The sequence below is a fragment of the Nostoc sp. genome, assembly GCF_036917655.1.
In the GTDB taxonomy this organism is placed as follows: domain Bacteria; phylum Cyanobacteriota; class Cyanobacteriia; order Cyanobacteriales; family Nostocaceae; genus Nostoc.
The window spans coordinates 1-57,671 of record NZ_JBALCY010000055.1 but is presented as its reverse complement, the minus strand read 5'-3'; the positions used below and the strand labels follow the sequence as shown (position 1 = coordinate 57,671).

The 57,671-nt window shown below is 41.2% G+C and carries 47 protein-coding genes and 1 pseudogene (1 of these 48 running past the window's edge); 25 read left to right on the top strand and 23 right to left on the bottom strand.

Going from position 1 to position 57,671, the window contains the following annotated elements:
• Window positions 1–263, bottom strand: partial view of a hypothetical protein gene (locus V7K30_RS18680; protein WP_335001734.1) — the 5' end (the start) only. Its footprint begins 475 nt before the window's first position; 263 of the gene's 738 nt are visible here — the first part of the coding sequence; its start codon is at window positions 261–263; the stop codon falls past the left edge of the window.
• A gap of 729 nt (window positions 264–992) precedes the next feature.
• Between V7K30_RS18680 and V7K30_RS18675 the strand changes: the two genes are divergently transcribed.
• From V7K30_RS18675 to V7K30_RS18655, 5 genes are all read left to right on the top strand, one after another.
• Window positions 993–1,676 (top strand): Npun_F0296 family exosortase-dependent surface protein, encoded by a 684-nt coding sequence (locus V7K30_RS18675; RefSeq protein WP_335001732.1) that lies wholly within the window; start codon window positions 993–995, stop codon window positions 1,674–1,676.
• Between the two features lie 660 nt (window positions 1,677–2,336).
• Entirely contained in the window at window positions 2,337–3,398 is a 1,062-nt protein-coding gene (gene hemE / locus V7K30_RS18670; protein ID WP_335001731.1) for a uroporphyrinogen decarboxylase, read from the top strand.
• A 222-nt stretch (window positions 3,399–3,620) separates the two neighbouring features.
• On the top strand, window positions 3,621–4,580 hold the full coding sequence (locus V7K30_RS18665) for an NAD-dependent epimerase/dehydratase family protein (protein WP_335001729.1): 960 nt from the start codon (window positions 3,621–3,623) through the stop codon (window positions 4,578–4,580).
• 175 nt (window positions 4,581–4,755) lie between these two features.
• On the top strand, window positions 4,756–6,354 hold the full coding sequence (locus tag V7K30_RS18660) for a B12-binding domain-containing radical SAM protein (protein ID WP_335001727.1): 1,599 nt from the start codon (window positions 4,756–4,758) through the stop codon (window positions 6,352–6,354).
• A 312-nt stretch (window positions 6,355–6,666) separates the two neighbouring features.
• Entirely contained in the window at window positions 6,667–7,353 is a 687-nt protein-coding gene (locus tag V7K30_RS18655; RefSeq protein ID WP_335001725.1) for a Uma2 family endonuclease, read from the top strand.
• Between the two features lie 104 nt (window positions 7,354–7,457).
• On the opposite strand, the gene V7K30_RS18650 is transcribed toward V7K30_RS18655, so the two are convergent.
• Window positions 7,458–8,726: a tetratricopeptide repeat protein gene (locus V7K30_RS18650; RefSeq protein WP_335001723.1), complete on the bottom strand. Its 1,269-nt coding sequence runs from the start codon at window positions 8,724–8,726 to the stop codon at window positions 7,458–7,460.
• 265 nt (window positions 8,727–8,991) lie between these two features.
• Here V7K30_RS18650 and V7K30_RS18645 point away from each other — a divergent pair, with 265 nt between their 5' ends.
• Window positions 8,992–10,140, top strand: coding sequence for a DUF711 family protein (locus V7K30_RS18645; RefSeq protein WP_335001721.1), 1,149 nt, complete (start codon window positions 8,992–8,994; stop codon window positions 10,138–10,140).
• A 2-nt stretch (window positions 10,141–10,142) separates the two neighbouring features.
• Here the strand turns inward: V7K30_RS18645 and V7K30_RS18640 are convergent, their stop codons facing one another.
• Window positions 10,143–10,811: a 2OG-Fe dioxygenase family protein gene (locus V7K30_RS18640; protein WP_335001719.1), complete on the bottom strand. Its 669-nt coding sequence runs from the start codon at window positions 10,809–10,811 to the stop codon at window positions 10,143–10,145.
• 241 nt (window positions 10,812–11,052) lie between these two features.
• Here V7K30_RS18640 and sfsA point away from each other — a divergent pair, with 241 nt between their 5' ends.
• Entirely contained in the window at window positions 11,053–11,778 is a 726-nt protein-coding gene (gene sfsA, locus V7K30_RS18635) for a DNA/RNA nuclease SfsA (protein WP_335001717.1), read from the top strand.
• 196 nt (window positions 11,779–11,974) lie between these two features.
• Here sfsA and V7K30_RS18630 read toward each other — a convergent pair whose 3' ends face one another.
• Window positions 11,975–12,376 carry a fasciclin domain-containing protein gene (locus tag V7K30_RS18630; RefSeq protein ID WP_335001715.1) on the bottom strand — a complete coding sequence of 134 codons (402 nt, stop codon included), beginning with the start codon at window positions 12,374–12,376 and terminating at the stop codon, window positions 11,975–11,977.
• A 769-nt stretch (window positions 12,377–13,145) separates the two neighbouring features.
• On the opposite strand from V7K30_RS18630, the gene modA reads away from it, so the two are divergent.
• The 3 genes from modA (at window position 13,146) to V7K30_RS18615 (ending at window position 15,593) form a co-directional block, all read left to right on the top strand.
• Window positions 13,146–14,000, top strand: a complete 855-nt coding sequence (gene modA / locus V7K30_RS18625) for a molybdate ABC transporter substrate-binding protein (RefSeq protein WP_335001713.1) — start codon at window positions 13,146–13,148, stop codon at window positions 13,998–14,000.
• Window positions 14,001–14,066: 66 nt separating this feature from the next.
• A complete protein-coding gene (locus V7K30_RS18620; RefSeq protein WP_335001711.1) occupies window positions 14,067–14,684 on the top strand; it encodes a hypothetical protein in 618 nt (205 codons plus the stop codon).
• A 258-nt stretch (window positions 14,685–14,942) separates the two neighbouring features.
• A complete protein-coding gene (locus V7K30_RS18615; RefSeq protein WP_335001709.1) occupies window positions 14,943–15,593 on the top strand; it encodes a PEP-CTERM sorting domain-containing protein in 651 nt (216 codons plus the stop codon).
• A gap of 122 nt (window positions 15,594–15,715) precedes the next feature.
• On the opposite strand, the gene V7K30_RS18610 is transcribed toward V7K30_RS18615, so the two are convergent.
• Entirely contained in the window at window positions 15,716–17,887 is a 2,172-nt protein-coding gene (locus V7K30_RS18610) for an FAD/NAD(P)-binding protein (protein ID WP_335001708.1), read from the bottom strand.
• A gap of 582 nt (window positions 17,888–18,469) precedes the next feature.
• On the opposite strand from V7K30_RS18610, the gene V7K30_RS18605 reads away from it, so the two are divergent.
• A complete protein-coding gene (locus V7K30_RS18605) occupies window positions 18,470–18,880 on the top strand; it encodes a 2TM domain-containing protein (protein WP_335001707.1) in 411 nt (136 codons plus the stop codon).
• Between the two features lie 74 nt (window positions 18,881–18,954).
• Here V7K30_RS18605 and V7K30_RS18600 read toward each other — a convergent pair whose 3' ends face one another.
• Window positions 18,955–19,263 (bottom strand): TIGR03792 family protein, encoded by a 309-nt coding sequence (locus tag V7K30_RS18600; RefSeq protein ID WP_335001706.1) that lies wholly within the window; start codon window positions 19,261–19,263, stop codon window positions 18,955–18,957.
• A gap of 136 nt (window positions 19,264–19,399) precedes the next feature.
• On the opposite strand from V7K30_RS18600, the gene V7K30_RS18595 reads away from it, so the two are divergent.
• Window positions 19,400–19,723, top strand: a complete 324-nt coding sequence (locus V7K30_RS18595; protein WP_334944437.1) for a phasin family protein — start codon at window positions 19,400–19,402, stop codon at window positions 19,721–19,723.
• Window positions 19,724–19,801: 78 nt separating this feature from the next.
• Entirely contained in the window at window positions 19,802–20,323 is a 522-nt protein-coding gene (locus tag V7K30_RS18590; protein WP_335001704.1) for an FKBP-type peptidyl-prolyl cis-trans isomerase, read from the top strand.
• 178 nt (window positions 20,324–20,501) lie between these two features.
• Here V7K30_RS18590 and V7K30_RS18585 read toward each other — a convergent pair whose 3' ends face one another.
• From V7K30_RS18585 to gloB, 4 genes are all read right to left on the bottom strand, one after another.
• Entirely contained in the window at window positions 20,502–21,020 is a 519-nt protein-coding gene (locus V7K30_RS18585) for an alpha-ketoglutarate-dependent dioxygenase AlkB (RefSeq protein WP_335001702.1), read from the bottom strand.
• A gap of 247 nt (window positions 21,021–21,267) precedes the next feature.
• A complete protein-coding gene (gene dnaB, locus V7K30_RS18580) occupies window positions 21,268–24,099 on the bottom strand; it encodes a replicative DNA helicase (RefSeq protein WP_335001700.1) in 2,832 nt (943 codons plus the stop codon).
• Window positions 24,100–24,272: 173 nt separating this feature from the next.
• Window positions 24,273–24,731: a 50S ribosomal protein L9 gene (gene rplI / locus V7K30_RS18575; RefSeq protein WP_335001698.1), complete on the bottom strand. Its 459-nt coding sequence runs from the start codon at window positions 24,729–24,731 to the stop codon at window positions 24,273–24,275.
• Between the two features lie 242 nt (window positions 24,732–24,973).
• Window positions 24,974–25,747, bottom strand: a complete 774-nt coding sequence (gene gloB, locus V7K30_RS18570; RefSeq protein ID WP_335001696.1) for a hydroxyacylglutathione hydrolase — start codon at window positions 25,745–25,747, stop codon at window positions 24,974–24,976.
• A gap of 407 nt (window positions 25,748–26,154) precedes the next feature.
• Between gloB and V7K30_RS18565 the strand changes: the two genes are divergently transcribed.
• From V7K30_RS18565 to V7K30_RS18530, 8 genes are all read left to right on the top strand, one after another.
• The gene (locus V7K30_RS18565; RefSeq protein WP_335001694.1) at window positions 26,155–26,997 is read left to right on the top strand and encodes a hypothetical protein; all 843 of its coding nucleotides are present in this window, start codon (window positions 26,155–26,157) and stop codon (window positions 26,995–26,997) included.
• Window positions 26,998–27,018: 21 nt separating this feature from the next.
• Window positions 27,019–28,182, top strand: coding sequence for a glycosyltransferase family 4 protein (locus V7K30_RS18560; protein WP_335001693.1), 1,164 nt, complete (start codon window positions 27,019–27,021; stop codon window positions 28,180–28,182).
• A gap of 293 nt (window positions 28,183–28,475) precedes the next feature.
• Entirely contained in the window at window positions 28,476–30,740 is a 2,265-nt protein-coding gene (locus tag V7K30_RS18555) for an ABC transporter ATP-binding protein (protein ID WP_335001692.1), read from the top strand.
• Window positions 30,730–31,941, top strand: coding sequence for a glycosyltransferase family 4 protein (locus tag V7K30_RS18550; RefSeq protein ID WP_335001818.1), 1,212 nt, complete (start codon window positions 30,730–30,732; stop codon window positions 31,939–31,941). Before V7K30_RS18555 ends, V7K30_RS18550 begins: the two co-directional genes overlap by 11 nt.
• 62 nt (window positions 31,942–32,003) lie before the next feature.
• Entirely contained in the window at window positions 32,004–32,963 is a 960-nt protein-coding gene (locus V7K30_RS18545; protein ID WP_335001690.1) for a glycosyltransferase family 10 domain-containing protein, read from the top strand.
• Window positions 32,964–32,966: 3 nt separating this feature from the next.
• Entirely contained in the window at window positions 32,967–33,947 is a 981-nt protein-coding gene (locus V7K30_RS18540) for an Npun_R2821/Npun_R2822 family protein (protein WP_335001688.1), read from the top strand.
• A 3-nt stretch (window positions 33,948–33,950) separates the two neighbouring features.
• On the top strand, window positions 33,951–34,841 hold the full coding sequence (locus V7K30_RS18535) for an Npun_R2821/Npun_R2822 family protein (RefSeq protein WP_335001686.1): 891 nt from the start codon (window positions 33,951–33,953) through the stop codon (window positions 34,839–34,841).
• Window positions 34,842–34,857: 16 nt separating this feature from the next.
• Window positions 34,858–35,892 carry an Npun_R2821/Npun_R2822 family protein gene (locus tag V7K30_RS18530; protein ID WP_335001684.1) on the top strand — a complete coding sequence of 345 codons (1,035 nt, stop codon included), beginning with the start codon at window positions 34,858–34,860 and terminating at the stop codon, window positions 35,890–35,892.
• Window positions 35,893–35,923: 31 nt separating this feature from the next.
• Here the strand turns inward: V7K30_RS18530 and V7K30_RS18525 are convergent, their stop codons facing one another.
• From V7K30_RS18525 to V7K30_RS18505, 5 genes are all read right to left on the bottom strand, one after another.
• Entirely contained in the window at window positions 35,924–37,042 is a 1,119-nt protein-coding gene (locus V7K30_RS18525) for a glycosyltransferase family 4 protein (RefSeq protein WP_335001682.1), read from the bottom strand.
• Window positions 37,043–37,393: 351 nt separating this feature from the next.
• Window positions 37,394–38,278, bottom strand: coding sequence for a hypothetical protein (locus V7K30_RS18520; protein WP_335001680.1), 885 nt, complete (start codon window positions 38,276–38,278; stop codon window positions 37,394–37,396).
• 239 nt (window positions 38,279–38,517) lie between these two features.
• Complete coding sequence (locus V7K30_RS18515; RefSeq protein ID WP_335001678.1) at window positions 38,518–38,892, bottom strand: hypothetical protein; 375 nt, start codon at window positions 38,890–38,892, stop codon at window positions 38,518–38,520.
• A gap of 29 nt (window positions 38,893–38,921) precedes the next feature.
• A complete protein-coding gene (locus V7K30_RS18510; RefSeq protein WP_335001676.1) occupies window positions 38,922–40,646 on the bottom strand; it encodes an ABC1 kinase family protein in 1,725 nt (574 codons plus the stop codon).
• Between the two features lie 850 nt (window positions 40,647–41,496).
• Entirely contained in the window at window positions 41,497–44,160 is a 2,664-nt protein-coding gene (locus V7K30_RS18505) for a M1 family metallopeptidase (RefSeq protein WP_335001674.1), read from the bottom strand.
• Between the two features lie 558 nt (window positions 44,161–44,718).
• Between V7K30_RS18505 and V7K30_RS18500 the strand changes: the two genes are divergently transcribed.
• Window positions 44,719–46,401, top strand: a complete 1,683-nt coding sequence (locus V7K30_RS18500; RefSeq protein ID WP_335001672.1) for a DUF3352 domain-containing protein — start codon at window positions 44,719–44,721, stop codon at window positions 46,399–46,401.
• A gap of 157 nt (window positions 46,402–46,558) precedes the next feature.
• On the opposite strand, the gene V7K30_RS18495 is transcribed toward V7K30_RS18500, so the two are convergent.
• Complete coding sequence (locus tag V7K30_RS18495) at window positions 46,559–46,921, bottom strand: large conductance mechanosensitive channel protein MscL (RefSeq protein WP_335001670.1); 363 nt, start codon at window positions 46,919–46,921, stop codon at window positions 46,559–46,561.
• Between the two features lie 369 nt (window positions 46,922–47,290).
• Between V7K30_RS18495 and V7K30_RS18490 the strand changes: the two genes are divergently transcribed.
• From V7K30_RS18490 to V7K30_RS18480, 3 genes are read left to right on the top strand one after another with little or no spacing between them, the layout of a single operon-like run.
• Window positions 47,291–48,214: a class I SAM-dependent methyltransferase gene (locus tag V7K30_RS18490; RefSeq protein WP_335001668.1), complete on the top strand. Its 924-nt coding sequence runs from the start codon at window positions 47,291–47,293 to the stop codon at window positions 48,212–48,214.
• Complete coding sequence (locus V7K30_RS18485; protein ID WP_335001666.1) at window positions 48,207–49,175, top strand: PrsW family intramembrane metalloprotease; 969 nt, start codon at window positions 48,207–48,209, stop codon at window positions 49,173–49,175. The genes V7K30_RS18490 and V7K30_RS18485 overlap by 8 nt, the downstream gene beginning before the upstream one ends.
• A 32-nt stretch (window positions 49,176–49,207) precedes the next feature.
• Window positions 49,208–49,348 carry a hypothetical protein gene (locus tag V7K30_RS18480; RefSeq protein WP_335001824.1) on the top strand — a complete coding sequence of 47 codons (141 nt, stop codon included), beginning with the start codon at window positions 49,208–49,210 and terminating at the stop codon, window positions 49,346–49,348.
• Window positions 49,349–49,535: 187 nt separating this feature from the next.
• Here V7K30_RS18480 and V7K30_RS18475 read toward each other — a convergent pair whose 3' ends face one another.
• From V7K30_RS18475 to V7K30_RS18445, 7 genes and pseudogenes are all read right to left on the bottom strand, one after another.
• Window positions 49,536–50,408: a 6-carboxytetrahydropterin synthase gene (locus V7K30_RS18475; RefSeq protein ID WP_335001664.1), complete on the bottom strand. Its 873-nt coding sequence runs from the start codon at window positions 50,406–50,408 to the stop codon at window positions 49,536–49,538.
• A gap of 128 nt (window positions 50,409–50,536) precedes the next feature.
• Window positions 50,537–51,238, bottom strand: coding sequence for a J domain-containing protein (locus tag V7K30_RS18470; RefSeq protein ID WP_335001662.1), 702 nt, complete (start codon window positions 51,236–51,238; stop codon window positions 50,537–50,539).
• 15 nt (window positions 51,239–51,253) lie between these two features.
• Complete coding sequence (cysK, locus tag V7K30_RS18465; protein WP_335001660.1) at window positions 51,254–52,216, bottom strand: cysteine synthase A; 963 nt, start codon at window positions 52,214–52,216, stop codon at window positions 51,254–51,256.
• A gap of 346 nt (window positions 52,217–52,562) precedes the next feature.
• Window positions 52,563–53,000, bottom strand: a complete 438-nt coding sequence (locus tag V7K30_RS18460) for an RrF2 family transcriptional regulator (protein ID WP_334969173.1) — start codon at window positions 52,998–53,000, stop codon at window positions 52,563–52,565.
• A 1,015-nt stretch (window positions 53,001–54,015) separates the two neighbouring features.
• Window positions 54,016–55,734, bottom strand: coding sequence for an iron uptake porin (locus V7K30_RS18455; protein WP_335001658.1), 1,719 nt, complete (start codon window positions 55,732–55,734; stop codon window positions 54,016–54,018).
• A gap of 749 nt (window positions 55,735–56,483) precedes the next feature.
• Window positions 56,484–56,765, bottom strand: a complete 282-nt coding sequence (locus V7K30_RS18450) for a 4a-hydroxytetrahydrobiopterin dehydratase (protein ID WP_335001656.1) — start codon at window positions 56,763–56,765, stop codon at window positions 56,484–56,486.
• Window positions 56,766–57,548: 783 nt separating this feature from the next.
• A pseudogene (locus V7K30_RS18445) lies at window positions 57,549–57,671 on the bottom strand (photosystem II D2 protein (photosystem q(a) protein)); the annotation flags it as partial.

The window sequence follows — 57,671 nt, the reverse complement described above, 5'->3', positions numbered from 1 at the left end:
ACGGCAAATACAACGTTACTGAGACTTCTGACCAAAATGCTCCATGTTTGTGGTTGGATAACAACGCTAGGTGAGAGACTTTGGAGAATAATTTTCTCTAAGGCTATACTGACAACGCCACCCACAACCCATCCGATCAGGGTCATCAAGGTAAACCGAATAAAGAACCTCTGTCGCTGCGATCGCGGAATCAAATACTTTTCTGGGTTAGGCTGGTTATTAGCAGATGCAACACGATCGGGACTGTTAGAGTCAGTTTGCATATTAAAGTTAGGGGAGTGGAGAGTAGGGAGATTAGGGAGATAGGAGAGCAGGGGGAGAATAACTAATACTTCTCTACGAGAGGCTGCACCAACGGCTTCTCTACGAGACGCACTCGCGTTCGCTCAGTACAAGTGCCCAATGCCCAATCCTCAATTAAATATTGATTCTTGTTTTACCCTATTTCTCACTCGCCAGTCCCTATTTTCCATTCGCCACTCGCCACTCGCCACTCCCCAAGGCGGGCATACTATGTCAATAGTAGTAGTATATTCTCAATAGAGTTATAACTAGTCTCATTAACCTATGCTTATTGCTAAAAGTTTAGGGGTAGGCTGTCGTAGACATCGCTTTGAGTCTTGGAAACTAAACCAAACGAGAAATAGTGATTTTTTTGTTGGTTCTTAACCTTGGTTGTGCTCAAGAGTAATTTAGATGCGTTTGTCCTGCCCACTAAAATTGCACAAGAACCTTCACTTAATCTTTAAAGATATTTTAGTATATATACCGTATCTTTTGCGAGTTATAAAAATCAAAATAGTATTACAAAGCATCAAGATAAACTTATATCTTCGAGCTTGTTATACCCAACAACAATCATATAGAAATAAATAATAATCTTTGTGATTTTCTTTTAGGTTGTTGGAGTAACGAAACCAGTTTTTCATAGCTAGGTTTCAAGAATAGTTCAGTCTTAATTCTCTTTGTGTTCTTCAAGGTTTATTACTAGAATGCTCCAAAAATTATCCTTGGCTTTAGTGGCAACAACTGTTGTGGTCATAAATGCAAATCCAGCTAGTGCTGTGACTCTGCAAGTCAACAGTGGTCCGTTTTCTAGCTACTCTGATGCCAAAACTGTCACCTTTGACGATGGCACAGCAAATGATCCCAATGGATTTGTTACTTACTCTAATATTACTAGTAACATTGTTCAAGGTAGTGTATCTGGTCAATACGCCTCACCTTATGGGGATAATACCAAATTTCTCACAATTGCCCCATCAGGTAGTAATGTTGCAGGCGACAGTGGTTTTGTCAATATTAACTTCAAAGAAGCTGTTAATTACTTCGGTTTTTATGCAGGCTCATTGGATAGTTACAACTATATTGACATTTACAAAGGTAATCAGTTGTTAAAGACTTTTAGTGGTGCAGATGTGCCAACTGCTATAGCTGATGGTAGTTGGACTAGTACTCAAGCTAATTTGTTTGTCAATCTTGTAGGTGAAACAGGAGAAACATTTGACCGAGTTGTGATGCGCTCAGATGGTATTGCCTTTGAGACAGATAACCACGCCTATAGACTAGCCAGCCAGAGCGTTCCCGAACCTAGTGCGATGTTAGGTGTATTAGCAATAGGTGCTTGTGGTATGACTTCACTCTTCAAACGCTCACAACGGAAAGTGGCAGTATAAGGATAAATTATATCCTTATACCCGTTGAAAACCCTTGAGGATGTGTCTCGAAGCGTAGCTTCGAGACACATCTTTTACTTGTCACTGCCTAGCGATATCACGGCATTTTTCATGCAGTGCGAATCATTTCTAGAGTATCAAAAGAGAAGATACTAGTATAGCAATCCTAAATCATTCGTGAGAGAGAAAATCGCTGAAAGGCTTTAAAAACACGTACTTTTCATCTCAGTATTTTTTCACGTTTCAATTCGTCTTGCTATAGAAAGTTTTGAAAATATTTTTGATTCTTAGTTAGGTAACTGCAATACATTAGTAATAGAAACTCTATCAACGAGTTTTCAATGGTTTGGGTAGGGCAGCCGCGTTATGTCAATAAAAGCAGTATATTGTGAATAGAATCTAAATCAATCTCATTAACCTACGCTTATTGCTAAAGGTTTAAGCGTAGCCCATCGTAGATATCGCTTTGAGACTTGGAAACTAAACCAAACGAGAAATGCTGATTTTTTCGTTGGTTATTAACCTTGGTTGCGATCAAGAGCAATTTAGATGCGTTTGCCCTACCACTCCCCTTTTCCTGCCAACCTGCTGAAAAAGCGTAATCCTAGAATGATAAGCTAAACAGTGGCATAAAAATTGTGACTTAGGATGAAGTGATAAATGGGTGTTCCTTCAACGACTCCTCATCTCTTACGGGCTGCTCGTGGTGAAGTAGTAGATCGTCCCCCTGTCTGGATGATGCGACAAGCCGGACGATATATGAAAGCATATCGAGACTTAAGAGAGAAGTATCCTTCGTTTCGCGATCGCTCGGAAATTCCAGATGTAGCAATTGAAGTTTCCTTGCAACCGTGGAAAGCCTTCCAACCAGATGGAGTAATTTTATTTTCTGATATTGTCACCCCATTACCTGGTTTGGGCATTGACATGGACATCGCCGAAGGTAAAGGGCCAATCATTCACTCGCCCCTCCGCACTCAAGAACAAATTGATCGTCTGCATCCTTTAGAACCAGAAGCAGCTCTACCATTTATCAAAACCATTTTGCAAGCGCTGCGCTCTGAAGTAGGCGATAAATCAACGGTGTTGGGCTTTGTGGGTGCGCCGTGGACGTTAGCAGCTTATGCAGTAGAGGGAAAAGGTTCTAAAACCTACTCCATCATCAAAAACATGGCATTTTCAGACCCGGCGATATTGCATCAACTGTTAGCTAAATTAGCAGATGCGATCGCCATCTATGCCCGCTACCAAATTGACTCTGGTGCCCAAGTTGTGCAAATGTTCGATTCTTGGGCGGGTCAGTTGAGTCCTCAAGATTATGACACCTTTGCCCTCCCCTATCAGCAGAGAGTTTTCCAGCAAGTCAAGCAAACCCACCCCGATACACCTTTGATTCTGCTAGTTAGTGGTAGTGCGGGTGTGTTGGAAAGAATGGCACAATCTGGCGCGGATATTGTCAGTGTAGACTGGGCGGTGGATATGGCAGATGCACGAGCCAGATTGGGCAAGCAAGTCAAAGTTCAAGGGAATCTTGACCCAGGCGTGCTATTTGGCTCTAAACAGTTTATCCGCGATCGCATTCTCGATACCGTTCGCAAAGCTGGCAATTGGGGTCACATTCTCAATCTCGGTCATGGTGTCTTACCAGAAACTCCCGAAGAAAATGTCGCTTTCTTCTTTGAAACCGCAAAGGAACTGAATCTTGCAGGAGTTAAGGCTTGAGAGTGAGGAGTTATGAGTTATGAGTTAGGAGTTATAAACTATAAAGTTATCAGTTGCGAGGCGCAAAGTGATTTTTTTATTCTTAACTCCTCACGTACAGACGCGATTAATCGCGTCTCTCCAAACTCTTAACTCCTAACTTGATTAATAACTCCTGATTGGGAACTTTTAACTTAATTCTTAACTCCTAACTCCTAACTCCTAACTTATTAAAATCTTAGTATGAGCCAGAAACGGATTTTAGTGACTGGTGCAAGTGGTTGTATAGGTCATTATTTAACAGAAGCCTTAATTAAGGAAACAGATCACGAACTGTTTCTGCTAGTTAGGAACCCAAGTAAACTGCAAGTTAATACTAACGCCCGTTCAGGTATCAACGTTTTGCAAGGTGATATGCAAAATATTCGCCAGTTTGCTGATTTGCTATCAACAATTGATACGGCGGTACTCACAGCCACAGCTTGGGGTGGTGATGAGACATTTGATATTAATGTCGTCAAGACTATAGAGTTGCTCGAACTGCTAGATCCAGAACGTTGCCAGCAGGTGATTTATTTTTCGACAGCTAGCGTTTTGGATCGCTACAATCAACCATTAAAAGAAGCAGGGGAAATTGGGACAGATTACATCCGTTCTAAATATGACTGCTTACATAAGATATCGAAATTAGCGATCGCACCCAAAATTACCACACTATTTCCGACTTTAGTAGTGGGCGGTGATGCCAATAAACCCTATTCTCACCTCACATCTGGCATTCCCGAAGTTACGAAATATATTAATTTGATTCGCTTTTTGGAAGCAGATGGCAGTTTTCACTTTATCCACGGACGAGACATTGCCACTGTCGTGCGATATTTAATTGATCATCCTGGCGAAAATGATCAACCACGTCGGTTGGTTTTAGGTCAGGCACAGTTAACTGCTACTCAAGCAGTGGAAGAAGTTTGTGCTTATCTGGGCAAAAAGATTTACTTTCGCATTCCCGTATCTTTAGCATTGGCTAATTTGATTATTGTTCTGTTCCACATTCAGATGGCCGCTTGGGATAGATTTTGTATGAACTATCGGCATTTCACCTATGAAAATTTTATCAATCCTGATAGTTTCGGCTTACCAAATTATTGTGCAACCATGAGTGATGTTTTAAAAATTAGTGGCGTTGAACGTGCTGATAAATAGTCAATAACTCTTTGTCTCGTTCCCAGTATGGGAGGCTCCGCCTTTTGACTTGTGGCTCTGGTGCAATGAGGTGCATTTCCAGGTATAACCTAGAAACGAGGCTTTAATAAAAAGTCAATAACTCTTTATTTTCGTTAGAGTGGGATAACAATCAAAGTGTGAGGATTGATACTACATGCGAATCTTGTTAGTGTATCCGATATTTCCCAAAACCTTTTGGTCTTATGAAAAAATCTTGGAGTTAGTCGATCGCAAGGTTTTATTACCACCTCTGGGTTTAGTAACAGTAGCCGCGATTCTCCCCCAAGAATGGGAATTCAAGCTAGTCGATCGCAACATTCGTGCAGCAACAGAAGCAGAATGGGCATGGGCAGATGTAGTAATTCTCTCCGCGATGATTGTCCAGAAACAAGATTTACTCGACCAAATCCAGGAAGCAAAAAAACGTGGCAAGCTAGTCGCAGTCGGCGGCCCCTACCCCACCTCTGTACCTCACGAAGTTGAAAATGTTGGTGCAGATTTTCTAATTCTGGATGAAGGAGAAATCACTCTCCCCATGTTTATTGAAGCAATTCAAAGGGGAGACACATCTGGCACTTTCCGCGCCACAGAAAAACCTGATGTGACAAGCACACCAATACCCCGCTTTGATTTATTAGAATTGAATGCCTATGACATGATGTCGGTGCAGTTTTCGCGCGGGTGTCCCTTCCAGTGCGAATTTTGTGACATTATTGTTCTCTACGGGCGCAAACCACGCACCAAAGCCCCAGCACAACTGTTAGCAGAGTTAGATTACCTCTACGAATTGGGTTGGCGGCGGGGTGTGTTCATGGTGGATGATAACTTTATTGGCAACAAGCGAAATGTGAAATTGTTGCTGAAAGAGTTAAAAGTCTGGATGGCAGAACACAAGTATCCCTTCCGATTTGACACTGAAGCTTCAATTGACTTAGCAGAAGACTCAGAAATGTTGGAGTTGATGGTTGAGTGTGGATTCTCGGCGGTGTTTTTGGGAATCGAAACGCCGGATGAGGATAGTTTGCAAATGACCAAAAAGTTTCAAAATACTCGCAGTTCCCTAACTGATGCAGTGGAAACGATCACCAAAGCGGGATTGCGCCCAATGGCTGGGTTTATTATTGGGTTTGATGGCGAAAAAGCAGGCGCAGGCGATCGCATTGTCCGCTTTGCAGAACAAGCAGCTATTCCTTCTACAACCTTTGCCATGTTGCAAGCATTACCTAACACCGCGCTTTGGCATCGCCTGAAAAAGGAAGGACGACTGCGGGAAAACCAAGATGGGAACATCAACCAGACAACATTGATGAACTTCCTCCCCACCCGTCCCCTGGAAGAACTTGCACGAGAATATATTGAGGCATTTTGTACTTTATACGACCCAGTGCAGTACTTGGATCGCACCTACCGCTGTTTCTTGATGATGGGTTTACCGAGTTGGAAAGCCCCAGCCAAAATGCCTGAGTGGGTAGTTATTAGAGCGCTGCTGACTGTAATTTGGCGACAAGGAATCAAACGAGAAACTCGCTGGAAGTTCTGGCATCATTTGTTCAGCATCATCAAGCGTAACCCAGGAGTTGTTGAACATTATATTGCTGCTTGTGCCCACAACGAGCATTTTCTAGAATATCGCCAAATAGTGCGCGATCAAATTGAAAGTCAGCTAGCTGAATATTTGGCCCAAGGTGCAGAAAAGCCATATGTGCTAGTTAAGAAAAAAGTAGAGGAAAAAACTGAAGCAGTAGTCAGTTAAGGGTGGTAATGGGTAATAGGTAATAGTAAATAAATTACTTATTGCCCTCGCATATTTTTTCTAATTATTCTTATGTTTATTTATGTCTACTTGGATTAGCTATTTTGCTTTTCCAATCCCAGTTATTTGAAAAATTAACTCCGCTGCTTTACTCATTAACGAAGTCTTAATCTCAAGTTGATAATTCCCCTGTTTTAAAACCTCCGTCACAACTTTTCTGAAAATTGGTACAGAAGCTCAGACTTTAGCATAACTGCAAGTCTGAGTAGTTCACCATTAAAATATATTCATCAAGTCCAAACGAGGACTCTCATGCTAAAGTACAACCCCCTAGATTGTCTGCCATCCTCAGCAGAACTTCCAGATTCTGACGATACCCCAGTGGATAACGAACTGCAAAATCTCATTCCCAATTTGCTGGAAGCAATTTTAGCTTTAGCATGGAGCAATCGCACTGATTGGTTTTTTGGTGTGGATATGGGCATTTATTACGCTCCTAGTAAACCACCGCTAGTACCAGATGGATTTCTCAGCTTAGGGGTAGAACGCTTTATTGGTGAAGAGGGACGTTTAAGCTATGTTTTGTGGGAAGAAGATGGTACTGTTCCCATTTTCGCTCTAGAAGTTGTTTCTAAAACCTACGGTGGCGAATACGAACAGAAAAAAATCGACTATGCCCAATTGGGAATTTTATATTATGCAATTTATGTACCCAGTCGTAGGTATCGGCGCAAGCGAGATCCCCTGGAAGTCTATCGCTTGGTTGAGGGAGACTATATTTTGCAACCAAACTCGCACGTATGGATACCAGAAATTGGTTTAGCAATTGGGCGAGAACGCGGTACTTATCTTGGGCGGACGCGTGAATGGTTGTACTGGTATGATCAAGAAGGACGAAGATTACCTACACCAGAAGAATTAGTCCAACAGGAAAGACAACGCGCCCAACGACTAGCGCAAAGGTTACGGGATTTGGGCATTAACCCAGAGGATATTTAGAAAATTGGGTCATGCGTAGATAAGGCAATGCTATGCTTTGGTTCCCAAAGTTGTAGCAGATGCAAGTGTACGGGTGAATTTACGTGTGTAGTGCCATCTATATTTTATCTCCCGCGATCGCGCTCTAAATCATCAATTACTTTTTGCAAATACCACTCGTCTGCCATCCCTGGATAATAATCTTGCTTCTGCTGAATTAATCGTTCGGCAATTTCCCAATATCCCCCAACCATTCGCAAAAGTCGCTGACGTAGCAGGTTATATTTTTGCTTTTTTGACTCAGGACTAAATTTTTGGATTTTTTCTAGGCTACTTAAGACTTGTTGATAATTTACCCAGTCTTCTTGTTCACAAAAGATACTCGCCGCCCGTTGATAATCTTCCAGAGCATTTTGCATTTCTTCTAAACAAGTATAGGCAATGCCGCGATTGTAGTAAGCTTGAGCATCATCGGGATTGATTTGCAGCGCTTGGGTGTAATCTTGAATTGCACCGAGATAATTGCCCGTTGTGCGATAGGCATTACCTCTGGCAATATAGACTAAGGCATCTTTGGGTTGCATCTGAAGTGCTTGGTTAAGATCCGCGATCGCACCTTGATGATCTCCCAATACAGAACGGGCTTTACCTCGGTTGCGATAGACAATGGCATCTTGAAAATTTAATCGCAATGCTTGATTAAAATCTGCGATCGCTTCTCGATAATTCCCCATTTTACAACGCACAACCCCACGACAGCAGTAAGCTTGGGCATCTTGCGGATCGGCTTTTAATACCCAATTTAAATCGGCAAGTGCCTCTTGTGTATCTCCCTTTTCCGCCTTTTCTAATAATTGCGTGAAATAATCATTGGTGGATAAAATTGGCGCATTGGTAGAACGCGATTGCTCAACGGCAGGTTTTTCGGGGGATTGTAGCTGTTTAATTCGTTCCAGACAAAGGCGACAATTCTCTTTATCCTGTTGCTCAAGATATAATTGTGCAGCCTTTTTAAAGTTAGCGATCGCATCTTGAATAGAACCCTGTTTGCGCCGCACCATCCCCCGCAGATTATAAGCAGCAGCATAATTGAGATTGAGACGAATAGCGCGTTCAACATCCTCCAGCGCCCCCGGCAGATTTTTCAGCGCCACCCTAGCCAATCCCCGACAATAATATGCCTCTACACTCTCAGGATTAAGCTTCAGGGCTTCGGTATAATCTGAAACAGCCTTCAGAATTGCTCCTGAGTCATAATGTGCCAAACCCCGTTGCAAGTAAGCTTCAGTAAAGTAAGGTGTCAGTTTTAAAGCATGGTTAAATTCCTCAATTGCTCCAGCGTAGTCTTTTCGCCTAGCCTTTTCCAATCCTCTATTGTAGAATTCGTCATTCATGGCATTTGTTTGGTTAATTCAGTTAGTAGAATTCCAGCAAGCTTGTTTCGTAGCCTAACCTATCCACTCACCCTTAATATTCTAAGTATTCAGCGTGGCTTTGCTTCATTTCGTATTTTCGATGAATTAAAACGAACACACACCGTAAATTGTTATAAATGAGATTTAACCAATGGAATATTGTATATGTCCAAGTTTTAGAGTTAGATTTAGTGCAAATCTCGGCTAAAACTTTGAATCCTCCTATCAATAATAAGTTATAGCAATGAAAATTAGAACTATTACAACAGGTATATCACTTCAATCTCTACAAAATCACGAAAAAATTAAGCAAGCTGCTGACTTTAATCAGCAAGTGCAGATTGTCTTTGAAAAACAAGGATATGAGGTACAAACAACTAGAATAGCCACTAATACCTGGGAAGAATATCTGCAAGGTTTGTCAAAAATCGAAATTATCAATGAAATTAAAATTCTAGAACAACTTTGTAAAAATCTGAATATCAGCTTTTTCAATATTGGTTATGCCAGCAAACCCGAAACCATAGATATAATTCCAGATATCAACAAAAATACATCGATTATTTATTGCTCAAGCAAAATTGGCGACAGGGAAACTGGCATAAACTTTGAGAATGTCCGGGAATCTGCCAAAGCTATTAAACGTATTTCCCAAGACAGTCAAAATGGCTATGGCAATTTTCGTTTTTGTGCATGGGCTAACTGCCAGCCAGGTATCCCCTTTTTCCCTACTGCATACCATACAGGCAATACATCTTTTGCTATAGCTTTAGAGTTAGGCGACTTAGTAATGCAAGCATTCTCACAAGCTAACAATATCCTAACAGCGGAGCAAAACCTGCAATTACTTTTAGAAGTAGAATTAAATAAAATCGCAGTTATAGCTGAAAAAATATCTGATAAATTTGCCGTTTCATATACAGGAATTGATACCTCTCTAGCTCCATCTTTGGATAAGAAAAACAGTATTGCTTTTGCTTATGAAAAATTGATGAGTGGCAAGTTTGGGCATTCAGGAACTCTCGCCATTTCTGGGATGCTGACTCGTGTATTGAAAAATCTAGCAGTAAAAATCTGTGGTTACTCTGGACTGATGCTTCCAGTTTGTGAAGATGTGGGACTAGCTACCAGGGCTAACGAGCAAACCTATGATATTACAAATTTATTATTATATTCAGCAGTTTGTGGCTGTGGACTGGATACAGTTCCGATTCCAGGTGATATAACGGGAGAAAAAATTGCAGATTTATTAATTGATATGGCAACTTTAGCTATCAAGTTAGATAAACCACTCTCAGCCCGATTATTTCCTATTCCAAATAAGAAAGCTGGGGAAATGACTACATTCAATTCCCCATATCTCGTAGATTGTAAAATATTTACAGTTAACTAAAATTATTCTGAAAGCAAGCTAGGAGAAGTCAGTACAAAAACATCCCTACTTCCTTGAGCGTCAATCTGTGGTTTGATGGCAGTGGTGAAGTGGAAAAAATCATGGTCATTGACTAATAAGAGTTCTCCCGGATTTAGAACTTTGCTAAACACAGGCTTTTCTTTTTTGGCAGTATATAGATGTGTTTCTCCACCTTGGATATTATCTCTATCTACTGAGAATATGCCAATAAAATCAGTGCCATCTTGATGGATACCTTCAGGCGCTGGATTACCTAAATTATCTAGTGAACAAATAGTTCTAATTTGATGAACTCCGATTTCAGCTTCAGGGTGAAGTTTACAAGAATCACTAAATGCTAAGACAAGATTTCTAAAAATATCAAGTTCTATGAGTGCATCATCTAATTCTGCAAACTCTCTTTTTATGTCACCCACTAATGGATTATACTCTTTACTTTGAAAGAGGTAGCCATGAGGTAATTTGATTAACTGATTTCCAGAGACTGTGAACCGAGATAATCTTCTCGAACGATAATTGCCTTTGATATAAGGGTCAATAGGCATATTACTAAAAAATGGTTTAAAACCTTCTGGATTGATTGAATTTACTTTTCTTAGAGTAAACAGAAAAGCATATTCTAATTCCGTTGATGTCCACACTTTTTGCATAGGATTTACCTCCTTGCATGTTGAAATTCTCCCGGATTTTTTTATGGGAGACTTATAACACTTAGTATATGCTACTTTTTATTACTATGTTGTCAATTCGACTACAAAAATTGGCAATCCATGATATGTAAAGTTGCTTGATTTCTGTCACAGGGCGGAGTAGCTGCTGAAAAGATTTGCTGATGGGGGTTCGGTGGGTAAGGAATCGACGTATATTTACTAGCAGCAACAAGGTTTTATAATGATTGATTGGCTTTACCGTTACCCACCTTTGTATCCGGGTATTCTGCTAAAACGCTACAAGCGGTTTTTTGCTGACGTTCAACTTACTTCTGGCGAAATAGTGACAGCACATTGTCCCAATACAGGGCCAATGACTGGAGTATCAACTCCCCAAAGTGCAGTACAACTTTCCAAAAGCGATAATCTTAACCGCAAATTGGCTTACACTTTAGAACTAATTCAGGTAGATGACAATGAGCCGACTTGGGTAGGCATAAATACTTTTTTGCCCAATCGGGTGGTAAAGCTAGCTTTGGCGAAACACCTTTTCCCAGAATTGGGCGACTATAGCCAAATTAAGGGCGAAGTGGTTTATGGGCTAGATAAAAAAAGTCGAGTGGATTTTTTCTTGACGGGGAGTGATGAAGAACGCCCGATTTACTTAGAAGTAAAAAATACAACTTTCTCTGAGGGGAGATTAGCCTTATTTCCTGACACGGAGACTACAAGAGGACAAAAGCACTTGCGAGAACTAATGGCGCTACTACCTCTAACTCGTGCGGTGATGCTTTATTTTATCAATCGCGGTGATTGTATCGAGTTCTCTCCTGGCGATCGCACAGATCCTGTATATGGTAAATTATTACGGGATGCGATCGCTCTTGGTTTAGAAGTTTTACCTTGCCGTTTCGACATTTCCCCCGAAGGTATCCGTTATTTGGGTTTGGCAAAACTAAAAATTTGATTACATCTAATTAAACACTAGAGACGTTGCAATGCAACGTCTCTAAACGCATGAAACAATAAATCCATCTAGATGCTGTCTAGATGGATTTGTTGGTAGTTGGTATTTAATAAAAAACATCCAACCAGATTGTAATGAAGAAACGACTATAGATAGTCGCCGCCCCACAAATAGCATTCGCTATTCTGAGGTTTGCTTATGCAGGAATCAAAACTGTGTCAATCACGTGGATGACACCGTTATCAGCAGCAACATCTGCTGTTGCAACTTTTGCATCATTTATCTTGACGCCATTAGAAGCATCAATTTTAACGTCTGAACCTTCAACTGTTTTAGCTGTCTTCAGTTTAGCTACATCAGCAGCCAGTACTTTACCTGAGACAACATGATAGGTCAAGATTTTCTTGAGCTTGGGAATATCTTTCAATAATGCGTCTACTGTACCTGCTGGAAGCTTGTTAAACGCTTCATCAGTAGGTGCAAAAACGGTAAATGGACCAGCGCCTTTCAGTGTATCTACCAGACCAGCTGCTTCGATTGCTGCAACTAGTGTCTTGAAAGAACCATTATTAGTGGCAGTGTCAATTATGTTGGCCATGTGTTTTACCTAGTTCTGTGTAACCTGTTACAAATCTAAACTATTTTTACATAAAAGCTATCTATCGTTAGACGTATGTAAAATAAAAATTTTTATTGATAGTATAAAAGTTTATATATATTTTTATACAAATAAAGAATTATATGTTATTCGGGCGGATGAGTTATAAGCACTCCTGGATGCGTAGTTTACCGCCGCAGGGATCGCTCCTTTCTTCTACCAGTGATAGGTGCGATCGCTGTTCACTAGTACCAACACAGCATTTTTACCAAAAAAGTCAGTTTAAAAGATGGCGAAAGGCATCTAAATTGAAAAAAATTGGTATAAACAAGAGTTTTCGCTATTTAGGAGTTACGTGAAAATTTTTAAGATGACCCTTGCTAAATAGGCAATGTACGGCTTATTAAGTATTTATATTCCTTATTTATATTTTTTTGCCCTAGCCTTTTGTCATGATTTTATAACCAAAAATGTTGGTAAAGCGCGTATTTAACTGATATTATTTCATCACCAGACACATTTCATTCATTGTTTGTGTAATCCTACTTGGAAATAATAAATTCCCATCACACTAATGTTTTTAGCAATTGTGATTGGCTGTTTATTTCCAAAATTGATTATACGTAGGACTTACGCAAAAACCCTATGAAAGTCTCATTTTTCTGTATCCTCTGCCTTTTGTGTAGTTGGTTTTTGTGTTGTCTGTGCGTAAGTCCTGGATGTAAATAATGAGACCTTTAGGTAATATTTTCCCCAAACTATAACTTTTATGAAAAGAAGAAGACTTATTGCTTGGATTGCTACGGCAGTTACCAGCATGATGCTAGTAATAGGCTTGCAGTTTGTCAATTTATCGCCAGCAAGCTCCGTAACCACACTTAACGTGTATGCGGCTGTCAGCTTAACAAACGCCCTAAATGCCATTAAGACTCAGTACCAAAATACTAACCCAGGTGTCAACGTTGTTTATACGTTTGGTGCTTCTGGTACCTTGCTCAAGCAAATACAAGCAGGAGCAACAGCAGATATTTTCATTTCTGCTGCCACCGACCAAATAGATGTCTTGCAGAATTCAACCCCAAGTAAATTGGTTGCAGGTAGCCGTAAAAACGTTGTCAAAAACAGTCTAGTTTTGATTGTTCCGACGACACCTCCTGTTAGTGTTGGTAGTTCTGCTCTCACTAGCTTCAATGGTTTGATTAACGCCAACATTACTGGCATTGCTATAGGTGATTACAGAGGTACTCCCCCAGTTGTCCCAGCAGGAAATTATGCCAAACAAGTTCTTACTAAGCGAGGTATTTTCACTACTATAAGTCCTAAATTATTCCTTGCTAGCAACGTCCGCAACGTCTTAACTGCTGTTGAAAATAAAACTCTTGTAGTTGGAGGTGTAACTAAAACTATTAGCGCAGGTGCGGTTTACAAAACCGATGCTGCCATTTCTAACAAGGTAAGAGTCGTAGACAGTGGCAAAGCAACAGAGAGTGATTCGATTGTCTATCCACTGGGTATACTCACCAGAACTAAAGTTTTATCGACGGCACAGAGTTTTTCTAACTATTTAAGTGGTAGTACTGCCAAGAATATCTTCAAAAATAATTATGGCTTTGTCCTGCCTTAATCACTGCAAAGTAAATCAATTAAGTACTCGTTGTCGTGAATTTTGAACTATTTGGAGTAATGTCTTGTGAAGTTCACTAAAAAACTCTCAATTATTGTTTGTAGTTTGACCACTGCTTTCCTTTATACTGCTGTGATTACCAATACTTATAAGTCAGCAGCACAAGCAGAAGGACAAGAACTGATTTTTAACGGGGGATTTGAAATCGACCCTCTGGCAGATCCTAATAATCCTAACGGTGTAAATCCTAATGTTACTGGATGGCTTAAATCTGGCGATCCAGGTACTACAATTAGCAACTTTCCTCACAGTGGTAACCAAGGTTTATCGCTTGGTGCATTTTCAGGCATTAGCTACATATCACAAACTATCCCTACAGTTGTTGGTCGACATTACCAACTTACTTACTATTTCGCATCCATAGAGGAGGCACCTGACCTTAACAATAAATTTCAGGTTTTTATAGGTGGAAAGAAGGTTTATGTTAAAAACAATACTCCTTTTCAACCTTATACGCAATATACATTAGATTTTAAAGCAAAAGGAAGATCCACAGAGATAAAGTTTGGTTCTCTAGCAAAGTATGCGTTTTTATATTTGGATGATGTGAGTGTCAAAGCTAAACCTGAACATCAAAAGAAAAACTATTGGGATGATCAGGTGATAGATGATGGGGATGAATAAACCACAGGTAGAAGTCTAAGCAATGTCTGGCTCCATAGTGTCAATAATGCCACTAAAATTCATCTGATTTAAAAACTCCATCATGGGTTTATTGAGAAAAATCGCCTTGGGTGTATGAATCATTATGCACATCTATAGCTAACTCTTATAAACCAGAAGAAAGTGTTCATTTTTATTGACACTACTGAAAGCCAGCATGGATGTAACTATCAACTTATTTTAGTTGTCGAAATTTACAATTATTTGGAGTCAAGTTTCATGAATTTAACTAAAAAACTCTCAATTATTGTTTTTAGTTTTACTACTACCTTAATTAGCACTGCTGTGATTACTAATATTTATAATACAGGAGCAGAAGCGGCAGAACTTGTTAAAAACGGAAGCTTTGAACTCGACGAACTCGTAGCTCCTAATGATCCTAACGTTACAAATCCTAATATTATAGGATGGGCTAAGTCTGGTGATCCGATGGATATATCAGGGATAAGAATAAGCAATTTTCCTCAGCATGATAGTGGTAATCAGGGCTTATCACTTAGTGGATTTATAGACCTCAGCTACATATCACAGACGCTTTCTACACAACCTGGTCAGAAATATGAACTTAGTTACTATTTAGCATCTATAGATGAGGCCCCTGACCTTGATAATCAATTTCAGACATTTGTAGGTGGAAATAAGATTTTTGATCAAGAAGACATTTCTTTTCAACCATACACGCAATATAAGTTCAATTTCACGGCAGACGCATCATCCACAGAGTTAAAGTTTGGGAATTGGGATAAATATGGATTCTTATACTTGGATAATGTGAGTGTAAAACCTGTGCCTGAGCCATCAACTATTGGAGGAATAGCAGTTGCTGGTTTATTGGGAATATGGCTGAAGAAAAAGAAGACAATTAGCTAGAAAGAATAGCCCTTTTTTCTCACTATCGCAAAACAACAGACGCCATACAATTTTAATGGGAAAGGTGCCAAAGCGTAGCCCATCGTAGACATCACCTTACCCTTTTAATAGCTAAATAAAGTTCAAATTTGATAATCTAATGCAACTAAAACTCTGCCACAATGCTGATTTGCAGGTACAGCTTCTAGCATCTTTTTCGGTTTGGGTAAGTTGAGGTTCTTCATTAGTTCAATAAACTGGTTGCGGCTGCGTCCAGCAAACCGGGGATTCCAGCGCTTTTCTTCGCTAATGGTGGATACTGTCTGTCCTTGGTAGTCATGACCAGGATATACCAAGGTGTCATCCGGTAATGTGAATAGCTTCTGAGTAACGGCATCATACAGTGATCCAGCGTCGCCGCTTTGGAAGTCGGTACGACCGCAACCCCGGATGAACAGGGCATCTCCAGTTAATAGGTGAGTGTCGTTGACTAAGTATGTTATGTGGCTGTCAGTGTGACCAGGGGTAGCGATCGCCCGAATCTGCACGTTTCCTAATTCCAACATATTTCCATCGGCAATGTAGTGGTCTGCACAGGTAACCGCGGCATTCTCAGGCACAATCCCCAAACAACCCGTCTGTGACCTCAGTCTGTCTGTCCCAGTGATGTGGTCGGCATGGATATGGGTTTCCAGACAGTAGCGTAGGGTCAGCCCCAATTGTCGCAATATCTGAAGATCGCGTTCAACCTGCTCCAACACAGGATCAACTAGGATGGCTGTTTTACTTTCTGGGTCGGCAATTAGGTAAGTATAAGTACAAGATTCTTTATCGAATAGTTGACGAAATAACATAGCAGGTTTCTTTAACACGAAAGTAGTAGCATCAGGTTTTGGATTGAGGGATTTCAGTAACTCCTGTGCCAAACTTGCTGCTTGAACCCGAATTTCGGGAACAGCGGTGGTTTCCCAAAGATTGCCCTTGCGCGGTGTCCCCAAGGTGTACAGCATTTGAGATGCATTTCCATCTGCATCGATCAGCCCCCCATTTCGGGCAGTATCAATTCCCATTGACAATCTGTTGGGACGGATTAATCGTTGTTCTTGGAGGCTAGCGACCAATGGGTGCTGCAATCTGAGGTAATCACAATTTGCACCGGTGCAGTTGACAATCCGCTTAACTTGCAAAACGATATCCTTGTGCGTCCCCCGTTCGCAGATGCTCACATTCACTCCATTTTCTAATTCCTGACAGCTTTGAATCCGACCTGCGTAATGGATAAGTTGACCAGACTCCATTGCAGCATCCAGTACTTCGGCAATTTCTTCAGCAATCCGATGCCGGTGAACTTCCCAGTAAGCTTTGACATGGCGGAGAAATCGCTTCTGTTCCGGCAATGGCATTGCTTGCCAAAGTTGGGGAATAATTGGGCGGATGGCATCGATTACCGCCCGCCAATCTTGAGCCAGTCCGTTGTTGTAGGAACTGGCGTGTCCTTGGGTAAGAGCCTCGCGCAGTTCTTGACGTACCACATGCAGCAGTCCTCGCGCCGTTTTTGGTGCAGTTTCGACATCAATAAATGCTGGATAAGGAGTTGTTGATTTGTGGCTATAGGGCATCAATCCGTGACGCGAGACGGTATGGATTTGTCCCTGGAAGCCTTGGTGGTGCAAGGCAACAACCGCATCTACCATTGTTAACCCAGTACCCACCAGCAGAATATCATCCTCTGGATTTAGGTCAGCGATCGCATCAGCAGACCAAGCATCTTTGACATAGCGGTTGTCTAAAACGGCGAGCGGTGCGGGCAGAATTGCCGGGAAATTGCCCAACGCTAACACCGCCTTTTGCACATGCAAACATTGACCACTGCTCAGGTACACTATTGTGTTGTGAGGTTTAGTTTCGATGGCGATCGCTTCATCCACAATCTTCTCTAGCTGCACATTAGCTGCTGCATTTACCTGTGCTGCTTTTAAAGTCGCCTGCACATAGTCCCCATAAACCCGACGCGAAACGAAGGTAGATGGAGTTACCTGTTCATGCCCATTTTTGTGCAGCCAGTTCAGGAAGTGATTTGGTTGATCACTAAATGCGCTCATCTTACCCGCCGGCACATTCAGCAAGTGACAGTCCACTGGTGTCCCGTAAGCAACTCCTCTACCTATTTCAGAATTACGTTCAATCAACTTGATGGACAGTGGCATGGTTGCGTTGCGTAAAAGATTGGCTGCAACTAGAGAACCGCTAAAGCCACCACCAATAATGGCGATCGCAACTGGAGAGACGGTTAGGTTAAAAATGCTGTTGTTCATAGGACGTGTGAGTTGCACTTGCTGCTTTCTACTGATCAATTTACAGCCGAAAAACTGAAATTTCCGCTTGTCGCAAGCTGTTAGGCGGATGAATTAGCGCAAAAAACCACATTGGCACATGAATTAAGTGGGAATTGCCTTTGAGTGTCCAATTCCCAAAATCGAGAGAGTGGGGATCGTCAGATTACACAAACTAAAATCTAGACGAGGCAAGGTTTTGGAACTATTTATCTAAAATTGATGTGTCTATTACATCCAAATTCGATGCAAATACCGGGGTTTTTAATTAATATCAAAAACGCTTTCAAAAGCGATAACTTTACCTCTACAATTGTCAATATTTTCTGACACTACTAGCATTCAACTTTCAGATAATGTTTGGATTAATGTCCTAACAGCAATATAGAGGTATTGACAAATACAGTAGCCCTAAATCGATTGTGAGAAAATAATAAAGTTGTGAATGTCACTAAGTAGTGGGTGCAAAATGTGGAGGCGTTCGCTAACTGAATTGAACGAAGCCTATCGAAAACTTCGTGAAATTAAAAGCGCATTTACACACAAATTTATAAGGTAATTAAAATGACTTACGATTCCCAAGATGTGGAACAAATCCTTCAAATAGCACTGACTCGAAAACAGGAAGGTGAATTTTCACGAGAACAGCTTCTAGAAATGGCATCTGATTTAGGCATTTCTTCTAATATTTTGGAAACAACTGAACAAAAGTGGTTAGCTCAACAAGAAGAGGAACGTTCGCGACGGACATTTAATACTTTCCGAAGCAGAGCCTTTTGGGGACACTTTGTTTCCTTTATAGCGGTGAATTTATTCCTCATTATATTGAATTTAATAACTAGTCCTAGTTATTTTTGGGCTATCTTCCCAGTATTAGGATGGGGGTTAGGACTATTTTTTCATTGGTGGAGTGTTTATCAGACTAAAACAGAGGATTACGAGATAGCCTTTCAGAAATGGCGCACACAAATTTAACTTCTCCTGACTTTGAAAAATGGAGACACCAACGCACAGCTATGCAGCCCTACGAGTTGGGAGTAATCTTTCACCTACAAATGGGGAAATTTCCGTACTTGATACTCTGCTGACTCCACTATTGAATAGGATTCTCCGAGTGCTGGGATGAATTTGGATTCAATAGTCGGCAAATCTGCTTGGGGTAAGGCTTTCCACTGTTCCCGCGTTGCCCAAAGAATGATCGGGATAACTTCTGTATGGTGATTGGGGCTAATCCAAACCTCTTTACCGAGAAATCCAGGATACTCAGCCGGCGCTGTTGTCCAAATTTGTGCGTCCTTCTGGATAAAATCTTCCCCTAAATCCAGGGCAACCTTAAACTTGAGGAGTTCTATAACCACGCCCTTTGAACCCTGTGTTTGCTAATTTGCCAAAATAGAGCTGTAGGCTAGAATAACTACGCTTTTAGCATAGCTTGATTGCCTACACTCAGGAGCAAGGGTCGGCTGGTTTGAAATAAGTAAGAGGAAGGGGAGTATGGACAGCAACAACTGGTTGCAACAGCTAATGATGGTGGGTCTTGGCACAACATCTTTAGTAGCAGAAAAACTGCGCCAAGTCGGCGATGATTTAGTTAAAGACGGTAAGCTCAATCCTGAGCAAGCCAAGGCGGTAATAGATGATATTGCCCAGCAGTTAAAGTCGGAACAGGGAAATTTCGATGTCCAAATGCAACGGCAAATGCGAAATATGATGCAGGATTTGGGGGTAGCTCGCCAGTCGGAAGTGGACGAACTGCGTGGTAGAATTGACCGTTTAGAGCGTCAACTGCGCGATTTGGAAAATAAGCTTTGGCGTTAGAATGTCCTTTGTGATTTAAACTAATTGTGTCCTGTTGGTAATGTTTTTGCCAGGATACCTAAGTAAGGAGAACTGATTTTGAAACCAATTTTCCTCAGCGTGGCGTTCATGCTGGTGTGTGTTGTGCTGTTGATTGTGGGGCAAGTAGGCAGTAAACAGAATACTGCCATTGCTGCCCAGTTAACCCAAACGCCGGCAGCCCCCACAGCTGTAACTGAAAACAATATCTTAATTGCGAGTAATACTATGTCTGATGCTAATGCCGTAACTACCCCCTCTGGATTAAAGTATGTCGAATTAAAAGAGGGGACTGGGGCGACTCCTCAACCTGGACAAACGGTTGAAGTTCACTATGTCGGCACTCTAGAAAATGGTACTCAGTTTGATAGTTCACGCGATCGCGGTCAACCCTTCAGCTTTAAAATTGGCGTCGGACAAGTAATCAAAGGTTGGGACGAAGGACTTAGCACTATGAAAGTAGGCGGTCGTCGTCAGTTAATCATCCCCCCAGAGTTAGGTTATGGCGCTCGTGGTGCTGGTGGTGTGATTCCACCTAATGCCACCCTGCTGTTTGATGTGGAATTGCTGGGAGTTAAGTAGGGATTGGGGCATGGGGCATGGGGAATGGGGACAAGAGGGAATTATTAAAAGAAGTTTCTATTTTCTCTGTTCTCAATGCCCTATCAAATAAATTAGGTATTTCAGAGTACAGATGGGGCAGAAGTACAGCTAGAAAACATGAGATAAAGGATCTGTAACTTTGATCACACTGCCGCGACTATACCAACAACCTAAACGTCAGACTGATACGCCCGAATGTTTCTGGTTGCTTGAGAATTCCATGCTTCCAGTGTTGCTGCGTCTTCTGAGGCATAAAAAGTAGAGAACCACTTTTGAGTAAGTAACTATGTTCAATGCTTTTGTCTTGTTTATTCTGAAATGTAATTATTCTTTCAGCCCCTAACGAAATAATAGAGATACCAATATTGTCCATGAGTTCATCAATTGAGTCGGAGTGAAATCCCATTGTTGAGTTACCATTTGTGTAATAATTGACTAAACAGTTGTTCGGTCGAAACCCAAAGTGTTTTTCAAGCCTATCAATAATAGGAAGTAACTCATTCAGCATCGGGCATGATTCGTAAGAAATGTTTGAGTAGTTATATGGTGAACCAAAGCTAGCTGTTTTTCGTGCCCGTATACGCTCATCCCAGTTAATTATGGATATAAGACTATCAAATAGAAAATGACTATTCGGCAAAAATACATCATTAATGAGTAAATCAGGCTCGTTCATTGCTCAAATAAAAATCTTGTTACGGTTTAATCTTTTAAATCATCAATGTAAAATTCTGCCGCAGTTATTTCCCATTCTATCCAGCCTAATGGTTTAATCAACAAGCCCTCGATTAAATATTCTGAATAATCTACACTATAATCTTTGTCTAAGAGTATTGCACGCTCTTGTGTTGGGCTATTTCGGCAAAAGCTAGACTACCTCTATTTTTCAGAAAGGTATTGATTTAAATAATTATTTGGTCTGGCTAAATTTTTAAATTTTGAAACTTTGTAAACTGTGGATTGAACAAAAGTTTCGCAGTCCCTGTAGGCCCGTTACGGTGTTTAGCTATAATCACTTCTGCAATCCCGCGATCGGGAGTATCTGGAGAGTAATATTCATCGCGGTACAACATTATTACTAAATCTGCATCTTGTTCAATCGAGCCACTTTCACGCAAATCTGACAACATCGGACGCTTATTAGTGCGTGCTTCTACCCCTCGACTCAACTGAGATAAAGCAATAACTGGTACAGATAATTCACGCGCTAAACCTTTAAGTTGACGCGTAATTTTTGATAATTCTTGAACTCGATTATCACCTGCTCCTTCCATCAATTGCAAGTAATCTATTACAATCAAACCTAGTTCAGTTCCTTGTTCAGCTTGCAGTCTTCTTGCCTGACTACGCATTTGTGTAACTGTAATATTCGGCGTGTCGTCAATATAAATCGGCATCTCAGAAAGGATACCAATAGCACGGCTTAAAGGTTCCCACTGTGTTTGACTGAGGCGTCCAGTCCGCAGATAACTACTTTCAATTTGCGCCTCACTAGCTAATAGCCGTTGCGTCAGTTGCTCTTTTGACATTTCCAAGCTGAAAATAGCAACTGGTAATTTATAAGAAGCGGCGATGTTATGAGCAAGATTCAAGCAAAATGCTGTATTGTGGACACAGATATCATTAGCAACAAAATTGTGTGTTTCTGGAATTGTCAAGTCATAGACTTGCTTATTACCTACGGACTCAATAGAAACAATTTCATCCCAATATACATCGCTGGTTGCTAACTCCTGAAGTGGCAAATTATCTAAAGCTGTGCCTAATATCCAAAGTCTTTCTCGCAGTAGCGCACGTTTACCAACATGCATATTTGTATAGGCTTGAATACCTGCACGTCTAGCTAAACTGCTCCAAGTTTCATTACCTTTTGCTGCTGCTATTTGTTCCCAAATTTCTACAGGTATCAAGTCACGATTAGTTTGATATCGCTTTTGAGATATTGCATCTGCAACTTTTGCTAATGCTTCTTCTTTGCCAAAGATACCTATTTCTGATATAAAAGTTTTGATAGACAAGGCATCAGTAATATCTAATTGCCACGCTGGTCGGCGGGTGTTATTATATTTTACAGAACGCTTTTTAAGAGAGGCAATGATGCCAAATCTTAATAAAAGATGTTGGATTTGTCTTGCTAGTTTCTCACTGACTGTTCCATAGCCTAACTGTGATTGACCGCTAGTAAGTAGGGTAGCCCATCCATCAGTAGCAAAGAGACGGTTAAGGAATAAAGATACTTGCGATCGCTCTAATTTAAAAACGATGTTTGGGATAGTTTTATCATGAGCATTTTTGCCCCACAAACCTAATTCTTGTAACCAAAGTGTCAGCGAATTCTTCCGGGATTTGCTCATGCAGGCAAATCTATGAGATATAAAGTCTTCTGACTCTAATTGTAAAATTTCGGATAATATTTCAAAAGTTTGTGAATTTGGTACACACTCTCCTTGCTTCCAAGCGCAAAGCAAAGTAGGGCTGACTCCAACTAATTGACTTATTTCTTTTCCTGTCAATGACTGCGATTGAATCTTTAGTTTAAAACTTTCAGCAAAAATCTGTCTTTGAATAGCAATAAATTCCAAATCTCCACGTACACAAAGTGATGGTGTGCGTGTACCTTGAGAATTTTCCCACCGAATTTTTAAACCAACAAAATCAGCAGTTGCTTGAGAAAATTCTGCTTGCAATAACGGATTACTATTTGTAAATCGGGGAGTGCTGTTAGTTAAGCCACCATCGCCAATTAAGTATGCTAATAACTTTATTTTGCACTCACGGATGGTTTCTGTGCCAAATACATTTATTTTTCGCGGAACAGCAATCTTATCACCAACTGTCAGATTTTCTAATTTTTGCCAGCCTTTAATAGTCAAATATGGGTGAGTGATTGTAGTTTCAATAGACCTACCTAAGCGAGTTGTTACCCGAAAAACTGGTTTGATACCATCATCTACAAATGCACAGGGTTGAGTAAAGGTAAATTTCCAGTCCTTGTTTAACGTCAATAATGAGCCATGACGTTGATTATATAATTCTTCAATTGTGGTAATTTGTCCATCTGCCAAAACTATTTGTGAATCAAAGCTGAGGCATTTCCCCATTGATGGCCGACCAGCGACAATAATCAAATCAGAACGTTGAAAGCCGCTGGTCATGGCATCTAAATCGTAAAATCCGCAGGGAATCCCAGGTAAGGCGATGCCTTGATTTCGATCCTCAATATCCTGGAAATTATTAATTAGAGTATCAGAAATGTGAACTAAACCCGATTGGGGACGCTCTTGAGTAACGCCGAATACTTTCTGTTCTGCCTGATCTAAAACAGTTGGTAATTCGGTTTCTGTCTCGTAACCAAGATGTACAATTTCATTGCCAGCTTTAATTAAGCGCCGCCGCAGGTATTTGTCCATGACTAACCCTGCTAAGGCATCGATGTTCACGGCTGACACTGTGCGGTCTACCAGAGTTGCTAACTTATTTCTGCCACCAATGCGGGCAAGCATCTCATGGTCAGTCAGCCAACTTGTGACTGAGAGCAAGTCTGTGGCTTTACCTTGGGCGTGGAGCCTCACAGCTGCTTGATAAATATCTTTGTGAGCGCTAATGTAAAAAGCTTCTGGAAGGAGGCGATCGCTAACTCGACTAATCGCTTCTGGATCTAGTAAAATACCACCCAAAATCGCTTCTTCCGCCTCAATATTTTGTGGTGGGAGGCGATCGCTACCATCACCTTGAAAACTCAGTTCTTCAGCCATAAACGATTTTAGTTTTGAGATGAAAGCTAGTCGGGAGTTAGGAGTTAGGAATTAGGAGTTAGGAGTTAGGAGTTAAGAGTTGTTATTCACTTCTGCTTCCCCTGCTTCCCCTGCTTCCCCTGCTCCCTCATTTCCCCTATTTCCCCTCCTGTCTCCTGACTCCTTCTTTGCAGTTAGCTAGCGACGACTTGAATATCGACTTGCGCCGCTACTTCAGAATGCAGCTTGATTTCGGCTTGATAAGTACCAAGGTGGTTAATATCGGGGATGGTGATACCACGCCGATCGACTTCTTGACCGGTGGCTGCCTTAATTGCGTCTGCAACATCTTGGCTGGTGATAGTACCGAAAATTGCTTCGTTTTCACCAACTGGCTTGGCAATTGTCAAGCTGCCAACTTTTTCTAAAGATTCTTTTTGCTCAAGAGCTTGTTGTCTGAGTTCTAATTGCCGTTGACGCTCTTGCTCGCGACGGCGTTCTACTTGCTTAAGAATACCAGGAGTGGCATTGGTTGCCAATTTCTGGGGAATCAGATAATTACGAGCGTAGCCAGGAGCTACTTCCACTAAGTCGCCAGATTTGCCCAGCTTGCTGATATCCTGATTTAAAACTAACTGTATGCGTTTCGCCATCGTTTTTCGTTTTTCCTGTAAAATCTGATTAATTTGGGTTTGGGTAGGATAGCTCACAATGTCAGTGCTGTATTCCAAGCTTCTTTGCCTATACCCTAAAGCTTACAGATCGTAGCGAAAGGAAGGGTGCGATCGCAACTATTAGTGCTAGAAAATTGAAGGAATGCAGGGACTGGGGACTAAAGGAGAACAGTTTTCCCCTCTGCTCCCTGCCCCTCTGCCTCTTTCCCAATGCCCAATGCCTAAAAATTATTTCTCATTTCCCGTATCCGCGCAAAGGTTTGCACTGAATCGCTACTCTTAACGGTTAATTGTAATGATGGCTGATCCCAACGTAAAAAGGGATTGGTTCGCTTCTCCACTCCCAGCAGCGAGGGGATGGTAGCTTCTCCTCGACTACGATAAGCTTTCACTTCATTGAAGCGCCTTTGTAAGTCGGCGTTGTCGCCATCCACAGTTAGAGCAAATTGCAGATTTTTTAAGGTGTATTCATGGGCACACCAGACGCGTGTATCATCGGGTAGAGAGCGCAGCTTGCTTAAAGAGTCCACCATTTGGGTCGGTGTTCCTTCAAACAAGCGACCGCAACCGCCAGAAAATAAAGTATCGCCGCAAAATAAATCGCCTGTCTCACCAGCTTTTTCAGGGGGAAAGTAGTAAACGATGTGAGCGCGGGTATGTCCGGGAACGAAGACAACTTCAGCTATGCGGTTTGCAAACTGGACGCGATCGCCTTGTTGCAAAAACACCTGCTGTCCGGGAATTCTCCCACGATCCTCGGCTCCTCCATAAACTATCAGTTGGGGGAATTGTTCGATTAATTGCTTATTACCACCCACATGATCGTTATGGTGGTGCGTGTTGAAAATTGCTACCAACTCAGCTTTTAATTCTGCCAGTTTCTTTAATACTGGTTGAGACTCTGCTGGATCGACAACAGCGGCGATATTTTGTTTGTAGTCGTGTAACAAGAATATGTAGTTGTCTGAGAGTGCTTCCAGACAGATTACCTGCATTACCTTTGCCTCCCTTACAACATAAATCTTTGGTATTGAGTAGCAATCCTACATTCCAGTGAATAATAGTGCTACCTCCACAAGCTATATCAAGTATTTATACTTTGTTCATTATAGCTATACTGGAATATTAACTATGATATTATACAACCGTGTTTACACGGTAATTATACTTAAGATAAGTCAACTTAAGATGAATTTATCAGTGTAATTTCTCTGGGAATAGCTACAAATACAAAGTTAGATTTATTGTATTATTTTTTTTATTAAAAATAACAAATCGTTAAGTTCATGTTTTGCTTATCTCTACTCTATCAGATTTGACTATAACTAAAACTAGAGTAAGATGTTTTGAGAATAAATACATATCTAATTTTCAAAGTAAACAACAATTGTTAATTTGATTTATGTCAACCGAAACTAGAGGATTTATTACAATTTTAACTGGACTTTACCCTTTTCAAGATTGTATTCATTTTTTGGCGGCAATTAGAAAGTTTCATCAGGAGCCGGTCATTATTTTAATTGACCAAGTTCCAACAGTACTCTATCCCTTGCTAAAGGCGTTCAAAAATGTAATTTTAAAGCCGGTTCCTGCAAATGAAAATACTGTTTTAGCATCACGGCAAGCAAAACTGGCTTTATATGCGACTTCTGAGTTTGATAAAACGATTTACTTAGATTCAGATATTTGTTTACTTTCGGATATCAATGATGTATTTGATTATTTAGATGAATATGAGTTTTTATTAACTGAAGATGTCCAACCTTCTATTGTTAAGGCTACAAATTTATTACGTGGTAAACAAGAAGACCTTTTGCCAAATGTTTTGCAAATTCTGCAATCAGTAGGGTTGCCATTGCAAGCAGATAGTGTGCAGTATAATGGCGGTTTTATGGCTTTTCGGAAAACAGAAGTCACCAAGGTATTTTTTGACGAATTTCAACGTTATTTTGAGATTGTCAAAAACAACCAAGATAAATTACTTTTAAAAGACCAAGGGGCTTTTGCCTCTGCGATCGCATCTGTACGCCCTCACATGAAAATACTGCCACCTACTTATAATTATCTCAGTAAGTGGCAGGATGCTTATAATATTCAGGATCAAATTAAAGTTCTTCACTGTACCTATCCTTATCGACCTCAATACGCTAAAAATGTTAGTCGTTCCTTATATACAAGGGTTTTTGACAGATTCGCTAAAGTATTTTTACCGAATCAAGTTACAAATCCTTGGCGCACTAAATAAAAATAAGTATCAGCAAAAATAGTGAAAAAATTTTCCAAGATATCGCTGTTGGTTTCAGATTTATCAAGCGCAGCTATTTTGCGTGCATACTTGATAGCAACAGCCCTCAGGAATTTAGAATATGAAGTTGAAATTATGGGGTTTTTATTTGGAAATAACTTATATCGAAATTTACCATCAGAATTAAATGTTTATAATTTACCAGGCAAAAATTTTCCGGAGTTTTTTGGAGAAATCAGCAAATTTTTACCAAAAATTAATGGAGATATAATTTATGCTATCAAACCACAAATAGCGAGTTTTGGAGTTGCCCTACTAAATAAAATATTTAGCCGAAAACCGTTAATTTTAGACATAGATGATTGGGAACTAAGTTGGTACGGTGGCGATGACTGGCATTATCGTCCCACACCTAAACAATTAGCTAGGGAATTGTTGAAACCAGACGGCGCACTCAGGAATCCTTATCATCCTTTGTACGTGAAATGGATGGAAGGTTTGGTCAGTAGCGCTGATGCTGTGACGGTGCATACTAAATTTTTGCAGCAGCGTTTTGGCGGTACATTTGTTCCTAATGGTAAGGATACTTCTTTATTTGATCCCGCTCGATATGATGCTGAGTCCAGCAGAAATCGTTATGGTTTATCTGAATATCGTATTTTAATGTTTCCTGGTGCGCCAAGACCGTATAAAGGTCTAGAAGATGTTCTTATAGCGCTAGATAAAATTAATCAGCCAGACTTAAGACTAGTGATTGTAGGTGGCAGTCCTTATGATGATTATGATCAGCAACTTCAACAAAAGTGGGGACGCTGGATTATCAAATTACCAAAGTATCCAGCTGATATTATGCCTGATTTGGTAGCGGCGGCTCACATTGTAGTCGTTCCCCAGCGAGATACCCCAGAAACTCGTGCTCAATTTCCCCTGAAGTTGACAGATGGAATGGCAATGGCTAAACCTGTATTATCAACGCGCGTTGGAGATATTCCCAAAATTTTAGGTGATACTGGTTATTTAGTCGAGCCTGCTTGTCCTGAACAGATTGCTGAACAAATTCAATTGATTTTTCAGAATTTAGAGTCAGCAAACCAGCAAGGTATCAAGGCAAGAAAAAGATGTGTGGAACACTATAGCATAGAGGCGATGGCTTCTGTGCTCAAGTCGGTAATTTCTCGGTTGTAAATCTTGATTGGGCGGTGGGGTATGGGGGAGCCACTGCGTTGGACGGCTTCCCCAGCTTAAAGCAAGTGGCGTTATTGGGCATTGAAAAAGAGATTTTCATTCCCTCATTGTGCCAAATCGGTTCTGGTATTCAATCTGGCAAAATATCTAGAAGCTGGTGTTGTCGGGATGTAACTATATTTTAACGGAGTTGAGACATGAAGATTATTTAGTTTGATTTATTTGATGATTAGCAAAATTGGCAAGTAATTTGTGAATAATATTAATAAGTGAAAGTGGCTTAAAAATACCCAATGTCTACCAGAAAACTACTACTAAGATTTGCTAAACCCTATCCAGGTTTGATTCTGCTGACAATATTGTTAGGATTTTCTGGAGCTTTATTTAATGGGATCAGCACAGCTTTAATTGTGCCAGTTGTTTTAAAAATTGTGGGGCAAGAAGTAGATTTAAGTACTGCCCCTCCTATCCTAAAAAGGTTGATATCTCCCTTTGATAATACTCCAGAAAATTACCGGATAGTAGTAATGGCTGGGGCGATTATATTCACAATTCTTTTAAAGAACTTAGCTACTTATGCTAGCTCCTTAGCATCGAGTTCTTTAACCAGAAAGCTGACATCGGATATGCGCGAAACCGGTTTAAGGCTATTACTAGAAATTGATATAGATTATTATGCAAAGACGAAGGTTGGTGATTTAATCAACCGTCTTGGTGGAGAAATTGGCCGGGCTGCAAGTGCTATAGGTAGTACAGTCAAGATAGCTATCCTAGTAATCACGATTTTAGTTTTTGTCGCTTTATTGCTGTCAATTTCTTGGCAGTTAACAATTGCTGCTACGCTTTTGCTGTCGTTGGTGACGTTAATAAATCAGTATGCCATTTCCCGGTCTAAAAATTTTGGAAAGCAGCTTAGTGAGATGTCTAAAGCATACTCAATCTCTGTGCTGGAAACCCTGAACGGAATTAGATTGGTAAAGGCGACGGGAAATGAAGAAAAAGAATATCAACGGATTAAAAAATTAATTCGCGATCGCGAAACAGCAGATTTTCAATCTCAGGTTAATTCGGAAGTGATTACACCTCTGAGTGAGGTAATGGGTATTACAGCTTTACTGCTGATTGTACTTTTGAGCAAAACCTTCTTTGCTGACCAGGTTTCTTCTCTTTCTACCGTACTCCTGACATATTTATTAGTGCTGCTGCGAGTGCTACCATTGATTTCTCAGCTCAATACTATTCGCAGCAACTTTGCCAGTACCGCCGCCAGTGTGGATGTGACGAATGAGTTTTTAAGCCTGCACGATAAGCCATTCATGGGCAAAGGTAAGCTTCCCTACACAAAATTAGAAGAGGGCGTGTCTTTTAATTCTCTTTGCTTTGCGTACCCTGGTCATGAGAAATTGGTACTCAAAGATGTGAATTTATATTTACCGCGTGGCACCACCTTAGCATTAGTAGGCGGTTCTGGTGCTGGTAAATCCACTTTGGCAGACCTTTTGCCCAGATTCTATGACCCGATCGCTGGCAGTATTACCATTGACAACACCGATTTGCGGGAGTTCGATGTGATATCCCTGCGAAAGCGAATGGGAATTGTCAGTCAAGATACCTTTCTTTTTAATGACTCGGTGCGAAATAACATCGCCTATGGGCGACCAGAAGCTACTGAGGATGAAATTATTACAGCGGCCAAGCGGGCAAATGCCTATGAGTTTATTAGCAAATTGCCTCAGGAATTTGACAGCTTGATTGGCGATCGCGGCGTCATGTTATCTGGTGGACAAAGGCAAAGATTAGCGATCGCCCGCGCCCTCCTCCAAAATCCCGAAATTTTGATTCTAGATGAAGCTACCAGCGCTTTAGATACCGTTTCCGAACGCTTAGTACAATCTGCACTCGATGATTTGAGTCGCGATCGCACCACCCTTGTAATTGCTCACCGCCTTTCCACAGTCCAAAAAGCCAATCAAATAGCCGTGTTAGATCAAGGACAGGTGGTAGAAGTGGGAACCCATGAAGAACTTTTAAAAAAGGGTGGTTACTACTCACGTTTGTACTCAATGCAATTTGCGGAACGTCCTAAAACTCCTACTAAACACAATCAAAGCTTGCTCCGCATCTCTCACGAAATTCGGACACAGTTGAACTCGATGATTGGGTTCCTACATTTATTACTTGATGATTTGGTAGACGATTCCCAAGAACGGCACGAATTAATTGAAGACTCTTACAAATCAGCTTGGAGAATTCTCAACACCATTGATGTTTTTGAAGATGTTATTAACTTACAAATAAAGGGACAGATTCTCTCAATTTCTGACCAAAATCAGAATGTTATCAGTAACCATTATCAAACCTTTAATCATATCGCCGTTGAGTTTCGGACTTCTCTTAACCTCATCCTTAGCTCTCTCCGCTCTCTAGCTGATAATTTGATATCTACCACAGAAGAACAAAATGGATTAATCACTGAAAGTTATGAATCTGCTATATATCTACTCGATAATTTAGAAAAATTTGAGAATAGTATTAATGTCGAAAGTTATGAAAAATAATCCTTTAAAAAAACATTACATTTTTTTTATCAGTGAAGAGTTGCCGCAGCCAGAAGCTCACCTAGTGCAGTCTACAAATGCAGCTAACGCCGCCGCCAACTTGGGATACTCAACAGTTTTGGTATACCCTGACAAAGGAGCAAAAGCGATTAATCTAGCTAATCTAGCTCGTCCTTTTCAACCGAGAAAAACACCAACAGAACTTATTAAATATTACAACCTCCACGACAAGTTAAAAGTTGCTCCCTTACCGATGCCTTGGCCGATTGACCATTTTCGGAGCAAATTTACTGACTCTAACACCATTGCCAGCAAGTATTATTTACCATTTCACATCCTTCCAACTACTAAACTTGTCCACAGTCGTAACTGGAATTTTGTAAAAGCTGCTATCAAAAATGGCATTCCGGCAATTTATGAACACCACCACCACGAAGACAAGCCATTTGAGCCAGAAATTGTTACAAATCCGCTGTTGCAAATTGCTGTCACCGTTGTAGACACCATCCGCGAAAGCATGATTAAAAATGGGATGCCACCAGAAAAAGTGATTAAGCTGCACAACGGTTTTAATCGCTTGTTTATGCAGAGACAACCAGAAAAAGCAGCAGAATGGCGTAAAAAACTATTGCGAGATGAAAGCCAAAAATTGGTAGTTTATGCGGGAGCGTTACAGCAATTTAAAGGTATTGATCTACTAATTGATGTGGCTAAAGAAATGCCTAATGTGCAATTTGTCTGTGCAGGTGGTAAGCCACCAGAAGTCGAATCCTATCAGCAATTGGTAAAAGAAAAACAGGTTCATAATATTAAATTTTTGGGCTATGTCTTGCATAATGAGTTAGCATCTTTGCTACAAGCAGCCGATGTTTTAGCTCACCCTCATTGTTCGGGAAAAGCGGCAACTTTCACATCTCCCTTAAAGCTATTTGACTACTTCGCCTCTGGAACTCCCATCGTCTCGACGGAAATTCCTTCATTAGTTGAGTTTCAAGATACTCAGTCTATTACTGCTTGGTGTGAGCCAGATAACCCCAGCAAATTTGCCGAAAGTCTGAAGCGGGTTTTAGAAACTCATCCTAGAAAGATAGAAGGTTATCCAGATAGTATCGAGTTTGTCAAGCAGTTTTCTTGGGAAAATCGAGCGGCAAAAATCCTTAGTTATGTTGATGAATCTCTGCTACCTCACCTTATTGTGTAAGGCAAAATGGTTGAGATTAGGGAAAATAAATCATGAAAAATAATAACTGATTAATAACTAAAATGACTATCAAAACTGTAGGTATGATTAGCAGCTATCGAGGTTTAGAAACCAGAGCCGATTGGTTATGGCAACAAACCCCAAATCAATTTGGAACTTGGGGCAATATGCAAATGCAGGCACTAGCAGCAAAACCAGATTTTCTGCTGATGTATCAATTTGATTTTCCCCAAGCATCACCACAAAAATCTTGGTTAGATAGTTTTCGCAAACGCCAGCAAAAATCAGTAGTAAATGTTGATTCTCTAATGCGTGGTGTCAACAAAGAGCGGATTATTTATTTACTAAGAGAACCGCCTTTAGATGAAATTGTAGAAATAACTAATCATAATTACCAACAAGCCCAGAAGTATTCTGGCTACGTTTCTGGCCCTGATGATTTTGCTCCCACTCCCGACTATATGCCTGCTATTTGGTATCACTCAAATTCATTTCAAGATTTAAATCAAATGCCACCGCCCCAAAAGGTTGCCCCATGTAGTTGGATTACTTCAGGAATTAGCCGCACAGCCAACCATCGCCAGCGTTTAGACTTTTTGCAGTCACTACAATCTAGTGAGATTAAGTTTGATTTGTATGGGCGTAACTTACCACAATGGGCTAAAAAGTCGGGAGAACTGGGTAATAAGTGGTATGGCATGGCACCATACTATTACAATCTGGCAATTGAAAACTATGCTGACAATAATTGGTATGTGAGTGAAAAACTTTGGGATAGTTTGCTTGCTTGGTGTCTGCCAATTTACTATGGCGGCCCAGCTGCTGATAAATTATTACCACCGGGTAGTTTTTTAAGATTGCCTAGTTTAGATGAAAAAGGCATTGCCTACATCCAAGAAGTGACAGCTACACCTGATGCTTGGTATGCTGCCAAAGATGCGATCGCAGAAGCACGTCAAATCATCTTACACAAATTAAACCTGCTTAACTGGTTGTCAAACTTTGTTGATCAACACTCATAAATTATGAATGGTATTTGTACCCTTGGCAATGATTATGTTTTCGATCAACTGGTGGCTTTGCTCAACAGTATTGATGTTATCTTGGGTTCGGAAACTCCTGTTTGTATCTATCCTTTTGATGATCAGACACAGCGAATTGCTAATGAAATAGCTAAACGGCCTAATGTATTTATTTACGATAATCAAGAATCAATCAACCGCTGGGATCAATTTATGCTGGCAGCAGCACCAGAACGATTGAATCGTAGTAAATCCCGTCTTTATGGCGCTCACCGTCGTTTTTGCGCTTTTGATGGGCCATTCGAGAAGTTTATCTATTTAGATGCAGACACTTTGGTAATGAACTCTCTCGCGACAGTGTTTGAAAAGCTAGATAGTTATGATTTTGTTGTCTACGATTTCCAATTTAAAGACGTTAGTAAAATATACAATGTTAATTCTCCAAAATTATTAGAACTTTTCGAGCAAAAGCGCATTGATTCCGAAATATTTTGCTCAGGCTTCTATGGCGCAAAACGGGGAATATTTAACTCAGAACAAAGAGATTGGCTGATATCCTATTTACAAAATGGTGAGGCAGAAATTTTGTATGGTGGTGCTGGTGAACAACCACTGATTAACTATATGGTAATGAGGTCTAATCTTTCTATTTATAACTTTGCTCGGCAACTGCCAGATAATGAAAAAACAGGATGTTCTGCCACATCGAAGCACTTCGAGGAACGAGAACATCTTCTTTATGACAAAGGCAATCGACTAACTTACCTTCATTACATTGGTATTCCTCCTAATATCAATCAAGCAGTCTGTGCTGGAGAAAATATTGAGTTTCCCTATCGAGATTTGTTTCTCTATTATCGTTACCTACACGAACCAGAGAAGCGTCCAGTTTTTCAAAATCCTCCTAAGAGTTATAATGACGCTCCCACACCAAATTTATTTACAAGAGCTTTGCGAAAACTTAAGTTAATTAACCAAGGATAATTTATGAGTAGGGGCATTTATATAGTTGCCAATGACCGCGTTATCGATAATGCTATTGCTTTACTCAATAGCATTCGTTACTATGACCCAGGAGTAACCATTTATCTCATACCTTTTAATGACAATTATCACAAAGTAGCAGAGCAGCTTGCTAGCTTACACAACGTCCAAATTTTTCCAGATTTAGAACTTATTGATAAATTTACCAAACGCATCGGAGAAATTTTTGATAGAGATTTTCTCGCCTTACCCAACAAAATGCGTAAACTGGTGGCGTGGTTTGGCCCTTTAGATGAGTTTATTTATATTGATACGGATATTGTCGTTTTTGAAAAAATCGCCGACAATTTAGACAAACTTTCAGAAGTTGATTTCTTCTGTTGTGATTACCATCATGCCAATGAGAAGCTGCGAAATATCTTTTCCCCATTTGTGAAAGAGCAGCAAATTTTTTCCGATGCCCAACTTCAAGATGTTTTCAATAGCGGCTTTTGGGCTTCGAGAAAAGGAGTTATTAGCGAACAACAGATGGAGGAAGCTTTGCGCGAGTGTGCAGCCCATCGTGAATATTTCGATTTTTCTGAAGGAGTTACAGACCAACCCATTCTGAATTATCTTGTTCTCAAACTAATTTCCAAGCGTGGAAATCTCGTCAAAATTCCTGGGGGAGGGCCTGGTAGTTGGGCAGGTTCACAAAATTTTCAACAGCAAGACTACGCCCTCTATGACCGAGGACAACGACTAAAATATCTCCACTGGGCTGGTACGCGGATGAAAACTGGTAGTCCCTATTGGCAATTGTGGGAACACTATCGCTATCTTCATGAGGGGAAATTCGCCTTCATCCCCAAACTAACCCGCCGTTTCTTTCCCTTTGTTGCTGCCCGCACTTAATATTAGGAGTATCCCAATGATTGATGGCATTTACATCCTAGCGAATGATGTTGTCTATGACCAATTAGTTGCGTTGCTCAACAGTATAGAAGCTAATGCTGGTAGGAAAATTCCTATTTGTATACTTCCATATAATCAGCGGTTAGATAAGGTAAAAGCAGAGATTGCATCTAGAGATAATGTCACCTTATTTGAAGATTATGATTCCATAGCTTACTGGGATAACTTTGCCACCCAGATATGGAAAAATTACTCTAGAGCACAAAAAACTTGGCGAGAGTGGGGCTTCCCAGAACTCTATGAGCTACCAATGCACCGCAAATTTTGTGCTGTGGATGGCCCTTTTGATAGATTTATTTATTTTGATGCAGATACCTTGTTAATGGGGCCCGTAGATTATGTATATGAAAAATTAGATACCTACGATTGGGTAGTCAATGATTTTCAATATAAGTCTGACTTAAAATTTATTTTTGATGGCTCTCCAGAGCAGATGCAGCAAATTTTTCACTCAGAAAACTTGCAGTCTCAGACATTTTGTGCTGGTTGGTTTGCCACTAAGAAAAATATTTTTTCTCCAACTATAAGAGCCGACTTACTAAACAAATTAACATCTGGTGAAGCAGATGTTATGGCTTTTTTAGCCCCTGACCAATCTTTATTTAACTACATGGTGTTGAGAAGTGGAATTTCGTATTATAACTTTGCCTGCCATGACTGCGAACAGGCAACTGGTAACCACTGGAGTTCTCAATTTGATGTGGTAGATAATATCCTCTACGATCAAGGGCGGAGGTTGACATATTTACACTATATGAGCATAAGTTCATCAAGCTTTACTAAACTTTGTACTGGTGAAGATGTTAGTTTTCCCTACCGAGACTTGTTTTTGCATTATCGATATTTAAAATCGTCAGCAGATAGACCTCAAAACTTTAAGCGTCCCACTCTGCTCAGACGGTTACAAAATACTACTAAAAGTTTCCTGAATCAAAGAGCTAATAATATTAAGCTAAAGTATCGTAATTTTAAGGATAAAACTACTCAATAATTGAGCAAAAATTAACTTAAAAGTTTTTTATTCAATTAGCTACCATGTGAATCATCTCAACATAGCTTGACAGCAATTTATCCCAGCTAAAACGCTCATAAATGAAGTGATGACGCTGATAAAATTTAGATTTATCTTCATTTTTGGATAGTACTTGACTAATTAAATCTGCCAAACTTCCTTTTTGTTTAAAATTGCCAAAATACCCTTCATTATCAAAGATGTAACGGGTAACAGCATAATCATGAACTATACAGGGTAAGCCGTATGACATTGCTTCTAAAAACACCCTTCCTAGTCCTTCGTGGACGGAAGCTAACACGAAAGCATCTGCAATTTTATAGTAGTTTGCAACTTCATGAGAGGCTACGGTTCTGCCTTGAAAATTTTCAGCACCCAATAAGCTGTTACCCAGTTCAATAATTTCGGGTGAACTTCCGTCCTGTTGGCCTAGCAGCAAAAGGTAAGGACGTGGTTCAGGTAAACTAGCAACTTCACTAATTAAATAATCCATGCGCTTATGGTTTTTGCTGATATAACCTACTGAAAGAATTAAAGGTGTTTTCTCAGGTAATCCTAGTTTATTTCTTAAACCCTCTTTTTCATCAGGCAAAAGTATTTGTAAGTCAGCAGGTATTTCCGCCCCCAAAGTAACTAGAGTTTGTTTTTGAGCAGGTATCCCTGCTTTTAAACAATTCTGAAGATGCTGAGGAGCAATTTGTTGTATGAGGTCACAGTTGGCAAAAATGGGAGACTTTAATCCGAGTGGGCCACCATTACAAAAGAGTAATTTATAGCTTTGTTTGGTAAAACGCCGCCAATGCGCGAGGAAATTACCAATATCGTTATCACTAAAATAAATTACATCTGGTTTCTCTGTTTGGATGTGTGGTATGAGACTGAAAAAAAAGGATATTTGCTCTACAAAATAGGAACTAGTTTTAGTGTACTTAGCTATGCTAGTTGTAGTATAACGGGGTAAATTCCACAAAGGAATTTCTTTTGCTTTTGCTTTTCCACCACCTTTAAAAAGGATTATATCTAGAGAAGGTTCTTTTGATAGTGCCTGAAATGCTTGTTCAGCAAAAGACTCATATCCCCGCATAACGTGACCAAGACCTGTGCATATCAAAAAGACTTTAAGTTTCATTATTTTAATCTTTGAGTTCCAAATAATAAGTTTCAAAAAATAGATGTACAACTTCTAGCACTTTTCGATTGTGGTGCAATACACCCTGATAAGGGAAAGGGCTAGATTAGTATATTGCATCCACATGAAAACTGCTGTAATTTTGGCTCTTCATTACTTAAGTATGCCAAATCTGTGTACTAAAAAGCTTAAAAGCCTTGCTAGGCAATAATAGCAGGCGTTATTACTAGCATTTTATACTTGTGCGCGAAATTTAGGCTTCTAACCTGGATTTTAAAGTCAAGTTTTGATGCTTAACTAAAGGTTCAGCATAACAGGTACGGAAGAGCCGAAATAGCTTGCATCTACTGATTAGCGGTAATAAAAATTAAAGTTACTCAAAGTTGCCAGTCTTAAACACAACGAACGATAGTAATAGCCGATAAATTTATCTAGTTTACGTACCAGCTTTTGGAAAATTGAATTTTGGCGGTACTCAATCGCTTCGTGCTGTTGAAAATATATCAGCGTTTCATCTGGATTTGCTTGTCCCTTTTTGATTTTCTGGCGTTCTACCCAATCCTTGAAATAAACAATACCGTCCATAGCATCCCATCGAACTGGTAATCCAGCCTTAGCAGCAGCTAATCCTATTGCATAACCCTCAGCACCATAAAAACCATTTAACTCACAGTAAAGTGCAATGGTTTCCCAGTGCTTGAGAAATTCGATTTCACGCCCATCTTGCCTTGTAACTACAAATAACATTTCCATCACAAACTGGGTATTTTCATCTTCTAAATTCAAATCCAGTTTTTGTGCTAGCTTGTTAACAATTTCCAAGTCTCTAGTTCTCTTGGGTTTGTGCAAGTCTTTTACTGAACTAATGTAAACTTGATTATGTTTGACAATATTGGTACAACTTCTTGCTGTGACTCCAGGAAGAAATTTTAGATTTGGTGCTATTTTATCCAATATTCGGATATCTACATCAACAAAAATGCAGGTATTAAATAGTGATAATGCTTGGGCAATAACAAACCTTTTATCGTGGTAACAACCAATGCTTTGTTGTTGATGCGGAAAGGCTAAAACATGAGAATAATTACTAAATTCTTGTGGCTTATCTGTTAAAATTACAAACTTGGTTCCAGGTGAATGTTTTTCAATATCTTGAGCTAATAGCAAACCATGAGAGCGATATCTTTCACCCAAGGCTAAGGTGCAAAAGCAGAATTCTTTTTCTCCTTGACTCATAGTTTATAAAACTCCTTTGGAAAAGATAAAGATAAAAATTTGCACAAAAAACTCGTATAAAGCTGAGTATTGCTGAGTATACTTTTAGCAGAGATATTACAGTCTATGTACGTAATTATTACGCGATTAGATATTGAAATTTGTGAAATTTCAATAAAAAACAAGTATTAACCGCTAGTAAAAAATTTACTGGTGGTAAAGATTTATATTGATTTGAATGTTCGTGGAGTGTCCTACATCTAAGAAAAAGAATCTAAATCTAGAGATTGCATTCCTTCGCGTTCTATAAAGGTCATCATACTTCCCAGTTGCAACCAAACTAGCAAACAAGTCAGCAGACTAATTGGTAGACCGACTCCTAAAGCTAAAGAGGAGGGAAAGCCAAATATTTCTAAGCCTGAAGACAGAAATAGAGAAGTACCGCCAGTTATGCCGACAAATGGCACAAGTAATTGTTTCAGTGAGGAACGCGGTTTAGTATTTTCTGTGCGTACACTTGGCCATTTCTGCACAATTACTTTCAAAGTGCCAGATAATGCCAAACCAGATGTTAATGCTGTCAGAAAGCCAACAAGTAACAGAAAATAAGGCGGTTGCAGAGGAGAATAGTACATGAAAACTCCTGATTTATATTAAAGATTTTTTACTTTTTGTTTGTTGACTGGTTCTCAGCAAAAGGCGCAAGGAATGTAGCTTTTGGAAGGATAGCAGCTGCGCCTTCCCTGGATAATTCTGTTAAAATGCCGATCGCTACATTTAGTAAACGATCTGGTTTTAAGTCATCTTTAACCAGGTTCCACAGGCGTTGGACATCTTCGGTGTGAAGGCGGTCATCTTCGGTGAGAGCAAGCACCAGCTGTCGCCGCAGAAACTTACCTTCTTCCGACATTAAATATTGGAACCCCATCTGGGCTGTGGGCAATACATCAAAGTTGCTATCAGTACGAGCGATCGCAATCAAATTCTCTAAGCGCTGCCACTGGAATTTACCATCTTTGAATAACACATTCAATAATCGTCGCCGCAATTCGGGCGATTCCCCTGTCAGCAACCGCCGTGCTATATAGGGATAACCCACTTCAACAATTTTGAAATTTGGATTGAGGCTAAGGGCAATACCTTCCTGAGTTATCAGGGAACGAATAATCAAAGCAAACTTCGCCGGGACTCGGAAAGGATATTCGTACATCAGTTCCGAGAATTCATCGGTAATAGTTTTGAAGTTAAAATCCTTGACATTTTTGCCAATGGCGTTTCCCAGCACCGCTTCTAATGCTGGCACAATCGGGCAAATATTCGTGTCTGGAGTCAGAAATCCTAATTTTACAAAATCTTCGGCTAAGTCGGTATAGTCTTTATTCACCAAATGCACTAGCGCATCTACCAGTGCTTGTTTGGTGCTTTCCTCCAACTGATCCATCATGCCGAAGTCAATGTAAGCCATACGACCATCGGGTATCGCAAACAAATTGCCGGGATGAGGGTCAGCATGGAAGAAACCATGTTCTAAAAGCTGTTGCAATCCTGAGGTAACGCCAATTTGGATGATCGCCTCTGGGTCTAAACCTGCTTCGCGGATGCGCTTCGTGTCCGTCAGCTTGAAGCCATTAATCCATTCCAGGGTTAAAACGTGGGTATTGGTATAACGCCAGTAAATACCTGGAACTTTTACTTGCGGGTCGTTGCGGAATTTGCTTGCAAATTGTTCGGCGTTGCGGCCTTCATTAATATAGTCAATTTCCTCAAATAGCTTTGTGCCAAACTCGTCCACAATTAAAGTTAGGTCGTGACCGAGATTTAAAGGCAACCAAGGAGCTAGCCAACCTGCTGCCCAACGCATCAAATATAGGTCGCGTGTGATTACCGGGTGTAAGTTGGGGCGTTGCACTTTCACTGCAACTTCTTCGCCGCTGACCAGACGACCACGGTATACTTGACCTAAGCTAGCTGCTGCGACTGGGTTAGGTGACAGTTCGCTAAAACTTTCATGGATTGGACGGTCTAGTTCAGTTTCGATAATTTGGTAAGCGATCGCATTATCGAAAGGTGGTAACTGGTCTTGTAACTTGATCAGTTCTTCTAAGAAATCTTTGCGTATCAGGTCTGGTCTGGTGGAGAGGGCTTGACCAACTTTAATAAAAGTCGGGCCGAGGCGGGTGAGCAGTTCTCGCAACTGGATAGCTCGTTTACCCTTGTTCTGCTCAATTTTATCTTGCCATTCGTCCCACTTGAGACTGAGTATAAATCCTGCAAAAGACCAGATAATTCTCAGCAGTCGCCCCCAGGCTAGCCAGGGACGGTAACTATAGTAGCGAGCGATCGCATCTGGATTATAGAGTTTTAGCTGAGCAGGTTGATACTGACCCACGCCTTTTTTGCCTCTTCAACTGAAAAATTTACAATGATTGTTTTTCTCCTGACCCACAAGTTAGTTGCAAGTTCAGGATAGCGGTAGTCTTTTACCTAAAACAACTAGAACTTTACCCTTTGGGGATGCTGTTCGAGGCGATTTTAGCCTATGTTACCGCCTAGATTTGTTTATCTTTATTCTTAATTATACTTTATAAAACTACAACTAATTATCCAAGTTTCAGATGGTTTTATCTTTTCTTAACCATTGTTTATAAAAATATAAATATTTACCTATGTATGCAAATTTGAATAAAATGCGATAGTTAAGTAACTTTATTTACTTATAGTTAGATAGAGCAGTAGTACTATTACTGTCTTGGATTTAATCATTTTAAAGTTCAGACTGTCTTAGCTACCCATTTCCCTTTGCCTGAATACTTCTGCGATAATGGTCTTCTAAAACACTCGTTCATCATGAAGTTGAGAAAACAGCACCACAGGTCAAGTAATTTTGGATTTTGGATTTTAGATTTTAGATTGACCCCAGCAATCAAGTCATTAGCTCTGTCAAGTAATGCAAGGATTTTAGATTTATTCTTGCGTTTAAATTCGCAAGTCTCAAACCTTTCTAAATTTTGGATTTTGAATCTTCTTTTCCATTATCCAAAATTTAAAATCTAAAATTCGGTGACTTAGAACTCAGTGCTGTTCGGTTTATTGCAGGACGAATTGTATAGTTAGGTGGAATAATCAATCCGCAACTCATAACAGAATTATTATTTAGGACTCCTATAAATTTAGTAATTGGTAGTGGTTTTACCACAATTACCAATTACCAATTAGCTAGTTTTAATTATCATGTAGTACTATTTAGATTTGGCCTCCAAGTTTTCTAAACGGCTTCTCAATTCTTGGTTTTGTTGTTTGAGTTGGTCGAAATCTTCACGCAATTGACGCAGGTTTTTTTCTGAACCAATATTCTTTTGCACCTTGGAAATTTCTTCTTCAGCATAGCGACGTACACGCCCATCGGCTGTTTGTTCAGCTAGCGATCGCAAAATCCCGACTGCTTTGGGTGTTTCCATTTGTCCTAATGCTGCTGCTACCGCCACTTGCGTTAAAAAGAAGGTTTCTTTGGCTAGTTCTGTTAATTTTTCTAAAATCCGTTCCAAATTAACCGGACTTTGACCTACAGAAATCTTTCCTAAAGCGCGAATTGTGGCTAAACGTAGGGGTTGTGGTACACCGAGTTTGGTGTATTCGATTAGTAGATTTAAAGCTGCTTCTGAGGTTTTGAATTCAGCTAAACCGGCGATCGCACCACTCCGCACTACTTCATTCCAACCCGCCTTTTTTTCTAAAACGGATTTTAGCAGCTTTAATACCTTGTCTTCCTTGGGTTTTTCTTCTAAGTTTGTAGATGCGTAGGCGAAGCCCGTCGCAGACATCGCCCCGATCACACGAGAAGCTGCTGCTTCCACGTAGTAGCTGGGATCGCCTTTTTGCAACAGCCCTCTTACAACTTTATAGCTTTCAGCAGTTTTGATTTGAGCAAGTGCTTCCACTACAGATCGTCGCACGTAAGCATTTTTATCTTTTAACCCAAGAACTAAGCCATCAAAGGCTTGGTCTAAATTAATTTGGGCTAGTTGTTTCGCCACTTCCACACGCACACCCCATAATGGGTCATTTTTTAGCGCCGCAGACAGTGCAATGGTAGCTTCTAACCCACCTTTTTTTGCCAAAGCTTCTGCTGCATAGATACGCGAAATCGGGTTGGGATCAAATTCTAACTGTGCTTTTAACTCTGGTATTGGATACTCCAAAGCTACTGTTTTTAGGTAATTATTCCCCACATCAAAGCTGATAAATTGGGGCTTATTTTCTAGTGGAAAGTAGAAGCTTTGTTCACGTTCATTCACCCGCACTACAAAAGTTTTGAGTTGTGAGTTAGGAGTTAGGAGTTTGGAATTATTTTTAACTCCTAACTCCTCATTCCTAACTTGTTCCTGTTGGGTATAGCCAAAACCTATGGGTATTTTCAGTTCAAACAAATCCTTGCTGCCATTTTTATCTTCAGCAGCTTGGGTTTGAGTTACCGTAATTTTTGCCAAATTAGCATCTCCATCCCAAGAGTAAGCTACTTTAAAATCGGGATGACCACCACGATAAACGTATTGGTCAAAGAGGAACAAAAGATTACGTCCGGTTGCTTTTTCAATCGCCCTGAGTAAGTCTACTGTTTCTACGGTTTTGTGAGCATTATCTTGGATAAATGTTTGAATTGCCTGCCAAAACAATTCATCTCCCAATTGGGCCCGAATCATGTGATAAACACAAGACCCTTTTTCGTAGATGTGGCGATCGTAAAGTTCAATAGCTTCCCGGTAAATATGTGTTACCATCGGCCGGCGGTAGCGGCTGCTATCTTCACTAATGTAACGACGAGCTTCCAATAAACGATAGTAAGCTGCTTCTTCTAGACTATATTCCTGTTCTGTCCACATCACCTCAGAATAGGAAGCCATCCCTTCCTTAATCCAAGCATGAGACCAATGCTTAATCACCACCAAATCACCAAACCACTGGTGCGCGAGTTCGTGGACAACTAAACTTTCGGTATTGCGGTTATCTAAGGCGGCGCGTTCATCCAGCAAGCATCTATCTGTTAACAGAGTTGTGGAGGTGTTTTCCATGCCGCCAAAGATGAAGTCATCGACGCAAACCTGGGCATATTTCGGGAAAGCATAGGGATAGCCATACTTTTGGCTCAAAAATTCGATCATGCGGGGAGTTTTGCCCATGCTGCGTTTAGCATCTTCCTCCCGTCCCTTTTCTACGTAGTAGGTGACTGGTTTACCCTTCCACTCGTCCCGAATTTCGGCAAAGTCGCCGACTGCCAAAGTCATTAAGTAGGTAGGATGAACTTGTTGCTGTGACCAATGGTAGATTTTGTAATCACCATCTTCTGTGGTGTCAATCAATTCGCCATTGGAAATCGCCACGAGAGGGTTGGGAACACGAACGCGAATTTCGGAAGTAGACAGTTGTCCTGGATAGTCAAAGCAGGGAAACCAAAAGCGAGAGTCTTCGTCTTCGCCCTGAGTCCAAACTTGGGTGGGTTTGTTTGGGTAGTGCTTGTCTGGTTGAATAAAATAAATACCGCGTTGCGGTTTTGTCACCGAGTAGGCGATCGCAATCAGCAAGCGTTTATCAATCTGGGTCGCCTCAGAAAGTTGGATGGAAAGCTGTTCCCCGTCGTAGTCAAAATTTTGTGGCACCTCGTCCACCTGCACAGACTCGATATTCAGGTTGACAGCATCCAAAGTCAAACGGTCAATGCCATTACAAATTGGCAAGAGGCGAATGCTACAACTGCCCTGATAGCTTTGCTTGGGGATATCCAAGCTGAGATCGAGAAAAATATGCTCTACCTGTCCGGGGCGATCGGGGTTGTAGTGTGGTCTTGCTCCCGGTAACTCAAAAGGCTTGTGTCCGTTATTATCTGTATCAAAATAAGACTTCGACATTGATCCTTACTGACCTTGTAATCCTGAAAAGTCTGGCTTGGCTGGATGTAGTTAAGTAAAATAGCGGTGTCTAAATGTATTTCCCAAATCAACAGAGCATTATGAGGGTGAGGATTCCCCTTTGGGATTGGGGGATTGAAATTAATCTCACCCGAATTTCCGAAGGTCGATTGCCGATCCTTGGACTTTTTCCCATATCCCTCCCGCATCTACTTTTCCTGATGTTTTGCACTTTTTTGTCATTGAGTCAAGAGTCTCTTGCACCTCTATAGATTCTCATTAAGTACAAATACTCCTAATTATTCTTATAACTTAGGATAGCTTGCTGCTGCTGAACAGGCTATTTTGTTTGAGATGAACAGCAGATCATTTGCGGATTTGCTCATTATCCCTTTGAAGTATTTTTGAGACTAATTTTAGACCGCTAACTTACTTATAAGACTACTAATTTTATCAGTAAATACCGATCAATGAGCGGAAATTATTAATAAATCCGAAAACTCTATAGTGACACTTGTACAAATCTCGGTAACAATTTGAGCAAAAGAGGATAACAAAATGCCTGAAAGTAAATCAAAATTTCTCATTCCTGCTGTTGGTGCTGCTGTAGTTGTAGCCGGAAGTATAGCGGCTTATACGTATTTCAAAGGCGCATCAGGAGGTAGTTTAGACGCTCTCGGCAGTGCTAAAATAGTGCCTTCAACAGCATTGATGGCAACTTATATTACTACTGACTCTCAAGCCTGGGCAAAGTTACAGCAGTTTGGCACTCCAGAAGCACAAAAGTTAGTGGCAAAAGGTCTGGAAGATTTCAATAAGCAAATGTTCAGTGACAGTAACGTTTCTTATGAAAAAGACATAAAGCCTTGGGCTGGTAGTGTAATGATTGCTGTATTGCCACCAAATCCTGTGAAACCGGTACAGTTAAAAGTGCCTTCTGGGGCACCTAATTTACCAACAAATTTACAGCAGCAACCGAATATCCTGATAGTAGTGGGAATCAAGGATAAACTCAGTGCTTTAAACTTTGCTAACAAATTGAAGTCACAAAAAGGGGTGAAATTCCAGGAATCTGACTACCAAGGTCAAAAAATTATCGAAACTACACAAAATGGCAAGCCGACATATAGCGTAGTTTTAAATAATAGTCACTTGGTATTAGCCCCTGAAAAGCAAGCTGTAGAAAAAGCAATTGACACGTTTAAGGGACAGTCTTCTTTTGCCAGTAAAGAAGGTGCCAGCAGCATTCTCAACAAAGGAGTGGATGTCAAAAACAGCCTTGCCCAAATTTATATACCGGACTATGCAGGGATGGTACAGCAATTAGCAGTCGCAAGTCCGCAGACAAAGCAGTTACCTTCACAAGCCTTGACACAACTGAAGCAGATAAAATCTGTGGTGGCGGGTGTTGGTGTTGATGATGCAGGAGTGCGGGTAAAAGCGATCGCCAATTTAGATCCGCAACTAAATAAATTCCAGTATCAATCAAGTCCTGGAAATATAGTCGGGCAATTTCCCACTGATACCTTTGCTCTGATTAGCGGAAATGGCATCAGCCGTGGCTGGAAAGCCCTAGTAGAACAGTCAAAAGATTATCCAGAAATGAAGCAAGCTCTGGAACAAGCGCGATCGCAACTTAAATTTGTCAATATTGACCTGGATAAGGATATTTTTGGCTGGATGAATGGGGAATTCGCTTTTGGTGCGATTCCATCTAATCAAGGGGTGTTAGCGAGTGTTGGTTTTGGAGGTGCTTTAGTATTTGACACTAGCGATCGCAAAACTGCCGAAGCCACCTTAACGAAATTGGATACCCTCGCCAAAACCCAAAAAATCAACATCGCCAACAGAAATATTGGTGGTAAAGACGTAACTGAATGGCAAATCCCCAAACAGGGAGCTTTATTGGCGCATGGTTGGCTGGATCAAGACACTTTATTTGTAGCTCTTGGTGGCCCAATTGCGGACGCAGTTAGCGATCGCAAGAATCAATCTCTCGACAATAGCGACGCTTTCAAAGCCGTTACTGGTTCTTTGCAAAAGCCCAACGGTGGTTATTTCTACCTAGATATGGACAAAACTAAAACTGTGCCCTTGATCAATAGTTTTATCTCATCTAATGCCGATACCATCACTATCCTGGGTTCAATTCGTGGTTTTGGTATTACCGCCACTAGCCCCGATAAATCCACCAGTGAATTGGAGATGTTGTTAGCTCTCAAGCCGAATACTGCAAAATAGGGCATGGGGCACTTGTACTGAGCGAACGCGAGTGCGTCTCGTAGAGAAGCCGTAAAGCCTGCGGCATAGCTTCGCTTAAGGCGCAGCCTCTCCAAGAGTTGTATTGGGCATATGTTATTCCCCTCATCCTCCTCATTCCCCCACTCTCCACTCCCACTTACAAAACTTGATTATTGCGAGATTCTAATGTCTGGTTGAGCCTATCCAACGCGCCAGTCAGCCTTTTCTGAGCGGCAACCTTAGGGTCTGATAATAGGGATTCAATGGTGACATGCTCTTGCCTCTTCAATTTTTGTAAGGTGCGAATTGCTACAAATAAGATGAAAGCAATGATTAAAAAGTCAAGGATTGCGCCCAGAAACTGACCGATCGCAATTCCTGGTTCGATGGTGATTGTTCTCCTGTCTTTGCTAGTCATACTAATTAAGGAGTTAATCAATGGCATGATCACATCCTCAACCAAGGAGGTGATAACCCGGCTAAAGGCAGTACCAATGATCAAGTGCGATCGCCAAGTCAACTACACTGCCTTTGAAGACAAATTCTTGAAAATACCTTAAAAAACCGCTTGCACTTATTCTGACTCGTTGCCATACTTCAGACTCAATAAGTTGGTTGTAGTCTTTTTTTAGATGGCACTCAGCTTTTTGCCCTCTCTGTCGAGATAGATTTTCCTAAGTATCGAAATCTTACCAATCTTGAATGGATGGCTCTGATGAAGTATAAATTGGAGAATAGTGTGATTCTCTGGAGAAGTAAATCACGCGAAACTTTTGATGTCAAGATTCTATGACTTTAATCTCCACGCCTTATATAATTCAATTCATTTCTAGACTGCCGTCCAGCAAGTATGTCATAAGTAAAAAAGCTGTTGAACGCGAATTAATTTATGACCGCTGCTGTAAACACTAATCCTGGCTTCGCTTCCCGCTTGGTAAATGGCATATTGGCAATCAAGCCTTTAGCTAACCTAGCCAAACATCAAGCTAGACAAATGATGATTAAACGTGCCGAGAGAATTGGTGTGCCTTGGACGCAAGAAGTCGAAACACTACAGGCGCTTGATTGGAAGGCTGATCTAGCTCAAGTAGAAAATCCTCAGCTTTCCTACCCCGATTATTACCTCACCTCATTCCATGCCTACGAAACCGGAAATCTCAGTTGGCAAGCCGCTTTTGAGGTAGAATCTGCTGCCTATGCTGTCCACGCTAAGATTTGGCAGGGCGCCCAAGCGCAAGGCGATCCGATGCTGCGCGAAAGTTACCATAATATCCTGAAAAGTCAAATCCCTAACGAGCCGCAAAATATCTTAGATGTAGGGTGTAGTGTTGGCTTGAGTACTTTTGCCCTACAAGCAGTTTATTCTCAAGCTAAAATTATCGGCTTGGACTTATCTCCCTACTTCTTAGCTGTTGCCAATTACCGCGCCCAACAACGTCGTCAAGCTAAAATTAATTGGCTTCATGCTCAAGCTGAATCTACTGGACTACCTGATGCCTCTTTTGATTTAGTCTCCATTTTCCTGACGTGCCACGAATTACCCCAGTCAGCAACCCGACAGATTTTAGCTGAAATGCGGCGCGTGCTACGTCCCGGTGGCTACTTAGCAATCATGGACATGAATCCCAAATCTGAAGTTTACCAGAAAATGCCAGCTTACATTTTGACGTTGCTCAAAAGTACTGAACCGTATTTAGATGAATATTTCGCTTTGGACATTGAGCAGGCTATTGTTGAAGCGGGTTTCCAAACTCCCACTATCACTAACAATAGCCACCGTCACCGCACAGTGATTGCTCAGGTGAGTGGTTGATTTCGCTCTACTGCTGTGGGCAGCAATACCACCATTGCTGCTGCTAGGCTACTACTACTGTCGAGTACCATTTGCCCCACCTCTGTTAAAGTTGCTGATGTTCTTTATCATCGGGGCAATATTCGGTCTTTTAGCCCTTAGACTCGAATGGATTTTTGAAACTGTAGCCAATTGGGTTGTAGACTGGCAGAGGATCAAACGTTGGCTTCCTGGTGTAGCCTTGCGGCAGCTTGTGGAAGTAGGTCTAATTGAAGAAGGCTGTAAGTTGGCTGCGGTTGTTGTCCCAACCTACTATCTGCAACGTAGGTATCGATTACTTCCCTCTACCGTTTTCCTCTTCACCATAGCCGTTGCCCTTGGATTCACTGCCGAAGAGAACTGGATTTACCTTTTCCACGGTACAGCATCAATTTTTGAACGTACTATCGGCACGCCAGTCCACGCCATGTTCTCTGCACCTTGGGGATATGCCTTGGGAATTTATATTTCCTCCCACACTCGGTTAAATCGAGACAGGAAGTTCATTTTTTGGGCTTGGCTAAATTCTGTAATCTGTCATGCCCTAGTTAATATCCTATCTAGTGCTTGGGGTTACTCATTACCCCTACGTTTATTGAGTTATGGTTTATTTCCGTTTCTATTGTGGATGTTTTGGCGACTGGAACAATTACTGCGAAAAGTGCAAGGCAAACCCGTAATTACCCTGATTTGGGACCGTACACCCCAGCGCCGTTATTGGCAGAGGAGTTTAGTGCTATTTGCCCTTGTGCTGGGTGGAAATGCTATTTTTGGGCTGTTTCTCTTAGTCAGGAAAATTAGTCCTTTGAGTCCGTCGAAGCTTTTTGACAGTGATATTTTGTGGTTTATATTTAGTCGCTTTTTACTAAATCTCTTTTTTGGAGTTTTAGCCTGGGGCATTTATCGCTATTTGCGACATTCCGCCCGTCGTCGGTATTTTTAAAATATGATTTAGGAAAATGCTAGGGGGTTTCTATGCAAACAACTCCAGTGCGTTGGACGACTGCTGACCTAGAGCTATTTGCTAGCGATTCTCGTTCCGAGACACTTCGTGAACGCAGGAATCGCTATGAGATTATTGATGGAGAACTATTTGTGACCAAAGCACCTAACTAGGATCATCAAACAAGCTGTGGCAAGATTGTTACAGTTATTAACAATTGGTCAAGATGAGTTGACAAGTCCTTTGCTACCTGGTTTCAACTGCTTAGTTAGTAAACTTTTCTAGCTGGGCATGGGGCATTGGGCATTGGGGTTCTTTTTCATCTCCCCCTCCCCAATCCCCTATCTCTATTCCCTATAGCTAAACCCGTGCTAATACTGGCTGATTCACGGATGTGGTGACTGAATCTGATTCTGACTCTGTGCAGTAGATTTCGCAGGAGTTATTGGGGCTTTCAATCAGTTTAACTTTGTAAAGTTTAGCTCCCAATTCTTGAATGGGCGATCGCAGTAAATTACTAATGTAAAGTGCGATATTCTCAGCAGTCGGCACAACTTCGGCAAAGTAGGGAATATCCTTGTTTAAAAAGGTGTGATCGAATGGCTCTATCACATAATCTTCTACCACTTGATTCAGGACACCTAAATCAATAATCATGCCAGTGCGTGGATCAATTTCCCCTTTGACGGTAACTTCTAGATGGTAGTTGTGTCCGTGACCGTGGGGACGAGCGCACTTACCATAAATCTTAGTGTTTTCTTCGTTACTGAGGTTAGGATGAGCTAGCCGATGGGCAGCGCTAAAGTGAGTACTGATGGTAAGGTAGGCTTCCATTGCGTTTCCCATATAATCTGCCCAAAGTTCAGGATGTTCAAACAACTGCACACGGACTAAAGGCAAGTGTGGTGCTAGTCGCTGCCAAATAATGCGTGCAATATTCTCAGTGGTTGGCAGAGTTTCTTGAAATTCTGCCCACACATCGTTGAGATAAGAGAAGTCCAATTGACTGGTAACTTCCCGTTTGATTACGTGTTTCACATCAGACAAGTTCAGCACCATGCCATATTCATCCAATTTCCCGGCTAGGGAGATAAATAAGACATAGTTATGCCCGTGTCCCGGAAATTTAGAGCAAGCACCAAATTTATCAATATTCTCGGCTTCACTCAGTTCTGGCAACCAATAGCGATGACTTGCCGAAAACTGGCCGCGGCGATTAACTATACATTGCATGAGTACACTAAAAGCAGAATTGAAAATTTCTTAATCTTTCTCTGTTTCCAGGATAAACTAATTCCTAAGTTCTGTGTCATTCGTCATTAGTCATCTAGCGAAATTGACCCATGCCCCATGCCCAATGACTATATAACAGACGCTTGCGCCTCACAGTGTAATCTCGTAGCTATGCGAAATAGTTCTTGACCTGTGTGTAAATAACGCTCATCGTAGTTTAAAGGAAAATAAGCCAACTCTTCGAGTCCATCTGCTGCTTGATCGAGGCTGTAGTAGAGGTGAGCCGCTGTTCTTGCTAGACTAGGCGGATTCGGCAGGGAGCGAAAAGTAATTTGTGCCTGCTTGAGGTCATCTCGACAGGTTTTTAAGTATTCCTGAAATTCATCTAACAACTCATCATCAAAGGGATCAGCGGCTAATTGATCCATTTGTTCTTCTAGAGAATACAGAATGGTACAAAGCAAGCGATTTACTGGTTGGTAAACTTGGCGCAGCCATTCTTCAACTTGCTCGTCAACATCCCGTCCAGTTTTTCGTCTTGTCTGGTAATGCTTTTGCGCTGATGCTGTACGCTGTTGGCGATCGCTATTTAATTTTTGGAAGTCATTTTGCAGTTGTTGGTCATAATTGCGGCGATTTTGGTTGTCGCCTAAAACCTCATAGGCTGCATTGATGCGGATAATCTGCTCGTGATCGGCTGTTTGCTGATTACTGTCAGGATGAAACAACTTAACCAAGCGGCGATAAGCTTGCTTAATCTGGGCAAGGCTTGCACTTGGACTAACTTTGAGAGTTTCGTAATGGTTAGAAACGTGCTTAGAATTGACCATTAATTCAATGTATCGTTAACTGACGCTAGTGGCTAACCTTGCCTCCAGGTCTTGGAACAACGGTGTACTCAAATACCTCTCACCAAAACTGGGCTGAATCATTACAATTAAACGCCCTTTGTTTTCTTGACGTTGGGCAACGCGAATTGCTGCACATAAAGCGGCTCCACTGGAAATGCCAGATAGTAGCCCTTCTTCTTTTGCCAAACGCCGACTGTAGGCGATCGCTTCTTCATCGCTGACGGTAATCACTTCATCAATCAATTTTATCTTTAGCACTTGGGGAATAAACCCAGCGCCAATTCCTTGGATTTTGTGCGGCCCTGGCCGTCCCCCAGATAAAACTGGGCTATTGGCAGGTTCAACAGCGATCGCCTTAGAACTTGGCTTGCGTGCTTTAATCACTTCTGCTACACCAGTGATCGTACCACCTGTGCCCACCCCAGCTACGATTATATCTACTTGTCCATCGGTATCTTCCCAGATTTCAAGAGCTGTAGTTTCCCGATGCACTTTTGCATTGGCTGGATTGCGGAACTGCTGCAACATATAGGTATTTGGGGTAGTATTAACTATTTGCTGCGCCCGCCTAATTGCCCCACTCATGCCTTCCATACCTGGTGTTAGTTCCAGTTCTGCTCCATAAGCACGCAACATTGCTCGTCGCTCCCCACTCATCGTCTCTGGCATTGTCAAAATTAATCGATAACCCTTAGCTGCTGCTGCCATTGCTAGGGCAATTCCTGTGTTTCCAGAGGTGGGTTCTACCAATACTGTCTTAAGAGGAGTAATCAGCCCTTCCTCTTCGGCGGCGTTAATCATACTGACCCCAATCCGGTCTTTGACTGATGCCGATGGGTTCATACTTTCCAGTTTCACCACAATTTCAGCAACACATCCTTCTGTTTGGGGAATGCGGTTCAACTGCACTAGGGGTGTACGACCAACCAGTTCTGTAATGTTACGAGCAATTCGCATATATTTAGCCCTTAGTTATTAGTCAAGAGTCATTTGTCATTTGTCATTGATGAGTCCAGTCCTGTTTGGCTTTGCAGTTCCCGCAAGGTAGGCAGGTTTCCTAATAAGCATGAACTGACGTTAGCGATAAATCAGAACATTACCCATAAGAAGATGTTTTAAAAGTATTATTGCTAACACTAAAATCTCGAAAACCTAACCCCCCAGCCCCCTTTTTGTAAGGGAATCAGGGTTTTAAAGCCTCTCTCCATTTCCGGGAGAGGAATGGAAGTGGGGTGAGCAGTATACTTTACGACTTTCCAAACATCCTCTAAAAGTCAAATAACAAATGACAAATGACTCTTGACTAAATGTAGTACATGATATCCAATTGCCGCCGCGAATCTCGTTTTTCACAAAGATCCTGGAGCGTATATTTTTGCAACACTGAATTTGCGGCGCGACTTGCTTCTTGCCAAATTTCTTCTATAACCGAACTGTCTACCGTTTTGGAATTAACGTTTTCTTCACAAGTCCGCACCTCTAACCCTTCTAAACATTCCAAAATCTCAAAAAGGATGATTTTTCGGGGTTCTCGCGTTAACAGATAGCCACCTTTTGATCCGCGCTGACTCTTGACTATACCCCCACGCCTCAAGGTTGCTAGTAGCTGTTCCAGATAGCGATCGGGTATGTTTTGTTGTGCTGCAATTTGTCGAATTTGCAGCGGTTCGCCGCTTTCGTAATGAGCGGCCATCTCTAATAAGGCCAGAATTGCGTATTCCGATTTACACGATAGTTCCACAAGTAGTAATGAGTTAGGGGTTAGGAATTAGGGGTTAGGAGTTAGGATATTACGTGATATGTAACTTTATACCGCCAACTTCTATTAGAAAAGCTCACTCAGAAAAAGTTGCTCACAGCGTAAGTTAGAAGTTCGTCGCTGGTAGGGTAGGCATTGTAATCATTGGTGTCAACTTCAGGTGAAATCGGCGGTTAGAAACCGTACGCCTGTTGCTTGGCTGTCGGCAAAACCAGAAGTTCGCGGACTCGCTAGCGCTGCACTATCGCCGGAAGCCGGCGCTCAGACTTCTCTAAGAGGATGTTTGAAAAGTGGTATGTTGTGCTTTTAATCACATTCTTACCCCCCTTAATCCCCCCGATATATTGGGGGGAAACAAGAAAATCCAGTTCCCTCACGCCACATGCTTCAAGTCGGCAAAGCCGCCCAACGCAGTGGCTCCCCTTTATAAGGGGAGGGTTAGGGTGGGGTAAAAAAATATTTGATACATCAATCATGACTTTTCAAACATCCTCTAAGACTTACGCAAAATTGTCTCAAAAACCTGATTTGTCGTAGGGGTAATTCATGAATTACCCCTACTTCAGAACTTTTTTGCGTAAGTCCTGTTCTCTTTGCGGGGTTACAAACCTTCAGTTTTTTCTTAGTCCGCGGAGGCGGACGAGAGTTTATGTAGCCGCGAATTCCATTGCCCTGGCTCTAAGTTGACGCTAATGCATTGTAATGATCACCCTACTCTGGTCTATTCATATATATAGCAATCCGAATTGAAACGTGAGAAAATACGGAGATTAAAAGTACGTATTTATCGGCTTTTCAGCGATTTTGTTTCTCACAAATGATTTAGGATTGCTATAGCAGCCGCCATAAATCATAACTTCTAACTCACAACTCCTAACTTTTCTAGTATACTCCGGTTCCCTACTGGGGTTTATTCGTTGCTATTATCGACAACAAAAAGCCCCGCCATCAGGCGGGGAGAAATAGAGTTCAAAATTGTCAGTGGATAGTCAACAGTCTAGAAGGTGAAAGTTGTTCTGAGCGTACCGATAAACGCATCATCGTTATCGCTATTTTGACCAGGAGAGGTCAACCAAATTACACCAGGGGTGATTGAAACATTATCCGACACGCGATACTTGTAGAAGCCTTCAAAGTGATAGGGTATATCATTACCACCAGCCACACCTGCTCGGTTAAAGGAATAAGGTTCTGCACCAGCAAAAAGACCCAAGACGTTACCCTTTTTACCAAAATCAGGTAAGGCTACCCCAACACCATAGCTCCAAGCTTGATAATCATCATTTGCACCGAAGCCTGTGACATCATGGTAAGAGACGAAGCCACTAATTGACAGCTTGTCGCTAGGTCTAAACGCAGCCTCCACACCGTAGGAGTTGCTGGAACCTGCATCTAGTAAAGTATTAGCTCGTTGAGTACCTACTGCAAGAATCTCTGGGTTTGACGTGGAACCGGAGTTGAATAAAGAACCGCCGCCTGCATTATATCCGTGGACGTAGGTAGCAGCTAAAGCTAAACGATTGCCAACACTAAAATTCAACTGTCCTAAAGCGGCATAGTTACCGTCGGTCAGACCGAAACCAGGAGTAGGATTATTAGCAGTCGATGCCAAGTAACCCGCAGTGATTGAGCTATTTCCCAGGATGCCGCCACCTTTACCAAGGGGTAGATTGAGCGCTATACCTGCACCGCCACCAATCCGATAAATGGGACTTTCAGAAGCAAAGGTAGACAAAGCACCATTACCACCGTCAGTTTGATCAAAAAAGTAAGGGTTGTTGACAGCAGCATAATGGCTGTGCCTACCGCCACTAGCTGCTAGGTAAACTTGGGCTGGCCCTATGGGAACTTCATAGGTCAAACGATCTATCTTGACACTGTTGTTACCATCGCCAGCACCAACTTGAAATGTTTGTGTGCCTTCCGCATCACCGATAATAGGATTACCAGCGTTATCCCTTAGTGAAAAGGCTTGTGCATTACCAGCAGCAAGACGAGTATGTAAAACGTCTCTACCCGTGAAGCTGGTTTGCAAGTCTAAACGTACCCGGTCTTGGAAGACGGCATTGTTATTCTTGCCTGTGTTCCCTCCAAACGCATCAGTAACACCAAAAATGGCTTCACCGACTAATTTTGTGGTAGTAGAGAACTGATTAGCTTCCAATTCAGCAGTCCGCGCTTCTAGGGAATCTACGCGACCGCGTAGGGTTGCCAATTCTGCGGAAAATTCTTCTTGCAACCGTTGCAAGGTAGCTAAATCTTGTTTAGTCACCAAGTCAGCTGTTGCTGTAGCAATCAATTCGTTAACCCGATCCAAACAGGCATTCAAACCAGCGGCAAATTCATAACGGGTCAAAGCACGGTTACCGCGATAAGTAGCATTTGGGTAACCTGCAATACAACCATAGCGCTCAACCAAGGACTGCAATGCTTGGAATGCCCAGTCAGTGGGTTGTACATCGGAAAATTGAGAAACCGATGTTACTTGAGACTGAGAGTTATTTTGGTTGCCTTCGTTGCTGTAGCGGTTAACTTCATCTATCGTTGTTTGAGCCAATTTTTCTGGCTGTTGGGCAACTTCAGTTACACCTGTTTGTTTGGCTACTGGTACTTCAGTGGTTCTGCTTGGAGCCGCAATTGCTGTTGTCGAAACTAACAATGTTGCTCCCAAGACTGCTGGGCTAACCACTAAGGATTTCCACAAGAGATTAGACATCTTTTTTTACTCCTCACACCTTGTTTAGATAATTGTCTTCGTGCACCTAAATCTCAAAAATGCAACATCTCATTGAAACCTGTGGATGAGGCATAGTTGCCACTAATACAATTTTAGTTTTTGCAAAGCTAATAAACGATAAACTTAGGGTTAAAAACTTATGTGATTAACTTATGCAAAAACATATCTTTATATCATAACATTATAAAACATCTGATCTAGATGGCAAGATCACAGCGATCGCCTTAATAACTGTCACACATAGTTATCTAAATATCTAAGTAGGGAGTAAGGTTTAGGTCATTCGCTCCCTACTGGGCTAAATTGCTCAAAGCTTTAGACACTTAGCAACTTGTCATCAAAAATAACTTCTTGCATTTAGCCTAGTATAAATCGCACGCCAGTTAGAACACACTGGCTCGCCTATACAAACATAGGCAAAGCCTACGCAAACGAGGTATTCGTCCTCAAATACCAAAACGCATCTGGAAAACCAAGAAAAACAGAGGAAGACCTATCAAAATCTCTGTCCCTAGATTTCAGCACCAGAGGTACTTCGCTTGCTATCAACGTAAATAGCGCCGTCTTGTCGTTAGATGGGAACGACGAAAGGTTTCTTTTGACGCATTCATTAACCTTGCTACTATCCACATCTGGATTAACAAAATATTATTAGTGGGATAGATTCCTACTTAGTCCGTGTTAGGGTGACTTCCACTTGTCTGGTGCAAGATGTCAGAAGAAATCACTTACTTAATTTGGGAAATCGCCCGCGCCACATCAAAGTCTGTCTGTGTCAACCCACCTGCATCATGTGTTGTGAGTGTAATCTTCACTTTGTTGTACGAAATCTCTATATCTGGATGATGTCCTGCTGACTCAGCCGGCTCTACCAGCTTATTGACAAACTCAATTGCTTGGATAAAATCCTTGAATGTGCGGGTAATTTCCAACTTGGAGTCTCCAACAGTCCAACCTGACAGAACTTTTGCCTGTTCTTTAATTTCCGCTTCAGCGAGTAGTTGTGCCATATCAAAAAATTCCTATATACTATATATTTGTTACATCTTGCATCTTACGAAGACAAACCCCTTATATTCTCTACACAGTAAAGTATGGGAGGATAAACCAAGACATAATACGTGTGTGCATATTTAAATCAGACTTGGTAGATAGACGCTATTGAGCACATCTGGTCAGACTCCAAGATTTGATGCAAGATATTTTTATTTTTAAGAAAACTTTAACGCGTTGGCTTTCCCCACCGCAGGGATTGCCATCTAAATTTTCAATAGCAACGATAAAACAAAAATCACCCATAAAAAACTATCCGCTCTGATTTAGATCGGGTGATCTAAGTCAGAGCGGTCTAGCGGGTCTTCAGGTTGCAACCAGACTGCCGGACGGAACTCCGAGCTTGCCTAGCTACTTGAGCTAACTTAGTCTCTCAAGATGACTGAGGCTAACTATTAGAGAACAGCCCCGGCACACAGCCGGCTAACTGCAACCTGATGACCCACGCATTTACTACTTTCTATCATGGGCATCACCTCCTTATTGCCTAAACGGTCTTAGTTTTCAAAGGGCAGAGCATTTACTCTGGGTTTATAACCTTCACCTAATATAACACATAAATTTAGAGATATTAACCATATACAGAAAAAAATCTCCCACCTTTTGGTGGAAGATCACTGGAGAATGGGGAATATTGACACTTTCTTGGCTTACTTACAAGGAGATTATTTCATCTGGAGGGTGTCAATTACCGCCAACCACAAGCCTAATTCAGGTCATACATGGTCAGCTTTGAATTCTTAGAGAGCGTTACCGCGAGGTAGAACTTCCTCAGGGAATACAAATTGTTCGTGGGGTTGATCTTGAGGAGCCATCCAAGCGCGGATACCCTCATTCAGCAAAATGTTTTTGGTATAGAAGGT

Excerpts from the sequence above, each read along its gene's own strand:
- V7K30_RS18675 (WP_335001732.1), top strand. The coding sequence starts at position 993 with ATGCTCCAAAAATTATCCTTGGCTTTAGTGGCAACAACTGTTGTGGTC.
- V7K30_RS18605 (WP_335001707.1), top strand. The coding sequence starts at position 18,470 with ATGACTTACGATTCCCAAGATGTGGAACAAATCCTTCAAATAGCACTG.
- V7K30_RS18630 (WP_335001715.1), bottom strand. The coding sequence starts at position 12,376 with ATGGCCAACATAATTGACACTGCCACTAATAATGGTTCTTTCAAGACA.
- V7K30_RS18655 (WP_335001725.1), top strand. The coding sequence starts at position 6,667 with ATGCTAAAGTACAACCCCCTAGATTGTCTGCCATCCTCAGCAGAACTT.
- sfsA (WP_335001717.1), top strand. The coding sequence starts at position 11,053 with ATGATTGATTGGCTTTACCGTTACCCACCTTTGTATCCGGGTATTCTG.
- V7K30_RS18565 (WP_335001694.1), top strand. The coding sequence starts at position 26,155 with ATGTCAACCGAAACTAGAGGATTTATTACAATTTTAACTGGACTTTAC.
- V7K30_RS18615 (WP_335001709.1), top strand. The coding sequence starts at position 14,943 with ATGAATTTAACTAAAAAACTCTCAATTATTGTTTTTAGTTTTACTACT.
- V7K30_RS18645 (WP_335001721.1), top strand. The coding sequence starts at position 8,992 with ATGAAAATTAGAACTATTACAACAGGTATATCACTTCAATCTCTACAA.
- gloB (WP_335001696.1), bottom strand. The coding sequence starts at position 25,747 with ATGCAGGTAATCTGTCTGGAAGCACTCTCAGACAACTACATATTCTTG.
- V7K30_RS18640 (WP_335001719.1), bottom strand. The coding sequence starts at position 10,811 with ATGCAAAAAGTGTGGACATCAACGGAATTAGAATATGCTTTTCTGTTT.
- V7K30_RS18480 (WP_335001824.1), top strand. The coding sequence starts at position 49,208 with ATGCAAACAACTCCAGTGCGTTGGACGACTGCTGACCTAGAGCTATTT.
- rplI (WP_335001698.1), bottom strand. The coding sequence starts at position 24,731 with ATGGCGAAACGCATACAGTTAGTTTTAAATCAGGATATCAGCAAGCTG.
- V7K30_RS18595 (WP_334944437.1), top strand. The coding sequence starts at position 19,400 with ATGGACAGCAACAACTGGTTGCAACAGCTAATGATGGTGGGTCTTGGC.
- V7K30_RS18650 (WP_335001723.1), bottom strand. The coding sequence starts at position 8,726 with ATGAATGACGAATTCTACAATAGAGGATTGGAAAAGGCTAGGCGAAAA.
- V7K30_RS18505 (WP_335001674.1), bottom strand. The coding sequence starts at position 44,160 with ATGTCGAAGTCTTATTTTGATACAGATAATAACGGACACAAGCCTTTT.
- V7K30_RS18555 (WP_335001692.1), top strand. The coding sequence starts at position 28,476 with ATGTCTACCAGAAAACTACTACTAAGATTTGCTAAACCCTATCCAGGT.
- cysK (WP_335001660.1), bottom strand. The coding sequence starts at position 52,216 with ATGCGAATTGCTCGTAACATTACAGAACTGGTTGGTCGTACACCCCTA.
- modA (WP_335001713.1), top strand. The coding sequence starts at position 13,146 with ATGAAAAGAAGAAGACTTATTGCTTGGATTGCTACGGCAGTTACCAGC.
- V7K30_RS18530 (WP_335001684.1), top strand. The coding sequence starts at position 34,858 with ATGATTGATGGCATTTACATCCTAGCGAATGATGTTGTCTATGACCAA.
- V7K30_RS18540 (WP_335001688.1), top strand. The coding sequence starts at position 32,967 with ATGAATGGTATTTGTACCCTTGGCAATGATTATGTTTTCGATCAACTG.
- V7K30_RS18520 (WP_335001680.1), bottom strand. The coding sequence starts at position 38,278 with ATGAGTCAAGGAGAAAAAGAATTCTGCTTTTGCACCTTAGCCTTGGGT.
- V7K30_RS18450 (WP_335001656.1), bottom strand. The coding sequence starts at position 56,765 with ATGGCACAACTACTCGCTGAAGCGGAAATTAAAGAACAGGCAAAAGTT.
- V7K30_RS18665 (WP_335001729.1), top strand. The coding sequence starts at position 3,621 with ATGAGCCAGAAACGGATTTTAGTGACTGGTGCAAGTGGTTGTATAGGT.
- V7K30_RS18585 (WP_335001702.1), bottom strand. The coding sequence starts at position 21,020 with ATGAACGAGCCTGATTTACTCATTAATGATGTATTTTTGCCGAATAGT.
- hemE (WP_335001731.1), top strand. The coding sequence starts at position 2,337 with ATGGGTGTTCCTTCAACGACTCCTCATCTCTTACGGGCTGCTCGTGGT.
- V7K30_RS18455 (WP_335001658.1), bottom strand. The coding sequence starts at position 55,734 with ATGTCTAATCTCTTGTGGAAATCCTTAGTGGTTAGCCCAGCAGTCTTG.
- V7K30_RS18470 (WP_335001662.1), bottom strand. The coding sequence starts at position 51,238 with ATGGTCAATTCTAAGCACGTTTCTAACCATTACGAAACTCTCAAAGTT.
- V7K30_RS18610 (WP_335001708.1), bottom strand. The coding sequence starts at position 17,887 with ATGAACAACAGCATTTTTAACCTAACCGTCTCTCCAGTTGCGATCGCC.
- dnaB (WP_335001700.1), bottom strand. The coding sequence starts at position 24,099 with ATGGCTGAAGAACTGAGTTTTCAAGGTGATGGTAGCGATCGCCTCCCA.
- V7K30_RS18535 (WP_335001686.1), top strand. The coding sequence starts at position 33,951 with ATGAGTAGGGGCATTTATATAGTTGCCAATGACCGCGTTATCGATAAT.
- V7K30_RS18500 (WP_335001672.1), top strand. The coding sequence starts at position 44,719 with ATGCCTGAAAGTAAATCAAAATTTCTCATTCCTGCTGTTGGTGCTGCT.
- V7K30_RS18475 (WP_335001664.1), bottom strand. The coding sequence starts at position 50,408 with ATGCAATGTATAGTTAATCGCCGCGGCCAGTTTTCGGCAAGTCATCGC.
- V7K30_RS18545 (WP_335001690.1), top strand. The coding sequence starts at position 32,004 with ATGACTATCAAAACTGTAGGTATGATTAGCAGCTATCGAGGTTTAGAA.
- V7K30_RS18525 (WP_335001682.1), bottom strand. The coding sequence starts at position 37,042 with ATGAAACTTAAAGTCTTTTTGATATGCACAGGTCTTGGTCACGTTATG.
- V7K30_RS18490 (WP_335001668.1), top strand. The coding sequence starts at position 47,291 with ATGACCGCTGCTGTAAACACTAATCCTGGCTTCGCTTCCCGCTTGGTA.
- V7K30_RS18550 (WP_335001818.1), top strand. The coding sequence starts at position 30,730 with ATGAAAAATAATCCTTTAAAAAAACATTACATTTTTTTTATCAGTGAA.
- V7K30_RS18660 (WP_335001727.1), top strand. The coding sequence starts at position 4,756 with ATGCGAATCTTGTTAGTGTATCCGATATTTCCCAAAACCTTTTGGTCT.
- V7K30_RS18515 (WP_335001678.1), bottom strand. The coding sequence starts at position 38,892 with ATGTACTATTCTCCTCTGCAACCGCCTTATTTTCTGTTACTTGTTGGC.